General features: G+C 71.1%; 53 protein-coding genes (2 of these 53 running past the window's edge). 28 read left to right on the top strand and 25 right to left on the bottom strand.

Features of this window, described 5'->3' with window-relative positions:
* The 3 genes in view from AB1285_RS14845 to AB1285_RS14835 are tightly spaced (at most 34 nt apart) and all read left to right on the top strand, a layout consistent with a single transcriptional unit that may run on beyond the window.
* Positions 1-443: the 3' portion of an ABC transporter permease gene (locus tag AB1285_RS14845; RefSeq protein ID WP_025104210.1), read on the top strand. It extends 241 nt beyond the left edge of the window; the window shows 443 of its 684 coding nt (coding positions 242-684); its start codon lies off the left edge, out of view; its stop codon occupies positions 441-443.
* Positions 440-1,159, top strand: coding sequence for an ABC transporter permease (locus AB1285_RS14840; RefSeq protein ID WP_370428169.1), 720 nt, complete (start codon positions 440-442; stop codon positions 1,157-1,159). The genes AB1285_RS14845 and AB1285_RS14840 overlap by 4 nt, the downstream gene beginning before the upstream one ends.
* A gap of 34 nt (positions 1,160-1,193) precedes the next feature.
* Positions 1,194-2,114, top strand: a complete 921-nt coding sequence (locus tag AB1285_RS14835) for an ABC transporter substrate-binding protein (protein ID WP_268777556.1) — start codon at positions 1,194-1,196, stop codon at positions 2,112-2,114.
* 159 nt (positions 2,115-2,273) lie between these two features.
* On the opposite strand, the gene AB1285_RS14830 is transcribed toward AB1285_RS14835, so the two are convergent.
* Entirely contained in the window at positions 2,274-3,500 is a 1,227-nt protein-coding gene (locus tag AB1285_RS14830) for an AI-2E family transporter (protein ID WP_259954090.1), read from the bottom strand.
* Between the two features lie 62 nt (positions 3,501-3,562).
* Between AB1285_RS14830 and AB1285_RS14825 the strand changes: the two genes are divergently transcribed.
* Entirely contained in the window at positions 3,563-3,862 is a 300-nt protein-coding gene (locus tag AB1285_RS14825) for a chorismate mutase (protein ID WP_025104206.1), read from the top strand.
* Between the two features lie 9 nt (positions 3,863-3,871).
* On the opposite strand, the gene AB1285_RS14820 is transcribed toward AB1285_RS14825, so the two are convergent.
* The 4 genes from AB1285_RS14820 to AB1285_RS14805 form a co-directional block, all read right to left on the bottom strand.
* Positions 3,872-5,578, bottom strand: coding sequence for a long-chain-fatty-acid--CoA ligase (locus AB1285_RS14820; protein ID WP_259954088.1), 1,707 nt, complete (start codon positions 5,576-5,578; stop codon positions 3,872-3,874).
* A gap of 66 nt (positions 5,579-5,644) precedes the next feature.
* Entirely contained in the window at positions 5,645-6,187 is a 543-nt protein-coding gene (locus tag AB1285_RS14815; protein WP_370428168.1) for a GNAT family N-acetyltransferase, read from the bottom strand.
* The gene (locus AB1285_RS14810; RefSeq protein WP_366237198.1) at positions 6,187-6,780 is read right to left on the bottom strand and encodes a short chain dehydrogenase; all 594 of its coding nucleotides are present in this window, start codon (positions 6,778-6,780) and stop codon (positions 6,187-6,189) included. Before AB1285_RS14810 ends, AB1285_RS14815 begins: the two co-directional genes overlap by 1 nt.
* Before the next feature lie 103 nt (positions 6,781-6,883).
* Positions 6,884-7,981 (bottom strand): ROK family transcriptional regulator, encoded by a 1,098-nt coding sequence (locus AB1285_RS14805; RefSeq protein ID WP_268777552.1) that lies wholly within the window; start codon positions 7,979-7,981, stop codon positions 6,884-6,886.
* Between the two features lie 122 nt (positions 7,982-8,103).
* Between AB1285_RS14805 and AB1285_RS14800 the strand changes: the two genes are divergently transcribed.
* A complete protein-coding gene (locus AB1285_RS14800) occupies positions 8,104-9,267 on the top strand; it encodes an ROK family protein (protein ID WP_370428167.1) in 1,164 nt (387 codons plus the stop codon).
* 150 nt (positions 9,268-9,417) lie between these two features.
* Here the strand turns inward: AB1285_RS14800 and AB1285_RS14795 are convergent, their stop codons facing one another.
* Genes AB1285_RS14795 through AB1285_RS14785 form a run of 3 tightly spaced genes read right to left on the bottom strand, consistent with a single transcriptional unit; the run spans position 9,418 to position 12,594 of the window.
* A complete protein-coding gene (locus AB1285_RS14795) occupies positions 9,418-10,344 on the bottom strand; it encodes a carbohydrate ABC transporter permease (RefSeq protein WP_025104200.1) in 927 nt (308 codons plus the stop codon).
* Between the two features lie 2 nt (positions 10,345-10,346).
* The gene (locus tag AB1285_RS14790; RefSeq protein WP_366237201.1) at positions 10,347-11,318 is read right to left on the bottom strand and encodes a carbohydrate ABC transporter permease; all 972 of its coding nucleotides are present in this window, start codon (positions 11,316-11,318) and stop codon (positions 10,347-10,349) included.
* Between the two features lie 31 nt (positions 11,319-11,349).
* The gene (locus AB1285_RS14785; RefSeq protein ID WP_429977485.1) at positions 11,350-12,594 is read right to left on the bottom strand and encodes an extracellular solute-binding protein; all 1,245 of its coding nucleotides are present in this window, start codon (positions 12,592-12,594) and stop codon (positions 11,350-11,352) included.
* Positions 12,595-12,876: 282 nt separating this feature from the next.
* Between AB1285_RS14785 and AB1285_RS14780 the strand changes: the two genes are divergently transcribed.
* The 5 genes from AB1285_RS14780 to AB1285_RS14760 are packed head-to-tail and all read left to right on the top strand — an operon-like array spanning position 12,877 to position 17,437.
* Entirely contained in the window at positions 12,877-13,776 is a 900-nt protein-coding gene (locus tag AB1285_RS14780) for an SIS domain-containing protein (protein ID WP_370428166.1), read from the top strand.
* 25 nt (positions 13,777-13,801) lie between these two features.
* The gene (locus AB1285_RS14775) at positions 13,802-14,794 is read left to right on the top strand and encodes an ROK family protein (protein ID WP_187662876.1); all 993 of its coding nucleotides are present in this window, start codon (positions 13,802-13,804) and stop codon (positions 14,792-14,794) included.
* Entirely contained in the window at positions 14,791-15,735 is a 945-nt protein-coding gene (locus AB1285_RS14770; RefSeq protein ID WP_268777545.1) for a 1-phosphofructokinase family hexose kinase, read from the top strand. The genes AB1285_RS14775 and AB1285_RS14770 overlap by 4 nt, the downstream gene beginning before the upstream one ends.
* Positions 15,732-16,664 (top strand): class II fructose-bisphosphate aldolase, encoded by a 933-nt coding sequence (locus AB1285_RS14765; protein WP_370428165.1) that lies wholly within the window; start codon positions 15,732-15,734, stop codon positions 16,662-16,664. The genes AB1285_RS14770 and AB1285_RS14765 overlap by 4 nt, the downstream gene beginning before the upstream one ends.
* A complete protein-coding gene (locus AB1285_RS14760) occupies positions 16,661-17,437 on the top strand; it encodes a DeoR/GlpR family DNA-binding transcription regulator (protein ID WP_366237205.1) in 777 nt (258 codons plus the stop codon). Before AB1285_RS14765 ends, AB1285_RS14760 begins: the two co-directional genes overlap by 4 nt.
* A 256-nt stretch (positions 17,438-17,693) precedes the next feature.
* Here the strand turns inward: AB1285_RS14760 and AB1285_RS14755 are convergent, their stop codons facing one another.
* From AB1285_RS14755 to AB1285_RS14740, 4 genes are read right to left on the bottom strand one after another with little or no spacing between them, the layout of a single operon-like run.
* Positions 17,694-20,138: a CHAT domain-containing protein gene (locus AB1285_RS14755; RefSeq protein WP_370428164.1), complete on the bottom strand. Its 2,445-nt coding sequence runs from the start codon at positions 20,136-20,138 to the stop codon at positions 17,694-17,696.
* Positions 20,139-20,186: 48 nt separating this feature from the next.
* Positions 20,187-21,758: a S8 family peptidase gene (locus tag AB1285_RS14750; protein WP_370428163.1), complete on the bottom strand. Its 1,572-nt coding sequence runs from the start codon at positions 21,756-21,758 to the stop codon at positions 20,187-20,189.
* A 50-nt stretch (positions 21,759-21,808) separates the two neighbouring features.
* Positions 21,809-22,264 carry a hypothetical protein gene (locus AB1285_RS14745; RefSeq protein ID WP_268777540.1) on the bottom strand — a complete coding sequence of 152 codons (456 nt, stop codon included), beginning with the start codon at positions 22,262-22,264 and terminating at the stop codon, positions 21,809-21,811.
* Positions 22,261-22,884: an RNA polymerase sigma factor gene (locus AB1285_RS14740; RefSeq protein WP_232089144.1), complete on the bottom strand. Its 624-nt coding sequence runs from the start codon at positions 22,882-22,884 to the stop codon at positions 22,261-22,263. Before AB1285_RS14740 ends, AB1285_RS14745 begins: the two co-directional genes overlap by 4 nt.
* A 119-nt stretch (positions 22,885-23,003) precedes the next feature.
* On the opposite strand from AB1285_RS14740, the gene AB1285_RS14735 reads away from it, so the two are divergent.
* Entirely contained in the window at positions 23,004-23,222 is a 219-nt protein-coding gene (locus AB1285_RS14735) for an SCO4848 family membrane protein (protein ID WP_259951727.1), read from the top strand.
* Between the two features lie 9 nt (positions 23,223-23,231).
* On the opposite strand, the gene AB1285_RS14730 is transcribed toward AB1285_RS14735, so the two are convergent.
* Positions 23,232-24,530, bottom strand: a complete 1,299-nt coding sequence (locus AB1285_RS14730) for an MFS transporter (protein WP_429977484.1) — start codon at positions 24,528-24,530, stop codon at positions 23,232-23,234.
* A 70-nt stretch (positions 24,531-24,600) separates the two neighbouring features.
* Here AB1285_RS14730 and AB1285_RS14725 point away from each other — a divergent pair, with 70 nt between their 5' ends.
* Positions 24,601-25,191, top strand: coding sequence for an ArsR/SmtB family transcription factor (locus AB1285_RS14725; protein WP_187662885.1), 591 nt, complete (start codon positions 24,601-24,603; stop codon positions 25,189-25,191).
* Position 25,192: 1 nt separating this feature from the next.
* Here AB1285_RS14725 and AB1285_RS14720 read toward each other — a convergent pair whose 3' ends face one another.
* The 4 genes from AB1285_RS14720 to AB1285_RS14705 form a co-directional block, all read right to left on the bottom strand.
* Positions 25,193-26,311, bottom strand: a complete 1,119-nt coding sequence (locus AB1285_RS14720) for an FUSC family protein (RefSeq protein WP_370428161.1) — start codon at positions 26,309-26,311, stop codon at positions 25,193-25,195.
* Between the two features lie 173 nt (positions 26,312-26,484).
* The gene (locus tag AB1285_RS14715) at positions 26,485-27,171 is read right to left on the bottom strand and encodes a hypothetical protein (protein WP_187662887.1); all 687 of its coding nucleotides are present in this window, start codon (positions 27,169-27,171) and stop codon (positions 26,485-26,487) included.
* Positions 27,171-28,088, bottom strand: coding sequence for an ABC transporter ATP-binding protein (locus AB1285_RS14710; RefSeq protein ID WP_187662888.1), 918 nt, complete (start codon positions 28,086-28,088; stop codon positions 27,171-27,173). The genes AB1285_RS14715 and AB1285_RS14710 overlap by 1 nt, the downstream gene beginning before the upstream one ends.
* Positions 28,085-28,474 (bottom strand): GntR family transcriptional regulator, encoded by a 390-nt coding sequence (locus tag AB1285_RS14705; RefSeq protein ID WP_025104181.1) that lies wholly within the window; start codon positions 28,472-28,474, stop codon positions 28,085-28,087. Before AB1285_RS14705 ends, AB1285_RS14710 begins: the two co-directional genes overlap by 4 nt.
* 204 nt (positions 28,475-28,678) lie before the next feature.
* On the opposite strand from AB1285_RS14705, the gene AB1285_RS14700 reads away from it, so the two are divergent.
* The 8 genes from AB1285_RS14700 (at position 28,679) to AB1285_RS14665 (ending at position 37,647) form a co-directional block, all read left to right on the top strand.
* Positions 28,679-29,872 carry a class I SAM-dependent methyltransferase gene (locus tag AB1285_RS14700; protein ID WP_370428160.1) on the top strand — a complete coding sequence of 398 codons (1,194 nt, stop codon included), beginning with the start codon at positions 28,679-28,681 and terminating at the stop codon, positions 29,870-29,872.
* 331 nt (positions 29,873-30,203) lie between these two features.
* A complete protein-coding gene (locus tag AB1285_RS14695) occupies positions 30,204-31,547 on the top strand; it encodes a quaternary amine ABC transporter ATP-binding protein (protein WP_370428159.1) in 1,344 nt (447 codons plus the stop codon).
* Positions 31,547-32,506, top strand: a complete 960-nt coding sequence (locus AB1285_RS14690) for an ABC transporter permease (RefSeq protein ID WP_259951736.1) — start codon at positions 31,547-31,549, stop codon at positions 32,504-32,506. The genes AB1285_RS14695 and AB1285_RS14690 overlap by 1 nt, the downstream gene beginning before the upstream one ends.
* Positions 32,507-32,676: 170 nt before the next feature.
* Positions 32,677-33,585: a glycine betaine ABC transporter substrate-binding protein gene (locus AB1285_RS14685; RefSeq protein WP_259951737.1), complete on the top strand. Its 909-nt coding sequence runs from the start codon at positions 32,677-32,679 to the stop codon at positions 33,583-33,585.
* Positions 33,586-33,806: 221 nt separating this feature from the next.
* Positions 33,807-34,502 (top strand): hypothetical protein, encoded by a 696-nt coding sequence (locus AB1285_RS14680; RefSeq protein ID WP_268777533.1) that lies wholly within the window; start codon positions 33,807-33,809, stop codon positions 34,500-34,502.
* A 182-nt stretch (positions 34,503-34,684) separates the two neighbouring features.
* Positions 34,685-34,963, top strand: a complete 279-nt coding sequence (locus AB1285_RS14675; protein WP_370428158.1) for a hypothetical protein — start codon at positions 34,685-34,687, stop codon at positions 34,961-34,963.
* A gap of 147 nt (positions 34,964-35,110) precedes the next feature.
* Complete coding sequence (bsh, locus tag AB1285_RS14670) at positions 35,111-36,088, top strand: choloylglycine hydrolase (RefSeq protein ID WP_370428157.1); 978 nt, start codon at positions 35,111-35,113, stop codon at positions 36,086-36,088.
* A 56-nt stretch (positions 36,089-36,144) separates the two neighbouring features.
* Entirely contained in the window at positions 36,145-37,647 is a 1,503-nt protein-coding gene (locus tag AB1285_RS14665) for a lipase maturation factor family protein (protein ID WP_268777530.1), read from the top strand.
* A 180-nt stretch (positions 37,648-37,827) separates the two neighbouring features.
* On the opposite strand, the gene AB1285_RS14660 is transcribed toward AB1285_RS14665, so the two are convergent.
* From AB1285_RS14660 to AB1285_RS14635, 6 genes are all read right to left on the bottom strand, one after another.
* A complete protein-coding gene (locus tag AB1285_RS14660; RefSeq protein ID WP_187662895.1) occupies positions 37,828-38,595 on the bottom strand; it encodes an ABC transporter permease in 768 nt (255 codons plus the stop codon).
* On the bottom strand, positions 38,592-39,455 hold the full coding sequence (locus AB1285_RS14655) for an ABC transporter ATP-binding protein (protein ID WP_370428156.1): 864 nt from the start codon (positions 39,453-39,455) through the stop codon (positions 38,592-38,594). The genes AB1285_RS14660 and AB1285_RS14655 overlap by 4 nt, the downstream gene beginning before the upstream one ends.
* Positions 39,452-39,823, bottom strand: a complete 372-nt coding sequence (locus AB1285_RS14650; RefSeq protein WP_187662897.1) for a DUF1048 domain-containing protein — start codon at positions 39,821-39,823, stop codon at positions 39,452-39,454. The genes AB1285_RS14655 and AB1285_RS14650 overlap by 4 nt, the downstream gene beginning before the upstream one ends.
* 2 nt (positions 39,824-39,825) lie before the next feature.
* A complete protein-coding gene (locus AB1285_RS14645) occupies positions 39,826-40,170 on the bottom strand; it encodes a PadR family transcriptional regulator (RefSeq protein WP_187662898.1) in 345 nt (114 codons plus the stop codon).
* A 217-nt stretch (positions 40,171-40,387) separates the two neighbouring features.
* Positions 40,388-41,026: a response regulator transcription factor gene (locus AB1285_RS14640; protein WP_187662900.1), complete on the bottom strand. Its 639-nt coding sequence runs from the start codon at positions 41,024-41,026 to the stop codon at positions 40,388-40,390.
* Complete coding sequence (locus AB1285_RS14635; protein WP_370428155.1) at positions 41,014-42,258, bottom strand: sensor histidine kinase; 1,245 nt, start codon at positions 42,256-42,258, stop codon at positions 41,014-41,016. Before AB1285_RS14635 ends, AB1285_RS14640 begins: the two co-directional genes overlap by 13 nt.
* Positions 42,259-42,366: 108 nt before the next feature.
* Here AB1285_RS14635 and AB1285_RS14630 point away from each other — a divergent pair, with 108 nt between their 5' ends.
* From AB1285_RS14630 to AB1285_RS14620, 3 genes are all read left to right on the top strand, one after another.
* A complete protein-coding gene (locus tag AB1285_RS14630; protein WP_370428154.1) occupies positions 42,367-43,134 on the top strand; it encodes an ABC transporter ATP-binding protein in 768 nt (255 codons plus the stop codon).
* The gene (locus tag AB1285_RS14625; protein ID WP_370428153.1) at positions 43,134-45,638 is read left to right on the top strand and encodes an FtsX-like permease family protein; all 2,505 of its coding nucleotides are present in this window, start codon (positions 43,134-43,136) and stop codon (positions 45,636-45,638) included. Before AB1285_RS14630 ends, AB1285_RS14625 begins: the two co-directional genes overlap by 1 nt.
* 241 nt (positions 45,639-45,879) lie before the next feature.
* Positions 45,880-51,078 carry a DUF7507 domain-containing protein gene (locus tag AB1285_RS14620; protein ID WP_370428152.1) on the top strand — a complete coding sequence of 1,733 codons (5,199 nt, stop codon included), beginning with the start codon at positions 45,880-45,882 and terminating at the stop codon, positions 51,076-51,078.
* Positions 51,079-51,128: 50 nt separating this feature from the next.
* Here the strand turns inward: AB1285_RS14620 and AB1285_RS14615 are convergent, their stop codons facing one another.
* Positions 51,129-53,615, bottom strand: coding sequence for a LuxR C-terminal-related transcriptional regulator (locus AB1285_RS14615; protein WP_370428151.1), 2,487 nt, complete (start codon positions 53,613-53,615; stop codon positions 51,129-51,131).
* 175 nt (positions 53,616-53,790) lie between these two features.
* Here AB1285_RS14615 and AB1285_RS14610 point away from each other — a divergent pair, with 175 nt between their 5' ends.
* The 5 genes from AB1285_RS14610 (at position 53,791) to AB1285_RS14590 (ending at position 56,032) form a co-directional block, all read left to right on the top strand.
* Positions 53,791-54,321 carry an ECF transporter S component gene (locus AB1285_RS14610; protein WP_429977483.1) on the top strand — a complete coding sequence of 177 codons (531 nt, stop codon included), beginning with the start codon at positions 53,791-53,793 and terminating at the stop codon, positions 54,319-54,321.
* A gap of 37 nt (positions 54,322-54,358) precedes the next feature.
* Positions 54,359-54,754: a DUF6153 family protein gene (locus AB1285_RS14605; protein WP_370428149.1), complete on the top strand. Its 396-nt coding sequence runs from the start codon at positions 54,359-54,361 to the stop codon at positions 54,752-54,754.
* A 68-nt stretch (positions 54,755-54,822) separates the two neighbouring features.
* Positions 54,823-55,416: a DUF305 domain-containing protein gene (locus AB1285_RS14600; RefSeq protein ID WP_268777521.1), complete on the top strand. Its 594-nt coding sequence runs from the start codon at positions 54,823-54,825 to the stop codon at positions 55,414-55,416.
* A gap of 101 nt (positions 55,417-55,517) precedes the next feature.
* A complete protein-coding gene (locus AB1285_RS14595) occupies positions 55,518-55,781 on the top strand; it encodes a type II toxin-antitoxin system Phd/YefM family antitoxin (protein ID WP_370428148.1) in 264 nt (87 codons plus the stop codon).
* Positions 55,778-56,032 (top strand): type II toxin-antitoxin system RelE family toxin, encoded by a 255-nt coding sequence (locus AB1285_RS14590; protein ID WP_268777519.1) that lies wholly within the window; start codon positions 55,778-55,780, stop codon positions 56,030-56,032. The genes AB1285_RS14595 and AB1285_RS14590 overlap by 4 nt, the downstream gene beginning before the upstream one ends.
* Here AB1285_RS14590 and AB1285_RS14585 read toward each other — a convergent pair.
* Positions 56,029-56,094, bottom strand: partial view of a threonine/serine ThrE exporter family protein gene (locus tag AB1285_RS14585; RefSeq protein WP_187662908.1) — the 3' portion only. Its footprint extends 1,269 nt past the window's final position; the window shows 66 of its 1,335 coding nt (coding positions 1,270-1,335); its start codon lies off the right edge, out of view; its stop codon occupies positions 56,029-56,031. The two genes, AB1285_RS14590 and AB1285_RS14585, sit on opposite strands and share 4 nt — an antisense overlap.

The raw sequence follows: 56,094 nt of genomic DNA, 5'->3' as shown, positions 1-56,094 counted from the left end.
CCAACCTCGTCATCGGCCTGACGATCTACGCGATCGCGATCCTCGTCCGCGCGGTGTCCGACGGCCTGGACTCGGTCGACCCCGCGATCCGGCAGTCCGCGGTCGCGATGGGCTACGGCGGGTTCCGCCGCTTCTGGACGGTCGACTTCCCACTCGCCGGGCCGGTCATCCTCGCGGGCCTCCGCGTGGCGGCGGTGAGCACCATCTCGCTCGCGACGGTCGGCATCCTTGTCGGCGTCACGAACCTCGGCTACCTGTTCACGAACGGCCTCCAGCGCCGCATCCTCGCCGAGGTCTTCACCGGCATCGTCGCCGTCGTCGTCATCGCTCTGGTCATCGACCTCCTGCTCGTGCTCCTCGGGCGTGCCCTCATGCCGTGGACGCGGGCGGCGGCCACCCCCGCCGCCGCGCGTCGGACGATCACGTTGAGGACGGCCGCATGAACGTGTTCACCGAGGCCTTCGCCTGGCTGTTCTCCCCCGACCGCTGGGTCGGGACGTACTCCCTCCCCGCTCTGTTCGGCCAGCATGTCTTCTACACGGTGGTCTCCGTGCTGATCGCCGCGGTGATCGCCGTACCGCTCGGCTGGCTCATCGGGCACACCGGGAAGGGGCGGGAGATCGCGGTCGCCGTCTCCGGAGCGGCCCGCGCCATCCCGTCCTTCGGACTCATGGTCCTCCTGGTGCTTCTGCTGGGCGTGCTGCGCACACCGCTGGCGGCGATCATCACCTTCGTCGTCCTGGCGATCCCGTCCCTGCTGGCCGGCGCCTACACGGGCCTGGAGGCAGTCGATCGCCGAACCCTCGATGCGGCGCGGGCGATGGGGATGACCGGCTGGCAGGTGTTCTGGAAGGTCGAGGTGCCGCTCGGCATGCCGCTGCTGGTCGGCGGCCTCCGTTCGGCGCTGCTGCAGGTGATCGCCACGGTGACGATCGCGGCCTACGTGAACCTCGGCGGCCTCGGCTGGCCGATCATCCAGGGCATCCCGCTCCGCCGTTTCGACCAGGTGCTCGGCGGCGCGATCCTCGTCGCGGTGCTCGCGCTCCTCGTCGACCTCCTGCTTGCGCTCGCCCAGCACGCCGCGGTGCCCCGCGGTGTGCGCACCCGTCCGCAACGCCGCCGCGCTCGGGCGACCGCCCCCGCGGCCGCACCCGCCTGACCCACAGCATCGTCCCCCAGAGAAGAGGAAGTCCATGTTCACCGCACGAAAGTCCCGCCTCGCCCTTGCCGGCGGCGTCGCGCTCGCCGCCGCCCTCGCCCTCTCCGGCTGCGCCAACAGCAACCCCCTGGACGCGCCCACCGACGACTCCGGCGACGGTGGGGGCAGCGACACCATCGTCATCGGCTCGCAGGCCTACTACTCGAACGAGATCATCGCCGAGATCTACGCGCAGGCGCTCGAGGCCGCCGACTTCGACGTCGACCGTCAGTTCAGCATCGGCCAGCGCGACGCCTACATGCCGGACGTCGAGTCCGGGGCGATCGACCTGTTCCCGGAGTACACGGGCAACCTGCTCGAGTACCTGGACAAGGATGCGACCGCCACGAGCCCGGACGACGTCTACGCCGCGCTGAAGGACGCGCTCCCGGACGGCCTCACCGCGCTCGACTACGCCGAGGCGTCCGACCAGGACACCTACACGGTGCTCAAGAGCTTCGCCGAGGAGAACGACCTCACCTCGATCGCCGACCTCGCGGACGTGACCACCCCGGTCACGATCGGTGCGGCGCCCGAGTTCGAGCAGCGCCCGTACGGTCCGGCTGCGGCCAAGGAGGTCTACGGCGTCGACCTGGCGTTCTCGGCCACCGGTCCCACGACGCTGGAGTCGCTGCTCGCCGGCGAGATCCAGGTGGCGGACATCTACTCCGCCGACCCCGCATTCCAGACCGAGGACATCGTGGCGCTGGAGGACCCGGAGAACATCATCCTGGCCTCCAACGTCGTGCCGATCGCGTCCAGCGACGTGGCCGACGAGATCGCCGACGTCATCAACGGCATCAGCGCCAAGCTGACCGCCGAGGAGCTCGTCGCCCTCAACGTGCAGAGCACGGTCGACCAGAAGTCGGCGGAGGACATCGCGAAGCAGTGGCTCACGGACAACGACCTCATCTGAGTCGTCTTCCCGCGAAGCGCCCGGCCCTCAGGGCCCGGGCGCTTCGTCGTTCTCGCCCGCCGGCGTGCACAACTCCGGAGATCTCGCCCGACACGCCGCGGAGGACCCCCGGCTGACGGCGTGTCCTCCCGAATCTCCGGAATTGTGCACGGGGCGGGGTCAGGTCCGAGCGTCCTGCTTCGGCACGACCACCTGCTTGACGATGATGAGGATCGAGGCGGTGACGGGCACGGCCACCAGAGCGCCGAGCAGGCCGAGGAGCGTGCCGCCGGCGAGAGCGCCGATGACGACGAGCGAGCCCGGCACCGCGACGGCCTTGTTCATGACCCGCGGCGTGAGCACATACGCCTCGATCTGCATGTAGACGAGGTAGATCGCGGCGAAGATCAGGGCGGCGATCGGGTTCGTGAACAGCGCGAGGATGGTGCCGATCATCCAGAACAGCACCGAGCCGACCAGCGGGATGAGCGTGACGCAGAAGGCGATGGCGGCCATGAGCGGCGGGAACGGCAGACCGAGGACGGTGTAGAGGATGAGGGCGAGGGTCGCGTTGCAGAAGGCGAGGACCACCATCCCCATCACGTAACCACCCACGGAGTCGGTGATCTGCTGGGAGATGTCGTCCGCGCGGCCGCGGTCGCGGGCCGGGACGAGGCGCAGCAGCCCCTGGCGCATGGCCGGGAGCGTCGCGACGAAGTACAGGGTCAGTACGAGCACGACGATCGCGCCCGAGATGCCGCTCGCGATGGACGCACCGACCTGCAGCGCGCCTCCGCCGATCGTCGCGAGGTTGCCGAAGTCCGACAGGAACTTCTCCACCTCCGATACGAGGTCCTGGAACTGGTCGCCGAACTGGTCGTTGAGGGTGGCGTAGATGTCGGACTTCGTGAAGTCCCGGATCATGCCGGGGACCGACTTCACGAAGCCCGCGATCTGCTCGACGACGATGGGAACGATCATCCAGAGGACGAGGCCGACGACGACGATGAGGGCGAGGATCGTCACCACGACGGAGAGCGCGCGGGACAGCCCGCGGCGTTCCAGGAAGCGGACGGCCGGGTCGAGGCCGAGCGCGGCGAACAGCGCGAGCGCGATGTAGATGAGCACGGTGGAGAGGTTGTAGAGCGCGCTGCCGATCACGAGCGCCCCGAGGCCGCCGAGCGTCACGAGGAACCCGAAGACGAACGGCCGATCGATCCGCGTCCAGAACGAGCGGCTCGGCGTGGTCGGCTCGATCACCACGGGCCGGGGCGGCCCGGTCACTGGTGAGTTTCCCGGCGCCTCCACCGCGGCGCCGACGAGCGCGGCATCGACGGGGGCGGGTTCCGGGGCGCGGCTGCCCTGGTCGTCCTGCGGAGCGGAGGCCGGCGACTGGTCGTTGCTCATGAGCACACGATAGCGGTGCCCCTCGTCGGGGGCAGGGTGATCTGCGGCTCTAGAGTAGGGGCATGACTGCCGCTGAGGATCCGAAGGCCGAACTGCTCCGGCTGCGTGCGAGCATCGACAACATCGACGCGGCCCTGATCTTCCTGCTCGCGGAGCGGTTCCGCGCCACACAGCAGGTGGGACACCTGAAGGCCGAGCACGCGATGCCGCCGTCCGACCCGAACCGCGAGGAGCAGCAGGTCGCCCGGCTCCGGGCGCTCGCCGAAGACGCCCACCTCGACCCGGAGTTCGCGGAGAAGTGGTTCAACTTCGTCGTCGCCGAGGTCATCCGGCACCACACCGAGGCCGCCGAGGGACGCTGACTCCGCTCGTCAGGCCCCGCGCGCCGCGAGCAGCCGATCGCGCACCTCGCGCCGCAGCACCTTGCCGATGAGCGACCGCGGGAGGTCGTCGACGGCGGTGATGCGCCGCGGCACCTTGTAGGCGGTCAGCCGCGTACGGCAGAAGTCGCGGAGCCCCTCCATGTCCTCGGCGGCGCCCTCACGGAGCACCACGGCCGCCGCGACCTCTTCGCCGCCGCTCGACCGGGGCAGCCCGACGACGGCCGCCGCCACGACGTCCGGGTGGGCTTCGAGCGCGTTCTCCACCTCGCTGGGCGCGACGTTGAAGCCGCCGGTGATGATGAGCTCCTTCCGGCGGTCGACGATGGTGACGAATCCGTCCGGTGAGACCTCCGCGATGTCGCCGGTACGGAGCCAGCCGTCCGGCAACAGGGCCTCGGCCGTCTCCCCCGGCCGACCCCAGTAGCCCTGGAAAACCTGCGGTCCGCGCAGCAGCAGCTCGCCGGGCTCGCCCGTGGGCACGTCGACGTCGGGGTCGTCGGGATCGACGACGCGGATCTCGGTGCTCGGGAACGGCACTCCCACCGTGCCGGGCCGCCGGGTCGGACCCATCGGGTTGCCGAGCGCGACGGGGGAGGCCTCGGTCATCCCATAGCCTTCGACGAGCAGCCCTCCGGTCGCCTCCTCCCAGCGCCGCACGGTCTCGACGGGGAGGCTCATGGCCCCGGAGATCGCGAACCGGACGCTCGAGAGGTCGACGGTGCCGCGTCCCGCCGCCCGCGCCAGCTGATCGTAGATCGGCGGGACGGCGGGGAGGAAGGTCGGAGGGCTCGTGCGGGCGGCGTCGGTCACGAGGCCCAGGTCGAACGTCGGGAACAGCACGACCTTGGCCCCGATGCTCAGGGCGAACGTGAGACACAGGGTGAGGCCGTACGCGTGGAAGAGCGGAAGCACGGCGTAGAAGGTCTCCTCGCCGTCGCGGAGCCCGGGCACCCAGGCCCGCCCCTGCATCGCGTTGGCCCGCAGGTTCGCATGGGTGAGGATGGCCCCCTTGGGAATCCCTGTCGTGCCGCTCGTGTACTGCAGGACGGCGGTGTCGCCGAGCGACGGCGCGGGCGTCCGTCGGGGAAGCCGCCGGTGGGACACGAGCTTCTTCCACGGCGTCAGGTGCCGCGCGCGCGGCGTGCCGGTCAGCTTCGCCCGGGACGCCCGGGCCTTCGGGACCGGGAGTCGCAGCAGGAGGCGCTTCGACAGGGGCATCGCCGCCGTGAGGTCGACGCTCACGATGTGGTCGACCCGGAGATCGTCCGGGAATCCCGCCACGGTGTCGGCGACCTTGTCCCACACGATCGCGACCCGGGCCCCGTGGTCCTCGAACTGGTGGCGCAGCTCTCGCGCGGTGTAGAGCGGGTTGTGCTCGACGACGATCGCGCCGAGACGCAGGACCGCGTAGAAGGCGACGACATGCTGCGGGCAGTTCGGCAGCACCAGCGCCACCCGGTCGCCCTTCGTGACCCCGAGGTGGCGGAGTCCTTCCGCGGCGCGGTCGATCTGCTCACCGAGGTCCCGGTAGCTCGTGACGGCGCCGAAGAACTCGAGGGCGGGCCGCCGCGCGTACTGTCGGATGCCGGCGGCCAGCATCTCCGGCAGCGTCTGCGTCGGCTCCTCGATGTCGGCCGGCACGCCCTCGGCATAGGAGCGGAGCCAGGGACGGGAGGACAGCGGCGCGTCGGTCATACCCTCATCCTCCGACACGGACCTGTGCTCCGCCTCCCCCTTGCGCTCACCGCCGTTCGGCGGCAGTCACCCGTCCGCGAGCATGCCCATGACGATCGCGTCGACCCATTCGCCGTCCCAGCGCAGCGCCTCCCGGCGCCGGCCTTCGACGACGAACCCGGCCTTCTCGTAGGCGCGCTGCGCCCGCGGGTTGAACGCGTACACCTCGAGCTCCACGCGATGCAGTCCCACGGTGTCGAAGGCGTGCCGGATGACCGCGCGCGTCGCCTCGGTCCCGTATCCGGCGCCGAACCACCGCGGGCCGGCGAGGGCGATGCGGAAACCGGCCGAGCCGTTGTCCTCGTCCAGGTCGCTGAGGACCACCTCGCCGATGTGCGCGCCGTCGTCGCGACGGAGGATCGCCCAATCCGCCCGGTCGTCCCGGTCGGCGAGCGACCGGAGCCAGGTCTCGACGCCCTCGCGGGTGAAGCGCGCGTGGGTGCCGGTCAGCCGCAGCACCTCGGGCTCCTGCAGGGCCGCCCAGGTGCCGTCGAGATGCTCCGGTCCGAGCGGCACGAGGTCCAGCCGCTCGGTGGTCAGGGTGGGGACGGGAGTGAGGGAGAGCGCCATCAGACGGGGAGCACCCGCCCCGAGACGATGCCCTCGACCGCGCGCACGTACGCTTGGCCGACCTCGTCGTCGGTGACAGGGCGGTGGCCGGGGAAGGCCGAGAAGTACCCGGGGGAGTTCGCCAGCACGTCGGGGGAGACCGCATTGATGCGGATCCCCCGCGGGGCCTCGGCCGCCGCCGTGATCACGAACGACTCCAGGGCGCCGTTGGCCATCGCCGCCGCCGCTCCCGTCGCGATCGGCTCCCGCGCGAGCACGCCGCTGGTGAGGGTGAGGGAGCCGCCGTCGGTCACGTGGTCGAGGGCGACCCGCACGACGTCGAGCTGCGCGAGGGTCTTCCCGGTGAAGGCGGCGAGATAGTCGTCGCGGTCGAGATCGGTGAGCGGCTTGAAGGGCACGGAGCCCACGGCGACCACGACGGCGTCGACCGGGCCGACCCGCTCGAAGAGGCTGCGGATGGAGGCGGGGTCGGTCACGTCCACGTTCTGCTCGCCGGAGCGGGACGCCCGCACGACCTCGTGTCCCCGCACGTCGAGGGTGGCGGCGACCACCCCGCCGATGCTGCCGGTCGCGCCGATCACGAGTACCTTCATGCGGATTCCCTCCCAGGACGGATCGAGACGACGGACGGCCGCCTCGCGGGATCGAGTCTCCCATCCCTTCCGGGCGGGAGGGGACGGATGACGGGCGCGTCCGTCAGCGCGGGCTGAACTCGGCGGCCACCACGCGGGTCGCCGCACCCAGCAGGACGGCGTCTTCGACCGCGCTCGGCACCACGGTGGGTCCGAGAGAGGGGTGCGAGGCGGCTCGGACCGCGGTGGCCGTCGCGTCGACCAGTGCGGCTCCGACGATCTCGTCGGGACCGCTCAGCACGATCGTCGGCAGGTCGACGGCAGCGGCGATGACCGAGAGCGACGTGCCGAGCCGCGCACCCGCGGCGGCGAGCACCTGCGTGCGGTCCGCTCCCGAGGCGTCCAGGCGCCGGGCGATGGCGGGAGCCGCGGCCCACGCGTGGACGCAGCCGTCGCGTCCGCACAGGCAGACCTCGCCGGGGTCGCCGCCCGCACCGACGTGCGCGAGCTCACGGGCCCCGATGGATCGTTCGACCGGGGCGCCGTCGTCGCCGACGACGCGGATCGCGGTGCCGATGCGGGTGCCGAGGCGGACGAGGAGGAAGTCGGTGCCGACGGAGCCGAACCGCTGCTCGGCGTCGGCCACGAGATCGGCGTCGTCGAAGAGGTGCACGGGGGCGTCGAGGATCTCCGCGAGTCGTGGCCCGAGACCGAGCAGCGCGGAGGAGCCGGTGGGCACACCGATGCCGATGCCGAGCGCGGGACCGTCGGCGAGGCTCCGCAGCTCCGCGACGAGACCGGCGACGGCTTCCGCGGCGTCCGGGGTGCGCGGCCGGTGGAGGCGGTGCGAGAGGCGACCGTCGGGCGAGGCCAGCGCCCCGATGACCTCACCGGGCACGGAGAGGTCGAGCGCGATGACCTGCACGGCGCGCTGGTCGAACTCGAGCATCACGGCGGGCTTTCCCGGCCGGGACTCCTGACTGGGTCCGCTCTCCCGGATCACGCCGTCGGCGAGCAGATCGCGCACGACGTCGGACACGGTGGGGCGGGCGAGACCGGTGAGCCGGGAGAGATCCGCGCGGCTGAGAGCCGACTGCTCCATGAGCGTGCGCAGGACGAGGGCGCGGTTGCGTTCCCGGATGCCGCGAGCGTGGCCGTTGGACGACGTCTGCGCGTCTCGTGTCCGATCGGCGGCGCGCTCTAGGATCTGGGGGTAGCGCATGATGCTCCTCCCGATCGACGCTCGGGCTGACTAAGTTCAATGAATAAACTAACGGACCGAGCGTACGGAGCGGTACGCGCGCTGTCAATCGACGGACCTCGGCCCCGAGAAGGAACTCGCAGATGTTCACCCACGACGACGCGCTGGACACCCAGGCGGCGGTTCGGCGAGCGAACCTGCGGCGGGCGCTCCAACTCGTCTTCCAGGCGTCCGGTTCGCAGACGCGCGCAGGGATCGCGCGGGCGACCGGCCTCACAGCGGCGACCGCGTCGTCCCTCGTCGCGGAACTCATCGAGCACCGGCTCATCGCGGAGGGCGAGCAGGCGGTGAGCACGGGGGGCAAACGCGCGACCACGCTCAGCATCGACGCGGAGCATCATCTGATCCTCGTGCTCGTCGTGCAGCCGACCAGTGCGTACCTGGCGCTCGTCGCCCTCGACGGCTCCGAGGTCGCCCGCCGCAGCGTCTCCTACGCGACGCAGACCCGCGACCGGGTGCTGGACGAGACCGTCGCCGAGGTGGTGGCCGCCTACGGCGCGCGGCTGCTCGCGATCGGCGTGCAGGTCCCGGGGACGACCGACGGGCGCACGGTGCTGGAGAGCGTGCAGCTGGAGTGGCACGAGGTGCCGCTGGCCGAGCGCTTCGAGAGCATCGCGGGCGTCCCGGTCCTCCTCGTCAACGACGTCGACGCCGAGGCCATCGCGGAGGCCGGTCTGGACGCCGCACCCTCGGGTTACCGGCTGTTCATCCACAGCGGCGGAGGCATCGGCGCCGCGGTCACCCTCGACGGGGAGCTCGCGCCGGGGCCCCGCGACCGTGCGGGGGAGATCGGGCATGTGCAGGTGGTGTTCGGCGAGGCCGCGCGTCCGTGCCGCTGCGGACGCCGCGGCTGTCTGGAGTCGGCGGCCGCGATGGGACCGATGCTGGGGGAGGAGTTCTCGGACGCGCTGGACGTGCCGGCCGTCCGCACCCTCGTCTCCCGTGCGGATCAGACGCTGATCGACGACGGCGCGCGGGCCCTGGCCCGTGCCATCAAGCTCATCGTGGCGCTGCTCGATCCGATCGAGGTCGTCATCGGCGGTCCCGCGACGGAGCTCGGTCCCCGGTTCCTGGAGCGTGTCCGCGCCGAGAGCGGCTATCCCGCCCGCGGCACCGCCGACGTGCCGATCCGGTATGCCGATCCCCGCGTCGCTCCTTCCGCCGGGGCCGCGCAGGCCGCCCTCACCGCGGTCCTCGGCGTGCGATGGAGCCCCGAGCAGCTCCGCGCCGGCGGCCCCCGCCCCTGACCCCGCCCCTGACCTCTGCCGGCGGATGTTCCGGCTGCACGACCCGGGTACGTTCGCACGACCGGATCCGTCCGGAACCCCTGCACGCGCGCCACGGTCGTGCAGGTGTGCCGGACGGGAACCCGGGGGGTGGACCGGAAGCCGGGTGGGTTACTTCACGCTGCCGGCGGTGAGGCCGCCGACGAGACGCTTCTCGATGAGCATGAACAGGATGATGACGGGCAGGATCGCGACGATCGAGACGCCGAACACGTACTGCCAGCTCGTCTCGTACTGACCGACGAACTTCGTGAGCGCGACCGACAGCGGCTGGTTCTTGTCCGTCGACAGGATCACCAGCGAGGCGGCGAACTCGTTCCAGCAGGCCACGAACGTGAACACGATCGCGGTGACGATGCCGGGCCAGACGAGCGGGAGGTTGATCCGGAACAGGACCGTGAGGCGCCCGGCGCCGTCGATCTGCGCGGCCTCGTCGACCTCCTTCGGGATGCCGGCGAAGAACGAGTGCATGATCCACACCGCGAACGAGAGGTTGAAGGCCGCGTTGATGAAGATCATCGCGGTCCAGGTGTCGCCGAGGCCGAGGACGGTGAACTGACGGAACAGGCCCGACGTGAGCACCGCCGGCTGCAGCATCTGCGTCACGATCACGAGGAACAGGAACACCATGCGCCCGGGGAACCGGAACCGGGCCGTGTAGTAGGCCGCGGGGAGCGACACGAGCAGCACGAGGAGGGTCGCGAACACGGAGATGACGATGGTCGAGACGAGGTTGTACGGCAGCGGCGTCTCGGGCGTCGACCACATCGTGAGGTAGTTCTCCCAGTGCCACTCCACCGGGAGGTAGGTCGGGTCGACCGAGCGGATCTGCGCCTTCGTCTTCACCGATCCGAAGAACATGATGAGGTACGGCAGCACGAAGATCGCGAGCACGAGGAATCCGGCGGCGGTGCGCAGGATCACCCGGGGCAGAGTCACCTGGTCGGCGGTGTAGCGGCGCCGACGGCCGGGGATCGGCGGGGTGCGTCGTCCGCGGGAGTCGGCGGTGGTCACGAGGGCGGTCTCGGTCACGGTCATGATCAGACCTCCTTCATGGGCTTGACGATCTTGACGTAGGCCGCGACGATCGCGATCACGATGAGGAAGGCGACGACCGACAGCGCGCTCGCGACGTCGACCTTCTTCTGCAGCTCGATGTACTTGAAGATCAGGGTCATGATCGTGTCGGCGCCGTAGCCCGGGATCGACCCGGTCATCACCTTGAGGATCGGCAGCGAGTTGAAGACGTTGATGATGTTGATGAGGATCGCCACGGCGAGCGCGCTGCGCAGCTGCGGCAGGACGATCGACCAGTAGGTCCTGGCGGCGCCGGCGCCGTCCATCTTCGCGGCCTCGATCGCGTCGGCGGGGACCGCCTGCAGCCCCGCGAGGATCGTGTAGGTCGTGAAGGGCAGCGACACGAACACCGCGATGACGATGGACCAGACGAACGCCGTCGTCGGGTTCTTCGTCCAGCCGTAGCCCACCGCGTCGTCGGAGAGCCCGATGTCGTAGAGGAACTTGTTGAACACCCCGAAGTACGGTTCGAGGCTGTAGTAGAAGACCATCGTGGTCATCACCACCGACGCGGCCCACGGCACGATGACCGCCATCCGCACGAGCTGGCGACCCGGGAACGCCTTGTTGAGGATCTGCGCGAGGCCGAGCGAGATGACGACCGTGAACAGCACCACCGACACGACCCAGACGATCGTGCGGACGAAGATCGGCCAGAACTCCGGGAACGTGAAGACGGTCACGAAGTTGTCGAAGCCGGCCGAGCCCTTGTCCAGACCCGAGAGCGAGATGTCCCGCGTGGAGTTGAAGAACATGACGCCGGCGGGGAACAGCACCACGCCGATGATGAGCACCAGTGCGGGGGCGATCCAGGGCAGCGCCTGGAGGAGGTCCCGCCCGCCGGGGCGACCGCGCCCGGCCGTCCCGGCGTCCGGGGTGCGGGGGCGGCCGGTGGCCGCCCCCGCGAGGTTCGAGGATTCTGTCGTCTGGCTCATGGGGGATTCCCGAACCTCTCCGTTCCGCGGGTCAGCCCGCGTCCACCTGGTCCTGGATCTGCTTCAGCACATCGGCCGCCGGCTGGTCCTGGATCTGTCCGAACAGCGACTTGAAGGCGCCGTCCGCGGCCGACCACTTCGGGTTGGTCGACGGGTAGAACTGCGCGTCGGGCAGCACGTCGAGGAACGGCTTGAGGGCCTCCTCGCCGGACAGCTCCTCGGCGCCGGACTTCGTGACGGGGAGGAAGCCCTCCGCCTGCACCCACGGCACGTAGACCTCAGGCGAGTAGAAGTAGTCGAGGAACTTCGTGATCGCCTCCTGCTTGTCGCCGTCGTTCTCGAACGCCATCAGCTGGTCCATGACGCCGAGGGTGAACGGCGAGCCGTCCTTCGTCGGGATCGGGACGATGGAGTAGTCGAGCTCCGGGTTGTTCTCGGCGATCTGACCGACCGTCGGCGGCAGGCCGACCTGCATGCCGATCTTGCCCTGGATGAAGATGTCCATCAGCGGGGAGCGCTGCGTGGAGCCGGGGTCGGCCTGGGTCGCTCCGGCGTCGATCATCTTCTTGATCTGCTCGGCGCCGACCAGGTTCTCCGGGGTGTCGATGGTGATCTCCGACGCGTCGCCGAAGGATCCCCCGCCGCCCCAGAGCCACACGGCGGCCTCGGCCTGTGCCTCCTCCGAACCGAGCGGCATGCCGTAGCCCGCGACACCACCGCCGAGCCCGGACACCTTGGTCGCCGCGTCGAGCAGGGAATCCCAGTCGGTCGGCGCCTCGACGCCCGCCTGGGAGAGGAGGTCGTTGTTGACGAACAGGGCGCGCGCGGAGGCGATCATCGGCAGCGCGTAGGCGGTGCCGTCGACCTCGGCGTTGGCGAGGAAGGAGTCCTGGAAGTCGGAGTAGACGTCGTCGGACACGACCTCCTCGACGGGGTAGAGCAGCTCGTCCTCGACGAAGCCCGCGAAGGGGCCGCCGTTGTAGATGTCGGGCGCCTCGCCGGCCTGGACCTTCGTGGAGATGACCTTCTCGAGGTTGTCCCACGACTGCACCTCGAGGTTGACCTTGATGTCGGGGTTGTCTGAGGTGAACCCGTCGATGACGTCTTCCCAGAGACCCTTCGTGGCGTCGGAGTAGCTGGGGACGAGCAGGTCGAGCGTACTGGCGTCGTCGCCGCCGCCGCTGTCTCCTCCCGATCCACCGAAACCGCAGGATGCGAGCGACAGCGTGGCGACGGCCGCGACCGCTGCGGCCCCGTATCGCCGTGACTTGTTCATGGGCATTGCATTCCTCACTGTGGGTGCTGCTCCAGCGGGCGGGATCCGCTCTCCGGAGAGGGGGGTGGTGCACAGTCGCAGAACACTCCACGCGACGGTGCGTGATGATCGCGCCGCCTGAGCGGTCGTGATCGTCCGAGCGGGGGCTCGGGGGAACTCGTCCTGATTATTTGTCAGGCAAACAAACAAATCAAGATGTTGCTCTCCTGGGACGAAATACTATGATCGGATAACGCCCGAAACAATCACAAGTACGCAACATCTCGTCCGAAAGGCCTCTTCATGACCGCTTCGCTGCCCGGCGCACACATGCGCGCAGAGCTCCGCTCCCAGCCGGAGATGTGGGCCACCGCCGCCGAACTCACCGCCGAGCAGGCTCTGCTGCCGGCCCGGGGTGCACGGGTCGCGGTCGTCGGCTGCGGCACGTCGTGGTTCATGGCGCAGTCCTACGCCGCGCTGCGCGAGTCGTCCGGCCACGGCGAGACCGACGCGTTCGCGGCCTCCGAGGCCTTCGTCGACCGCGGCTACGACGCCGTCGTCGCCCTCACCCGCTCCGGCACCACCACCGAGGTGCTGGAGCTCGTCGACCGCATCAAGGGGCGCACCCGCAGGATCGGCGTGATCGGCGACCCGGACTCCCCGCTCGTCTCGCTCGTCGACGATGCCGTGCTGCTGCCGTTCGCCGACGAGCAGTCCGTCGTCCAGACGCGCTTCGCCACGACGGCTCTCGCACTCTTCCGGGCGTCGCTGGGTGAGGACCTCTCCGGAGCCATCGCCGACGCGACGGCCGTGCTCGCCGAAGACGGGGACGACATCGAGCTGCGCGATGCCGAGCAGTACACGTTCCTCGGTCGGGGCTGGACGATCGGCCTGGCCCACGAGGCCGCCCTGAAGCTGCGCGAGTCGTCGCAGTCGTGGACCGAGGCGTATCCGTCGATGGACTACCGTCACGGTCCGATCGCCATCGCCGCCCCGGGCCGGGTGACGTGGCAGTTCGGAGAGGCACCGGAAGGACTGGCCGCGGAGGTGCGCGCCACGGGCGCCCGTTTCGAGCACCGCGCGATCGACCCGCTCGCCGATCTCGTGCGCCTGCACCGGACAGCCCTCGACCGTGCCGTGGCCCGCGGGCTCGACCCCGACCAGCCGCGCAACCTCACGCGATCCGTCATCCTGGATGCATGACGCCAGCGATCCCCGGAGCCGAGCGATGACCCCGAACGACGCCGCGGACGCGATCCCCGACGTCGCGAGGGACGAGGCCGGCGAGAAGCTCGCCGCGGTGCGCACGCTCGGCGCCGGGTCGCCCGTCCTGGCCTTCGACGTCGGAGGGACGGACATCAAGTCGGCGCTGTTCGATGCGGACGGGCGGGCGCTCGGTCTCCGCCGCACGCCCACCCCCACGGCCGACGGCGACCGCACCCCCGCGCTGCTCGACCGGCTGCAGGTGCTCGCCGCGCAGCTCCGCGATGAGCATCCCGACGTGACGCCGCGCGCCGCCGGGCTCGTGGTGCCGGGGATCGTCGACGCGGCCGCCGGGATCGGCGTGTTCGCGAGCAACATGGGCTGGCGGGACGCACCGCTGCGCGCGCTCGCCGCCGAGCGTCTCGGCCTCCCCGTCGCGTTCGACCACGACGTGCGCGCCGCGAGTTGGGCCGAGCACGAGCTGGGCGGCGCGCGGGCCTACGACGACGCGGTGATCCTCGTGATCGGCACCGGGATCGCGGGGGCCCTGCTCGTCGGCGGCCACCCCTACACGGCCGGAGGCTACGCCGGCGAGATCGGGCACTCCCCGATCGCCGACGGACCGGTGTGCCCGTGCGGTGCCCGTGGCTGTCTGGAGGCCGTGGCCTCGGCGGGCGCCATCGCGCGCCGCTACCGGGAGGCCACGGGGACGACCCCGGACGGCGCCAAGGACGTCATCGCCCGCGCGGCCGCCGGGGACCGGGTCGCCGCCGACATCTGGGACTCGGCGCTGGACGCGCTCACCCTGTCGCTCGCGCAGCTGACCGCCGTGGTCGCCCCCGAGGCCGTGGTAATCGGCGGCGGACTGTCGCGGGCGGGCGGCGCGCTCTTCGACGAGCTGCGGACCCGTCTCGCGGCGCGTCTCAGCTTCCACCGCCTCCCCGCGCTCGTCCCCGCCGAGCTGTCCGGCAACGCGGGACTGATCGGCGCCGCCCTCCGTGCCAGGGAGCTCGCATGATCCTCACCGTCACCCCGAACCCGGCTCTGGACCTCACCTGGCGGGTCGATCGCCTCGTCGCAGGCGGGACACACCGCACGGACACCGGGGCGTCCCGCGCCGGCGGCAAGGGCCTCAACGTCGCCAGGGTCGCGCACGCCGAGGGGGCGTCCGTCCTCGCGCTGACCACGGCCGGCGGTCCGGTCGGCGCGGAGTTCGCCGCGGAGCTCACGGCCAGCGGCGTGCCCCATGTGCTCGTGCCCGTCGCGGCCGACACCCGTCGCAGCATCGCCCTCGTCGACGAGGCCGCGGGCGACACCACGATCGTCAACGAACGAGGGGTGAACCCCACCGATGCCGAGTGGGGCGGGCTTCTCGCGGAGATCGTCGACCGGCTTCCCGGCGCCGGGGTCCTCGTCGTCTCCGGGAGCCTCCCCCCGGGAGCGCCGGAATCGCTCGTGCCGATGCTCGTCGCGGTGGGCGCCGACGCCCGGGTCCCGGTGATCGTGGACACCTCGGGCCCGGCCCTCCTGCGCGCCGCCGACGCCGGAGCCACCGTGCTCAAACCCAATGCCGCGGAGCTCGCCGAAGCCACCGGCATCGACGACCCCGTCGAGGGGGCCCGGTCGCTGCTGGCCCGGGGCGCCGAGCTCGTGCTCCTGTCGCTCGGGGCCGACGGCATGCTCGCGGTGACCGCGACCGATCTCCTGCACGCCCGACTCGACGAGCCGCTCTCCGGCAACCCGACCGGTGCGGGAGACGCCGCGGTCGCGGCCTGCGCCGTGCTCTCCGCGGAGGGCGAGCGTGATCCCGAGGTCATCCTCCGCCGCGCGACCGCGTGGTCGGCGGCCGCCGTGCTCATGCCGCTCGCCGGCGACATCTCTCCCCGCTGGCGCGCGCTCGAGGAGCAGCTCCGCGTGTCCCGCCCCGACCCCGCCTCCTTCCGGAAGGACCCTTCGTGACCCTCGTCTCCGCCCGGGAGCTCGTCTCCGCGGCTGCCACCGCCGGCACCGGCATCGGTGCCTTCAACGTCATCCACCTGGAGACCGCGGAGGGCCTCGTGCGGGCCTCCGCACTCGCACAGCTCCCCGTGATCCTGCAGATCTCGCAGAACTGCGCCGACTATCACGGCGGTCTGGAGCCGATCGCCCTCGCGACGCTCGCCGCGGCAGGACGCGCGGAGACCCCGGTGGCGGTGCACCTCGACCACGCGGAGCGACCGGAGCTCGTCGACGAGGCGGTGGCCCTCGGCTTCGGCTCGGTCATGTTCGACGGCGGCGCGCTGCCCTACGACGAGAACGTGGCGGTGACCGCCGAGGTCGCCGCCCGGGCGCGCGCGGCAGGGGTCTACGTGGAGGGCGAGCTCGGCGAGGTGGGCGGGAAGGACGGCGCCCATGCCCCCGGCGTGCGCACCGATCCGGACGAGGCGCGGGCGTTCGTCGCCGCGACCGGGGTGGACGCGCTCGCCGTGGCCGTGGGGTCGTCGCACGCCATGACCGACCGCACCGCCTCCCTCGACCTCGACCTCATCGCCCGCCTGCGGGCGGCCCTCCGCGGTGCCGCCTCCGACGGGACGGACGTGCCTCTCGTGCTGCACGGCTCCTCCGGGGTTGCCGACGCCGTGATCGCCGACGCCGTGCGCGCCGGGATGACGAAGGTCAACGTCTCCACCCACCTCAACGGCTTCTTCACGCGCGCGGTCCGCGAGGTGCTCGCCGCCGACGAGCGTCTCGTCGACTCCCGCAAGTACCTCGCTCCCGCCCGCGCCGCCCTCGCGGACGAAGCCGCCCGGATGCTGCGACTGTTCGCCCTGCTTTCGTCGCAGAATCCCGCTCCGGTCGCAGAGGTTCCCGGCACAGCTGCGACCTCGACGCGGAACGACGACCGGTGAAGCGCGCGGCCCGACTGCACGCGATCCTCGACCTCCTCGCGGCGGACGGGGAGGTGACGGTGGAGGAGCTGGTGGAGCGGTTCGGAGCCTCTCCGGCCACCACCCGCCGCGACCTCGACTCCCTCGCCGAGCAGCGGCTGCTCACACGCACGCACGGCGGCGCCGTTGCCCAGACCGTCGCCTACGAACTGCCCCTCCGCTACAAGAGCCATCTCCGCACGCACGAGAAGGAGAGCATCGCACAGACCGCGGCGGCGCTCGTCACCCCCGGTATGGTGGTCGGGCTCTCCGGCGGCACGACGACCACGGCCATCGCGGCCGCGCTCGCCGCCCGCGAGGACCTGGCAGCGGAGGGCGGGATCACGGTGGTCACGAACGCCGTGAACATCGCCGCGCAGCTCGCCACCCGGCCGGAGATCAAGGTGGTCGTCACGGGCGGTGTCATCCACTCGCGCACGTACGAGCTCGTGGGCCCGTTCGTCGAGCAGCTGCTCCGCGGGGTGCGGCTGGACCTCGCCTTCATCGGTGTGAACGGGATGGACGCGGCAGCCGGGGCGACCACGCAGGACGAGCGCGAGGCGGCGGTGAACCGGATGATGGCGGAGCGTGCGCGGCGCGCCGTCGTCGTGACCGACGGCAGCAAGCTCGGGGTCGAGGCGTTCTCCACGGTCGGCGGGTCGGAGCTCTTCGCCACCGTCATCACGGATCGAGGAGCCGACGGCGCCGCGGTCGATGCGCTGCGCGCCGCGGGGTACAGCGTCCTCCTCGCCTGAGGCGCTCCGGCCGCCCGCGGACACCCCGAGGGCCTCGGCGTCCCCAGATCGCCGAGGCCCTGCGAGAGCGTCGCGGCTGCATACCGTGACGCTCCCGAGCAGATGGTGTCCGTCTCGTCTTCCCGCTCCCCAGCGGCGTTTCCCCAGAACCGACGGCGCCTCCCTCGGGCCTCTCCCTTCGAGGCCTGTCGCTCGACACCTTCCGAAGAACAGGAGAGGGTGGGTGCGATTCTGATACCTCGGTCCGGCAAAAAAGTCAGAATCCGTTGCCGTGACACTGGAATGGGGCGGAAACCCCCGTCGTCAGCGCGGCGCTCGCCAGGGCGTCGGCGGGAGAAGCACCGGTCGAGAGGCCGCCGTGGACCGCGGTGAGGAGCTCGCAGGCGTCGTCGTCCGGCACCGTGACCGGGGCCGCGATCACCGAGTCCACGCCCGCGTGCAGCCAGACCCGCGTCATGCCCAGGGCCTCCTCTCCCCAGCGCACGGAGGAGCGCCCCAGCTCGCACGCCGAGAGGATCACGGTCCGCGGCACCCGGGGGATGAGGTCGACGTCGTAGCCGAAGAGCACCCCGTCGGCGAGCTCGAAGCCGGAGAACAGAGGATTGTCGACCGCATGGCGTCCGTGCGCGGCGATGTGGAGCACATCGACGGAAGCGGCCAGTGCCGTGGCGGCGGTCACGGTCGCCTCGGTGCCCTGCAGCAGGCGGGTCGCCCCCCGCGTCGTCCATGAATCCGCCGCGCGCCGGACCTCTTCCGCCGCCCGCGGAACCCGTGGTCCCGCCGCGAAGCCCACGCTCGGGGTCGAGGCGGCGGCCGTCGTGCCGTGAAACCAGCGCGAGACCGAGGTCGCGAGGGTGAACGGCACGCCGTGCATGCCGGGGAGCATGGCCCACGGCACCCCGCCGAGGATTCCGGGAACGGTGACGACCAACCGCTCGGCGCCCGCGGCGGCCCGGCGCATCGGCCCGAGCAACTCGTCGTCCAGGACTGCGAGGCGTGCCGTCAGAGCGCGCGCGGTCACCGACCCCATCGCGCCGCCCCGCGTGAGCGCGGCCATGTCGAGGTCGGCGCGCAGGCCGTCGAGAGCGGTCCGTACCCGCGACCACGACAGGTCGACGACGGTCGCGCCGTCCGGCCGCACCACCACCCCGTGCAGGCCGGTGCCGGTGTAGACGTAGGCCAGCACCGCCGTATCGGACGGCAGGAGCGCGGAGGTCTCGGCGAGCGTCCGGCGCTCCCTCGTCGCTCCCGAGCCGGTGGCGGACCACTGCCGCTCCCGCACCCGGTCGCGGAGCGCGCGGACGGTGGGGTCGGTCGTCCAGTCCGCCCCCGCGAGGTCGGCACGCAGCATCCGCAGTTCTGCGAGGTCGGCGGCGAGGGCGTCGTCGTGCGGGGGGCGGACGGGGGCGACCTGCTGGCTGAGGTGCCGGGCGCGCTCGGACCACTCGAAGAGCGTCGCAGGGTCGCGGCGGCGGACGGCGGCGGCGAGCCCGGTGAACACGAGGTCGCTGGCGTGCATGGCGACGGAGGCCTGCAGGTCGAGGGCGCCGAACGACCGCTGCCACGCCGACAGCAGGTCAAGCCCGGCGGCCGCGGCGCGCAGCGCCTCCCCGTCACGGCCGCGTCCGGCGGCGCGGGCCGCACGGACCTCCTGCGCACGGAGCCGCAGCGGCGTCGGGGCCGAGGCGGGGACGCGGGGGAGGCGGCCGGTGCCGTCGCGGCGGGCGCTCAGCCGCAGGGCCGTGGCCTCGGTGCGGAAGCCGCTCCGGTCGAGCTCCTGCGCCACGCGTTCCCACGCGTCCGCATCGAGGGGGCGGTCGGGCCGGATCCGCTGCCGCGCCTCCAGCTGCACCGCGGCGGCTCTGGCCGCCCAGCCGCTGCTGCCGAGGGCGGTGAAGCGTCGGGCGGCGGTGCGGGCGGCGCGCTCGGCCGCCCGAGGGTCGTGCCGGACGAGCGAGCGGGCGAGGTGGAACTCGGCCTCACCACGGGCCTGGCGCATCCGCTGTGCACCGAACTGCACGGCCACGCGGCCGAGCAGCGCCTCCGCCTCGGTGGTCAGGCCCGCGTCGCGGAGCACCTCGGCGCGGTCGAGGTCGCTGATGGCGGTGGCCAGGGCGCTGGTGGCCGCGAACGTCGGCCGGGACGCGGCCATCAGGCGCAGCGCCGACACGAGGTCCCCGCCGAGCAGCGCGGCATAGCCGAGGTTGTGCGTGGCCTCGGCGAGGGAGTCCCGTTCCTCGTGCGCCTCGTAGATCCCGATCGCACGTCGGAGGTCGGCCATGCAGGTGTCCAGACGATGGCGCTGCATCCGCACCACCGACCGGTTCATCAGACAGTTCGCGAGCGCGGTGGTCTCGGCACCGGCAGCGGTGAGGGCGTCGATCGCGGCGGTCAGGCTCGCCTCGGCCTCCTCCATCCGTCCGCCGTGCATGAGGAGGGCGCCGAGCTGCCCGCCGAGGAGGGCGACCGTCTCGGCCTGCAGTCCGTCCCTGGCCAGGGCCTCCCGGCACAGCGCCTCCGCCGCCGCGGGCTCACCGGTCTGCGCGAGCACATACGCCGTCGTGCCGTCGATCCGCGCGCGGAGGTCGACGTCGTCCGTGCGAGCGGCGGCTTTCTCCAGCTCCCGCCGGGCGCGGGTGAACTGCCGGGCGTTGGCCGCCTCGACGCCGCGTCGGTGCAGCGCGCTCGCGGACAGGGGCATCCGTCCAGGATGCCGTGCCGGGGTGGTCGTGCGGAAGGGTGAGAGGCGTCAGGACCTCTCGTGCGGCGTCGGCAGCGACGTCAGGACGGCGGCGACGGCCTTCGCGGCGACGGCGGGCTTCACACCCTGGGTCGGGACGGCGCCGAGCTGGGCGGCGACCCGTCCGGCGATGTACGGCGCCGCGAAGGAGGTGCCGCTCCACACCGCGAAGCCGCCTCGGTAGTCGTCCGGGTCGAGCGTCTCGCGCGGCAGCCCGTCGACGTCTGCGCGGGTCGCGGCCTGCGCGCCGCCGACGAAGGCCGGCGAGGTGCTGACCACCGCGGCGCCCGGGGCGTACACCTGCACCCACGGGCCGACGTTCGAGAACAGGGCCACGGAGTGCGCCGACGGGTTCAGGGCGCCGACGGAGACGTGCGGAGCCCCGTCGTCGGACCGCAGCCCGTTGTCGGCGCCGGGCCACGGCCACAGCGACGCGGGGAAGGAGGGGCGGTCGATCGCGTCGTTGCCGGCCGAGCAGACGACCACGCAGCCGAGTTCCCTGGCCTTCGCGAGCAGCTCGTACAGCGTCGTGCTGAAGAGCCCGTCGGTCGGGGTCTCGTGGTAGTAGCTGAGGGAGAGGTTCAGCACGTCGATCGGGAAGCCCGTCGTCGGATCCTCCCGATGCCGCCGGAGCAGCTCCACGACCTGCGCCACGGTCTCGAGGAGCGTGCTCTCGTCCACCACCCCGAGCGCGCCGGCGACACGGATCGACAGGATGTCGGCGTCCGGAGCGGCCTGACGCACGAGGCCCGCGATGAAGGTGCCGTGCCCGGCCACCGCGTCGATCTCGCCGTCGAGCTGGCCGTAGAGGTCGGGGTAGCGCTCGGGGTCGGCGTCGTCCGTGAAGCCCACGGGGACGCCGTCGAGCTCCACGTGCCGGGTGACGATGTCGGACGGCAGCCAGGCGTGCTCCCCGCACCCGGTGTCGAGGATCGCCACGACCGGCCGTCGTCCGCGCTTCGGAGCGGCGGCGCGGGCCGGGGCGGGACCGAGCCAGGTGACCGGCTGCCGCGCCCCGCGTCCGGGCTCCAGGTAGTCGTCGCTGCCGCCTCCGCCGGGTGCCGCACCGCGGACGGGGTTCGTCCGGGTGAACGGGTTCGTCCGCGTGAACGGGTTCGTGCGGGTGAACGGGTTGAGCCCGACCGGATCGATCGAGAGCACGTGCTCGAGGCTGGTCCGCGGCATCGTCGAGCGCGACAGACGGCGCGCGCGTTGCAGCACCCGCCAGGCATCGGGCGCCACGGGGGACTCGCCCCTGGTCGGCTCATCCGGCGTGGTCAAGCGCGCCCGCAGGAACCCCGCGACACCCGGCACGAGCTCGCCGTTCCCGATCTCCCGCTCCGGCGACTCCAGCTCCAGCCGCCAGCCGAAGGAGTCGGCGGCATCCCTCAGGGCGCGCAGCTCGCGGTCGTACGCCTCCTGCTCGTCGAGGGCACGCGTGATCAGCAGGCGCTCCGGCAGGTACGCGGTGGGGAACGCTCGGATCCCGTCCACCGGTTCGGTGCTGGGGTCGAGGGCGGTCCCGCGGCGGATCGATCCCTCCGCGCGGTCCTGCCAGGTCCATCCCTGGGGCTGCTCCATCGGTCATCCTCTCCGTGGGCATCGACGGCGACGGCGCCGGCGATGCGGGGTCACAACTCGAACTGCGGGGTCTCCAGGGTGCGGGTCTCGTCGCCGACCGTCGCGGTCAGGCGCACGCGGCTGAGCCCCGACGGCACCTCGTCGAACATGAATCGGCCGGTCTCCGCCGGGGTCGTGCGGCGTTCGCGCTCGCCCTGCAGCAACACGATCTCCGCAGCGGCGGTGTCCACCCAGCCGTCGATCCGTCGTCGTCCGGACGCGGTCGTCGTGACGTGGAGGAGGATGCTCGTGCTGCCGTCGCTGAACTGGAGGGTGAGGGCGTCGGTCTCGCCGCGGACCGTGCCGAGCTGGCCCTCCACGAGGGTGAGCAGCGCGTACTCGCGGTTGAGCCCGTCCGCCGCGACCGCGGCGACCATCCGGTCGATCAGCCCGGCAGGGACCGGATCGACCTCTCCCCAGAGGCTGCGCAGGCGGGCGAAGAGCCGGGCGTCGTCCTCATCGCTCATGATCGTCCCTCCGTCCGACGGGCCGGGGCGTCGAGGAGGTCGCGGAGCTTCGCGAGGCAGCGGCTGCGGGTCGGCCCGATGCTGCCGACCGGCATGGACAGGTCGCGGGCGAGGCGCGCGTAGTCAGGGCGGTCCTCGAAGGCGATCACCCGGAGGAGACGCTGGCAGCGCTCGGCGAGGCGGCGTACCGCGGCCCAGAGCCGTCGGTTCTCGTCGTCCAGCGTGGCGTGCTCCTCGGCGGACGCCTGCTCCGGAAGCAGGGCGTCCAGGTCGTCGGATTCCGCGGTGTCGACGCGACCGTTCGCCTTGCCGACCTTCCAGGCCTCGCGGCGGGCGGTGGTCGTGAGCCACGCGGAGACGGCCCGCGGGTCGGCGATGGCACCGTGGCCGCGCACGAGCTGGAGCCAGGTCGTCTGCACGACGTCTTCCGCGAGGGTGCGTTCGAGGCCGTAGGCGCGCACGACGTGCCACAGCACCGGCGTCATCAGCCGCACCAGGTCGTCCATCGAGCGGCCGTCGCCATCGCGCCACGCATCGAACAGGTCCGCGGCACGTTCCCAGCGTGCGCGCCCGTCGTCGGATGCCGGATCGAAGGCGGCGCCGGGGGCACCGTCGATCATGAAGCCCATTGTGATCACACCTACCAGGAGCACGGCAAGGGCTCGGTGATACATGTCGCGGTCCAAGAATTCCGACGCCCGAATCCGTGGGGCGACGACACCCTCGATAGCGTGGAGGGGTGATCGCTCTCGTCGTCGTGCTGTTCCTCAATGCCGGCTTCAACGTGCTCGTCTGGCCGCGGTTCTACAAGCGGGTCGCGAACGATCCGCGCGCCAGGGACGAGAACGGCAAGGCCACCCCGTTCCTCCGCGTGCACGTCATCCTCATCGCGATCGCGCTGGTGCTCGCCGTAGCCTCCGCGGCGGCGGGGATCACCGTGCTGGCGGTCGCGCCCTAGCGCGGAGCCTCAGTCCGCCTCGTACTGGGCGGCGTGCGCGGCCCACCGAGACTCGACGGGGAGGCTGCGGAGGGCGCGATTCCCGATCGCGAGGGCGGCGGCCAGCACGCACAGGGCTGCGCAGATCAGGATGGTGCCCTGGCGTCCCGCCCACGCGAGGCCGAAGCCGGCGATGAGGGGGGCGAGCGGCATGGCTCCCATCGCAAGCACGCCGATGGCGCTGTTCGCGCGCCCCAGCAGTCGGGAGGGCGTGGCCACCATGAAGTAGCCCATCATCCCCGCATTGAGGGCGGGGAGGAGGAGCACCGAGGCACCGAGGACGACCGCGACGGCCCACGGCGCGGACACGACCGACAACACCACGGCGCAGAGGGCGACGACCGTGAGTCCGCCGATCGTCAGCACCCCCGCCGGGATCCGGGGCACGAGGAACGGGGCGACGACCGCGCCGACGAGCATCACGGCGCCGATCGCCGCGCTGACCGTGCCGATGAGCAGTTCGGAGTGCCCCGCCTGCTGCAGGGCGTAGACGACGGTGGTGATCGCGGCGTTGAAGCCGAGGTTGATGATCGTCATGATGAGCATGACGCCGCCGAGGTCGGGGCGGGACAGCAGCCAGCCGAATCCCTCCCGGAACTCCCGCCAGGCGTTCGGGCGGGTGGTGGGCGCGTCGAGGTCCGCGTCCTCCTCGGCACCGTGTCGGCGAGGCCCGCTCGCCTGGTCTGACGGCCGAGCAACCCGGCGGTCACGGCCGCGACGAGGTGGCAGAGGGTCATGACGGCACCGACGAGCCAGCCGCCCACAGCCGAGCAACAGCCCGCCCAGGGGTCCGCCCGCGAGCTGGAGGGCGGCGTCGCGCCCCTGGTTCGCGGCCTGCGCCCGCCCCATCGCGTCATCCGGGACGATCTCCTTCAATGCGCTCTCGCCGGCGACGTCGAAGAGGCCGCTCCGTGCGGCCAACAGCACGTCGATCACGAGGAGGGTCGCGAAGGTGAGAGCGCCGCCGAGAGCGAGGAGCGTGAAGGCTCCGGCCATCACGATCCCCAGGATCGAGCCGACGAGCATGAGCACGATGCGCCGGTGCCGGTCCGCCAGGATGCCGCCGACCAGCGTGAGCAGCAGGCGGGCCACCATGCCCGCACCTGCGATGACGCCGGCCTGCGCGGGGTCGTTCGTGATGATCAGCGCGAGCAGCGGCACGGCGAATCCGAACAGGGCAGACGCCAGGCCTTTGCTCGTGTCGCTGATGAGCCAGGTGAGGTAACGCGTGTTCCGCGACAGGCGGTGGGGGGTGGGCGTCATCGTCATGGCTCGACGATAGTTGCGCAAGACTAATTGCGCAACTATTCGTGCGGAATTGCGTGACTAGGATCGGGGAATGGCCGACGACGCGGAAACGACCTCCCGGGAGGACGCCGCCTTCATGACGTCGGCCATGCTCAAGGCCTACTCGCACCCGTTGCGCCGACAGATCCTCCGCCTGATCGCCCGGCGGGGATTCCTGCGCGCGGCGGACATCGCGGGCGAGCTCGATGTGCCCGCCAACAGCGCCAGCTTCCACCTGCGAGTGCTCGCCGAGGCGGGGCTCATCGAGGAGGCGCCGGAGCAGGCCAGGGACCGCCGCGACCGCGTGTGGACGGGCCGCAAAGGGGCCCTCAACGTCGGCGGTCCGGAGAACCCCGTGCCCGACGAGGCGCTCGGCGGGGCCGTCGTGGCGGCGCTCGCCGAAGACCACCAGGACCTCGTGCGGCGGGTGATGGCCTGGACGCCGGAGTACGTTTCCGGCCGCACGGCCGAGGTGCACGCGTCATTCGTGCAGCGCACCATCCGCCTCACGGAGGCCGAGTTCGACGACGTGATGCACAACATCAACGACGTGCTCTCCGCCGCCGACGCCGCGCACGACGACACCGACCCGACCGGCCGGTACTGGCAGATGGACATCGTCGTCGCCGACGACACCATCTGAGTCACTCGTCGTCGTCGTCGGGGCGCTCGCCGCTGAGGATGAGGATGCGGCGGAGGTGCATCGCCGTCAGCACGCCCGGTCCCATCGAACTGCGGACGTCGAACGTGCGGTCGTCGACGCGCTCCAGCAGGAGCCGGATCGCCCGCGCCGCCTCGCCGCGACGGCGGTGCGCCGCGCTCGAGGCGGGGTCGTCCTCGGCGATGACGTCGGCGACGGCGTGGCAGGCCGCGGACAACGGCTCGGGCAGCGCGGGGTCCAGGGGCATGCCGGCGGGGCGCTCCCAGATCGTGTCGGCCGTGGCGTCGGCGATGTCGCGGATGAGGTGCGCGATCCGGTCCAGGGTGGAGAGCTGCTCGTGGATGTGGGCGGTTCCCGCGTGCCGACGGCGGGCTCGGGGGTTGTAGCGCACGCTCTCGTCGGCTTCGGCCAGGGCCGCACGGAGGTCGGCAGTGGTCTCGGCGAGCGCGGCGGCATCGTCCGCCCACTGCGCGGTCTCCGGCGGCCAGGATTCGGAGACCGCGGAGCCGATGTCGTGCAGGTGTCCCGCGAGCTGTCGGCGGAACTCGTCCACCCGCGCCTCCGCCGATCCGATGAGCGGTGCGGGTGCGAAGAGAAGGTTCACCACCAGGCCGATCACGACTCCGACCCCCATCTGGGCCAGGTAGCCGACGGAGTAGTCGTCCGCGTTCTGACCGCCGATGATGAGCACGAACAGCGCCGCCATCGGGACGTACTCCTTGCCGACGCCGAACCAGCCGGTGCCGGACACGAGGACGCCGAGCCCGACGACGAGGGGGATCGTCCACCACGTCGGTCCGACGGTGAGCACGATCACCGCGGCCAGACCGATACCGGTGGCCAGGCCGAACAGGGTCTGCAGGCTCGACCGCATGGACCCCATGAGCGTCGGATACATGCTCACGAGCGCGCCGAGGGGTGCGTAGTACGGGTACTCGTCGGTGACTCCCGGCATGTGCGGCGCGATGGTCCACGCGAGCCCCACGGCGAGCGCCGTCTTGACGACGAGGAGCAGGCGGGCGGGTCGGACCGCCTCGCGAATGGTGCGGGCGACGTACGAGCGGCGCTCGCGGACGCGCAGGCGCGAAAGGTCAGGCGTCACGTCATCCTCTCCTCGCGGCGGTCGGGTGGTCCTCTCTGGCGAGGATAGGGCCGAGGGCCGCCCGCGGCCACCGGGTTGCCCCGGCTCGGGCCGCCGGGTAGAGGCGGTAGGACGCGGATGCCGCGACCGCGCGGGGTGCGCAGCCGCGGCATCAGCGGATTCGGATCCTCACGTCAGGGCGTGGCCCGACGGAACGCGAGGAACGAGATGACGCTGAGGACGGCCACGACCACGAGCCCCCAGAGCGCGAGGCCCACGGCGCCGAGGTCGAGGATGCCGAGCCACACGTCGCCCCACAGCTCAAGCCGTGTCACCAAGTACACGACCCCCACGAGGAGGAGCGCCAGGGCGACGCCGACGATGGTGAGGACCATCGGACCCCAGCTCTTGTAGATGGTCGCGCCGGTGAACCCGACAACGAAGAAGAACAGGGCGAGGGTGAAGTAGACGACGAAGGCGCCGAGCGGGCCGGCCTCCCACAGCCACGGCAGGTGGAAGACCCAGCCGTTCACGCCGTAGCCGTTGGTGGCGAGCTCGATCGCACCGCCCAGGAGGAACAGCACCCCGAGCAGTGCGCTCCCGAGGATCGCGGTCAGCAGCGTCCCGATGAAGAACTCGCGCCGGGTGACGCTCATGGCCTGCGAGAACGGGAAGGTCAGCGTCATGGCCGACAGACCGATCGCGAAGAAGTACCACAGCGGCGCCTGGCCGCCTCCGCCGTATTTGGGGGCATCGCCCGGGATCATCGCGTAGATGAGGACCGAGATCACGACGGCGGAGCCGAGGATGATCAGCGGGACCCAGACGAAGGTCTGCCGGTTGATGAGCTGCAGCCGGATGACGTTGAGTGTGCGTCGCATCAGCGGACTCCTTCCGTGGTGGCATCGGCTCTCGTGGCGCCGCGGCTCTCGGCCTTCTGGGTGAGGCGGACGATGAGCTGCTGCAGCGAGACGGGGGCGAGGTCGAGACCCGCGGCCCGCACATCGGCGCGGTCGTCGGCGGTGAGGGTGCCGAGCACGGTGACCGAGGCGACGCGGCCGAGCTCATCCCGGTGCAGCACCTCGCGGCCGGCGGTCCAGGCGTCGACCTTGGCGGCGTCGCCGACGACGGTCACGGCGCGGTCGCGGACGGCATCGGTGTCCTCGTTCAGGAGGATCTGGCCGTTGTCGATCACGATGACCTTCTCGATGAGGTTCGCGACCTCGTCGATCAGGTGCGAGGAGAGGATGATCGTGCGCGGGTGCTCCGCGTAGTCCTCCACGAGCCGGTCGTAGAAGATCTGCCGGGCGACGGCGTCGAGCCCCAGGTAGGGCTCGTCGAAGAACGTGATCTCGGCGCGGGAGGCCAGGCCGATGATGACGCCGACCGCGGAGAGCTGCCCGCGGGAGAGCTTCTTGATGGTCTGCTTCATCGGCAGCTGGAACTCCGCGATGAGCTCGTCCGCGAGGTCCTGGTCCCAGTGCGGGAAGAACAGGCGCGCGGCGGCGAACGCGTGCCGCGGGGTCGCGTCGTCCGGGTACTTCTGGCTCTCCCGGACGAAGCAGATCCGGCCGAGCACGTGGGCGTTCTCGTACGGGTGCTCGCCGAACACCTTCACAGTGCCGGAGGACTCGAAGTTCTGCGCCGTGAGGATCGACATGAGTGTCGTCTTCCCGGCACCGTTGCGGCCGAGGAGCCCGTAGATCGAGCCTCCCTCGAGCGAGAGCGACACGTTGTCGAGCGCCCTCTTCTCCTTGTAGCGCTTGGTGAGGTTCTGCACCTCGATGACGGCGGTCATGCGGGGTTCTTCCCTTCTGGGGTGGGGGCGGATGCGGCGCGCTGCCGGAGCAGGTCCGCGAGGTCTTCCGCGCCGAGACCCAGCGTGCGGGCCTCCGCGAGGAGCGGGTCGATGTAGCGGTCGGCGAAGGCCGCGCGGCGCTCGCCGAGGAGCAGTTCCCTGGCGCCTTCCGAGACGAACATGCCGATGCCTCGGCGCTTGTGGAGCACTCCCTTGTCGGTGAGCATGGCGACTCCCTTCGCAGCGGTGGCGGGGTTGATGCGGTAGAACGCGGCGAGCTCGTTCGTCGAAGGGGCCTGCGCCTCCTCGGCCAGCGAGCCGTCGAGGATGGAGTCCTCGATCTGCTCGGCGATCTGGAGGAAGAGCGGCTTGCCTTCTTCGATCACGAGTCCTCCATGGTTGCTGGGTTACTTACTTGACTAAGTAACCATGGGACCCGGTTCCGTGTCAACCCTCTCCTTCGCGGGCAGGCACAGCTTCGGAGATCTCTGTCGACACGCCGCCTGACGGGCGGTTCTGGGCGGCGTGCCGGCCGTCAGCTCCGAAGCTGTGCGCGGGGAGAGGGTGAGGCGGCCGCGTACAGTGGGCTGGTGCCGGAGTTCCCCTACAGTCGTCTGCGTCGCTGGCCCGACGTCGAGGCGGACAACCTCCAGGCCCACGATGCGACCGATCTGCTGCTCGTGGAACGGGCGCTCGCCCTCGACGTGCCAGGGTCCGAGACGGTCGTGATCGGAGACGAGTACGGCGCGATCACGCTCGCTCTCACGGCGGCCGGGCGGCGCGGGATCCGTGTGCACCAGGATCTCGCGACCGGACGCCGCGCGCTCGCCCGCAATGCGGAGGAGCTCGGGATCGGTGGGTTCACCCCGCACGAACTCGACGAGAGCCTGCTCGCCGGTGCGCAACTGGTGCTGCTGCAGCTCCCGAAGGCCCTCGCCGAACTGGAGGAGATCGCGGATGCGGTCGCCCGGTGGGCTGCGCCTGACGCGGTGCTCGTCGCCGGCGGTCGGGTGAAGCACATGACTCTGGCGCAGAACGAGGTACTGGGGCGGAGCTTCGCCCGGGTACAGGCGCAGCGCGCCGAGCGGAAGTCGCGGCTGCTCGTCGCCTCCGAGCCGCTCCCGGTGCCCGAGTCGCCGCCGTTCCCGGTCACCGCGCGGCACGGCGACCTCGTCCTCGTGGCCCACGGCGGCGCCTTCGCCGGGTCCCGCCTCGATATCGGCACCCGGGTCCTGCTCGAGGTGCTCGACCTCGATGGTTCACAACTCAGGAGAACAGAGGTGACACGCGCCGAGAACGAGCGGAACGGCGGCGAGAGCAGCCGTTCTTCCGGAGTTGTGAACGGCGGACGCCGCGTGCTCGACCTCGGCTGCGGGACCGGAGCGCTCGCCGTGTCCTGGGCGCTCGCCCACCCGCGGGACCGCGTCGTCGCCACAGACCGCTCGGCCGCCGCCGTCGCCTCCGCCCGTGCCACCGCGTCGGCGAACGGCGTGGCCGGCCGGGTCGAGGTCACGCACGACGACGCGGGTTCGGCGCTCGCCGCGGGGAGCTTCGACACGGTGCTCTTGAATCCGCCGTTCCACCTCGGCGCCAGCGTGCACACCGGCGCCGCGACCCGCCTGTTCGAGGCCGCCGCGCGTCTGCTCCGACCGGACGGGGAGCTGTTCACGGTGTACAACTCGAGCCTCGGCCACCGGGCCGAGATGAGCCGTCTGGTCGGCCCCACCGACCAGCTCCGGCGCACCCCGAAGTTCACCGTGACGCGCACCGTCCGGCGCCCGTGAGTACGCCGCACCGAGATTGCTAGACGCTCGTACTATCCCCCGGTCAGCGGCGGAAACCCGGGTACGTCCGTGGAGCAGGATTTGCCGCTGACCGGCCATTTCGTTACGTTGGTCTGCGGGCCTGACGGCCCATAGACCAGTCCGCGGTCACGTCCTTCCTTCGATGAGCTGTGCGGCGAAGAGGCGTGGGCGTACGGTCGATCCCCTCTGCGGCGGATCCGAAATCCGCCGCCTGTGCCGCCACAGCGAAGACGTCGAACGGCCTCGTGAGGATCACCCGGGCGTAACCGAAGCAGGCTCAGCCACCCGAAGGCCGAGCCGCAGGGGAAACGTGTCCGAAACAGCACTCGAAGCGCGCCATCTGTACAAGGTGTTCGGGAGGAATCCGAGCGCCGCCGTCCGCCGACTGAAGGCCGGGGAGAGCCGCACGGCCGTCGCCGACGCGGGGACCGCCGCGGTCATCGACGCCAGCTTCACCGTCAACCGCGGTGAGATCTTCGTCATCATGGGCCTGTCCGGATCGGGCAAGTCGACCATCATCCGCATGCTCAACGGCCTGCACGACATCACCGCCGGCATCGTCACCGTGGGCGGCGACCCGATCACGGGGATCCCGGCCGCGCGCCTGCGCGAGATCCGCCGCGACCGCATCTCGATGGTGTTCCAGCACTTCGCGCTGCTGCCGCACCGCACGGTCGCCGCGAACGTCGCCTACCCGCTCGAGCTCAAGGGGGTCGGCAAGGCCGAGCGCCAGGCCAAGGCCGAGGAGATCCTGGCCCTCGTCGGACTCGAGGGCCAGGGCGACAAGCTGCCCTCCGAGCTCTCCGGCGGTATGCAGCAGCGCGTCGGCATCGCCCGCGCCCTCGCCGCCGACAGCGACATCCTGCTCATGGACGAGGCCTTCAGCGCGCTCGACCCGCTGATCCGCCGCGAGATGCAGGAGCAGCTCCTGGAGCTGCAGCAGAAGCTCCAGAAGACCATCGTCTTCATCACGCACGACCTCAACGAGGCCATGTTCCTCGGCGACCGCATCGCCGTCATGCGCGACGGGCGCATCGTGCAGATCGGCACGCCGGAGGACATCCTCATGGACCCGGCGAACGACTACGTCGAGCAGTTCGTGCAGGACGTCGACCGCGCGCGCGTGCTCACCGCCGCGAACGTCATGGAGCGTCCGCGCCCCGTCGTCGCCGAGTCGGCCGGTCCCCGCACCGCGCTCCGCCAGATGCGGGACGCCTACATGTCGGCGACCTACGTGGTCGGCAAGGATCGCCAGCTGGTCGGCGTCGTCACCGACCGCGACGCCGTGAAGCTCGTCCGTCAGGGCGCCACGCGCCTCGACTCGATCATCAAGCCGGTGCTGCAGAGCGTCCGCGAGGACGACGTCCTCATGAACCTGTTCGTCCCCGCCGTCGAGTCGCCGCTGCCCCTCGCGGTGACGGATGCCGACGGCCGCCTCGCGGGCGTGATCCCGCGCGTCACCCTGCTCGCGGCGCTCGGTCCCGGGCCCGGAGCGACCGAGGAGATCCTGCTGCCGATGACCCCCATGCCCCAGGCCGAGATCGACGCCGTGCTCGACGACGGATGGACGGCCGAGCCCGGCCCTTCGACGAGCTCAGGGACCCAGGGTGGGTTCGGCTCAGAGGCCCAGGTCGACACGGAGGAGGTGCGCTGATGGACGGTTTCCGCATCCCCGTGGGCGACTGGGTCGCCGCCGGCGTCGACTGGATCACCGCCAACCTCGACGGCCTGCTCGACGCGGTCTCGTTCGTGGTGAGCTTCCTCGTCGACGGCCTCACGCGCCTGCTCCTCACCCCGCACTTCGCGGTCATCATCGTGATCGCTGCGCTGATCGCCTGGGTCGTGCGGTCGTGGCAGCTCGCGATCGGCACGATCCTGTCGTTCGGGCTCATCGTCGCCATGGACCTCTGGGTCCCGGCGATGCAGACGCTCGCGCTGGTCCTCGTCGCCGCCGTCGTGGCCGTGCTGATCGCGGTGCCACTGGGCATCTGGTCGGCGCGCAACGCGACGGTGCGCGCGACGTTGAAGCCGGTGCTCGACTTCATGCAGACCATGCCGGCCTTCGTGTACCTGATCCCGGCGATCGTGTTCTTCGGCATCGGTGTGGTGCCCGGACTCGTCGCCACCGTGATCTTCGCGCTGCCTCCCGGCGTGCGCCTGACCGAGCTTGGCATCCGCGGTGTCGACGCCGAGACCGTCGAGGCAGGACACGCCTTCGGAGCGACGCCGAGTCAGATCCTCCGCGGGATCCAGCTGCCGCTCGCGATGCCGACCATCATGGCCGGCGTGAACCAGGTCATCATGCTCGCGCTGTCGATGGCGGTCATCGCCGGTATGGCCGGAGCCGACGGGCTCGGGAAGATGGTCGTCGAGGCGATCTCGACGATCAACATCCCCAAGGGTGTCGAGGCAGGACTGGGCGTCGTGCTCATCGCCGTGTTCCTCGACCGGGTGACCGCCGCTCTGGGCGCGCCCGGCGAGAACCGCTCCTCGCTCCTCGGCATGCTGAAGCGTCGCGGTTCGTCCCGGCCTTCCGCTCCCGTGGCGTCGGAGCCCGCTGCCTCCGCGCCCGCCGACTCCGCCCCGACCGAGTCCGAGCTCGCCCGCGCCTGAGCGCCCCTGTCCCGCGCCCCCGTTTCCGTCCCCCACCCCTTTCGTCCGGTGCGGGATGGAAAACGGGCGCCGGGGCGCGGCTCCCGGCACGGTTTCGATCCCGGCACAGCTGTCCCGCGGCCTCGTCCGCACCTCCTGAATCACATACGGAACGCAAGAGAGAGAGTCACATGAAGAAGAAGATCCTGACCATCACCGCCCTCGGTGCAGCCGCAGCGCTCACCCTCGCCGGATGCAGCGGCGACGGCGCCGGCGGCACGAGCGGCGGCGGCGACGGTGCCGAGGACAAGGGCACCATCACCCTCGGGTTCCTGCCCTCCTGGACCGACGGCCTCAGCACCGCCTACCTCCTGCAGGACCAGCTCGAGAAGATCGGCTACACGGTCGAGATGAAGACGCTCACCGAGGCCGGCCCGCTCTATACCGGACTCGCGCAGGGCGACGTCGACATGTACCCGTCGGCGTGGCCTGAACTCACCCACGCCTCCTACATGGACACCTACGGCGACGACATCGAAGACCTCGGCACGTACTACAAGAACGCGAAGCTGACCCTCGCGGTGCCGGAGTACTCCGAGCTCACCTCGATCGAGGACCTCGCGGGCAAGGGCGCCGACTTCGACGGCAAGATCTACGGCATCGAGCCGGGTGCGGGCCTGACCGCCCAGACCCAGAAGATGATGCCCGAGTACGGCCTCGACGGCGAGTACGAGCTCGTCACCTCGTCGACCGCGGCGATGCTCACCGAGCTGAAGACCGCGACCGACAAGAAGGAGGACATCGTCGTCACGCTGTGGCGTCCGTTCTGGGCGAACGACGCCTTCCCCGTGAAGGACCTCGAGGACCCGAAGGGTGCCATGGGCGAGGCCGAGGGCCTGCACTTCCTGGGCACCACGGGCTTCGCGGACGAGTTCCCCGAGGCGGCCGAGCTGATCAAGAAGATCAAGCTGGACGACGAGCAGTACGGCGCGCTCGAAGACCTCGTGGTCAACGAGTACGGCGAGGGCAAGGAAGCCGACGCGGTCGACGCGTGGCTCGAGGAGTACGGCGACCAGTTCGACTGGACCGTCACCAGCTGACACCCGTCGCACGTCTCGAAGGAGGGTCTCCCACAGCGGGAGGCCCTCCTTCGTCGTGGGCGACCCTTTTCGCTCGCGGTCACGGTCATGGTCGCGCTCAGCTATTCCGATCGTCCGGTCTGATCGCGCTGTCCCCCGAAGGGGGGACAGCGCGCCTACGACAGCCCGGGTACTGTCCTGTACAGGCGGGATGTTGAACTCGATACAAGAAGAGGTATCTGATGAATCGACAGAACCGATTCCCGCGCGTCGGTATCGCGAGCGTCGTGATAGTCGCCATGCTCGCTTCCTCCGGGGGTGTGGCAGCGAACGCGTTTGAAATCGACGGTACGGAGGAAGCCGTGGATGTCGTCTCGTCCGCCGCGGAGATCCATCCGCAGGCAGATGAAGTGACGCAGGTGCCGTTGCAGCCTCTGAACGGAGCGCTCGTCTCAGCCGGGGAGGACGCAACCGTATCCGTGCCTCGCGCCTTCTCGGACCCGATTGAAATCTCGCCGGCCGGTACGTGGGGAGGGGAGCTGACGGGCCTCACGATCGGTCTGCCTGAGCAGGTTCAAAGCGCTGAGGTGTCCGTTGCACAGGACGGGAGCGCGGTGGGCGAGGGGTCAGAGGTGACCGGGGTGATTCAGGCACTTGAGGGTGGTTTGCGCATTAGCACGGTCATCACCGGCCCGGATGCGCCCGGACGCTTGTCGTATGCGCTGCCCGACGATGTGGATATCGCGATCAACGAGGACGGCTCGGCTTCATTGAGCAGAACTGCCGTGGACGACGGCACTGGGGTACTCACCGCAATGATCGGAAGGATTGGCACACCGTGGGCTACGGATGCGAGAGGCCAGCGCATCGCGACGCACTACGAAGTCTCCGGCAGCAAGCTCGTCCAGGTTGTCGATCACCATCAGGGTGGCGGTTAACGTCACATCCTTGGCAGGCGCGCTCCTTGGCTTCGGTGCGGCACTCCTTAATGTCTGCAACATCAAGAGCCGTGGTGTTTGGGTAGGGCACACCTGGGTGACTGGAGTTCTGCCCTTCGCCCCTACGGTGATGCGGTCCGGCTACTTCTGCGTGCCCAATTAGCGTGAAAGGGTCTCCTGCGGTGGAGAAAACCATGACCAATATGTTGTTAGCGGCGCTGATGGTTTTGTCCACGGGCGCCTTGATGTCGACCGACCTTCGCCATATACGAGCGGTGCACGTAACGCTGTGGGGGCTCATGCTCTCAGAAGTCGCCCTCCTCGCTCTGCTGGTCTTCGTCGATGGAGCGAGTGCTGCGGGGTGGGTGCCGCTGATCCTCTGCATCGTCGCGGGAGTGAACGTCACATTGTGGATCGGAGCTATCGTCCGGTCGTCGGGAGGAGCCGGTAGCGAGATCTGACACCCGTCGCACGTCTCGAAGGAGGGTCTCCCGCAGCGGGAGGCCCTCCTTCGTCGTGGGTGAGCCCCCTTATGCTCACGCCCGGAAGGTGGAAGCATGGCCCGCACTCGCCGACCCGCCCGGGTCGCGGAGGGGGGGAAGAGACCGATGTGCACAGGACTGAGCTTCACGACCGCCGACCACTACTTCGGGAGGAACCTCGATCTGGAGTTCTCCTACAACGAGACGGTGACCGTCACGCCGCGGAACTTCCCGTTCCCGTTCCACCGGCTGCCGTCGTTGCCGACGCATCACGCGATCATCGGGATCGCCACGATCGCCGACGGCTACCCGCTCTACTACGACGCCGTCAACGAGAAGGGGCTCGGCATGGCCGGGCTCAACTTCCCGGACAACGCGCACTATCCGGCACCGGGGTCGGGGGACACCGAGGTCACGCCGTTCGAGTTCATCCCCTGGGTTCTCGGACAGTTCGAGACCGTGGCCGAGGTGAAAGAGGCCCTGCGGTCGGTGAGTCTCGTGGACATCAACTTCAGCCCGGAGTTCCCGCTGTCGCCGCTGCACTGGATCATCGCTGACAAGAGCGCGTCGATCACGGTCGAGAGCGTGCGCGACGGCCTCAGGGTGTATGACAACCCGTGGGGCGTGCTCACGAACAATCCCACGTTCGACATCCAGAGCTTCCGACTCAACGACTATCAGCACCTCTCGAAGCGGCAGCCGGAGAACACCTTCGCCTCGGACGTCCCGATGGACCTCTACAGCCGGGGCATGGGCGGGATCGGCCTGCCGGGCGACCTGTCGTCGTCGTCACGGTTCGTGAGGGCGGTGTTCACACGCATGAACTCGGTGTGCGGGACGTCGGAGTCGGAGTCGATCAGCCAGTTCTTCCAGATCCTCGGCTCTGTCGCCCAGCAGCGCGGGTGCGTGCAGGTCGGCGACGAGGACAAGTACGAGATCACCATCTACTCGTCGTGCGCCAACACCGCGACCGGCGTGTACTACTACACGACCTACGAGAACAGCCAGATCACGGGTGTGGACATGCACAAGGAGGATCTCGACGGCTCCGAGCTCGCGGCGTATCCGCTCGTGAAGGGCCAGCAGATCGCGATGCAGAACTGATCTCCGGAACGCGCAACCCCCTCATCGGCCGGCGGGTCGCGGCGTAGCCTGTGGCCGTGGACGGGTTCGCGGCGGTCGACTTCGGGTTCGCCCGCGAGGTCCTGCAGCGGGGCATCGCGGCGCTGTACCTCGTCGCGTTCGTCTCGACGCTGAACCAGTTCCGTCCGCTCCTCGGCGAGCATGGGCTCCTGCCCGCGCCCGTGCTGCTCGACTGGGTGACGCAGAAGCGCGAGCGCCGGAAGCTGCTGCACCCCACGCTCTTCACCCGCGTCCGCTACACCGACCGGCGCCTGGTGGCCCTGTCCTGGGCGGGGATCGTCGTCGCCGCGCTGCTCGTCGTCGGGGTTCCCCAGCTCGGACCGCCGTGGGTGCCGATGCTCGCGTTCCTCGCCCTGTGGTTCGGCTACATGTCGGTGGTGAGCGTGGGGCAGACGTTCTACTCGTTCGGGTGGGAGATGCTGCTGCTGGAGGCGGGGTTCCTCGCGGCGTTCCTCGGCTCGAACGACCAGCCGCCGCCGACTGTGGTGATCGTGCTGTTCTGGTGGCTGCTGTTCCGGCTGGAGTTCGGCGCCGGGATGATCAAGATCCGCGGCGGACGCGAGTGGCGCGACCTCACCGCGATGACCTTCCACCACGAGACCCAGCCGATGCCCGGGCCGCTGAGCCGCCAGGCGCATCTGCTGCCGCGGTGGTTCCACAAGCTCGAGGTGGTCGGCAACCACGTCGCGCAGCTCGTCGTGCCGTTCTTCCTCTTCGCGCCGATCCTGTCCCTCTGGCTCCCCGACAGCGCTGGCTGGGTCCCTGAGCCTGTCGAAGGGGCCGCGTGGGTCGGTGCCGTCGCCGGGGGGATCGTGATCGCGACGCAGCTGTGGCTCGTGCTCACCGGGAACTTCGCGTGGCTGAACTGGGCCACGATCGTGCTCGGGTTCTCCGCGATCGGCCTCCCCGGCATCGGGACTCCGGAGCGGACGCCGGAGACCTCGCTGCCGTGGACGGTGTCGGGCATGCCGCTGTGGTGGGTCGTGGCGACCTCGGCGGTCGGGGTGCTCTTCGTCGTGCTGAGCGTGCCCGCGGTGCGCAACCTCTTCGCGCGACGGCAGCTCATGAACGCGAGCTTCAACCGCTGGCAGCTCGCCAACGCCTACGGAGCCTTCGGCACGGTCACGCGGGAGCGGGTCGAGATCGTCGTCGAGGGGTCGGACGACGAGGAGGGCCGGCACTGGCGCGAGTACGAGTTCCGGGGGAAGCCGGGGGACGTGCGGCGGATCCCGCGGCAGTTCGCTCCGTATCATCTGCGGCTGGACTGGCTGATGTGGTTCCTGCCGCTCGGACACTCGCTGGACGACTGGTTCTCCGTGTTCCTCGTGCGGCTGCTGGAGGCTGATGCCCCGACGCTGCGGATGCTGCGGGTGGACCCCTTCCACGGCGAGCGGCCGCGGTGGGTGCGAGCCGTGTCCTACCGCTACCGCTTCACGACCCGCGCCGAGCACCGTGCCGACGGCGCGGTCTGGGTCCGGACGGGTCGCCGTGTGGTGCTCGGTCCGGTCGGCCTCCGCTGAGGTCGCAGATCCGCACGAGGTCGCACGGATTCCGGGCGAAGCTGCGACCTCAGCGAGAATCTGCGACCTGACGCAACCCGACGCGACGGAACGCGGCCGGGAGAACACGCGCCGAGCGCGGCGAAACGCCCCGGCCGGGGAGAGTCCCCGGTCGGAGCGTTCCGTCTCGCTGGACGTCGATCAGCTGACCTTCTTCCGGTAGGAGATGATCGCGAAGACGTAGGCGACCGCGAGGATCCCGACGCACCAGGCGAGCGCGACCCAGATGTCGGACCCGACCGGCTCCCCCGCGAACAACGCCTGGATGGAGTTGACGATCGAGGTCACCGGCTGGTTCTCCGCGAACCACTGCACCGGAGCCGGCATGGTGTCGGTCGGCACGAACGCCGAGCTGATGAACGGGAGGAAGATCAGCGGATACGAGAAGGCGCTGGCCCCGTCGACGGTCTTGGCGTTCAGACCCGCGATGATCGCCAGCCAGGTGAGCGCCAGGGTGAACAGCATCAGGATGCCGATCACTCCGAGCCAGGCCCAGACGCTCGCCCCGGTGCGGAAGCCCATCAGGAACCCGACCCCGAAGATGATCGCGAGGGTGATCGCGTTCGCCGTGAGGGACGTGAGCACGTGGGCCCACAAGACGCTCGACCGGGCGATCGGCATGGAGTGGAACCGCTCGAAGATGCCGCTCTGCATATCGGTGAACAGCCGGAACGCCGTGTATGCGATGCCCGACGCGATCGCGATGAGCAGGATGCCCGGCAGCAGGTAGTTCACGTAGTTCTCGGCGCCGGTGCTCTGCTGGAGCGCGCCGCCGAAGACGTACACGAACAGGAGCATCAGGGCGATCGGGGTGACCGCGGTGGTGATGATCGTGTCGGGGCTGCGGAAGATGTGCCGCATCGAGCGGCCGGTGAGCGTCGCCGTGTCGGCGGCGAAGTGCGTGGTCATGCTGCATCTCCTCTCTGGACTCGGGTCCCTGAGCCCGTCGAAGGGTGGGTCCCCGAGCCCGTCGAAGGGTGGGTCCCCGAGCCCGTCGAAGGGTGGGTCCCTGAGCCCGTCGAAGGGCCGATGAGGGTGAGGAAGATCTCCTCGAGGGTGGGCTGCTTCTCGACGTACTCGACCTTCGCGGGCGGAAGGAGCCGCTTCAGTCCGGCGAGGGTGTCGTTCGCGATGATGCGGCCCTCATGCAGGATCGCGATGCGGTCGGCGAGCTGCTCCGCCTCATCGAGGTACTGCGTGGTGAGCAGCACGGTCGTGCCGCCGCTCGCGAGTTCCTTCACGACGTCCCACACCTCGATGCGCGACTCGGGGTCGAGGCCCGTGGTCGGCTCGTCGAGGTAGATGACATCGGGGTCGCCGACCAGGCTCATCGCGATGTCGAGTCGGCGTCGCATCCCGCCGGAGTACGTGCCGACCTTGCGGCCCCCGGCCTCGGTGAGCCGGAAGCGTGCGAGGAGCCGGTCGGCCACCGCACCCGGGTCGGGCAGGTGCCGCAGCTTCGCGACGAGCACGAGGTTCTCGCGTCCGGTGAGGATCTCGTCGACCGCGGCGAACTGCCCGGTGAGGCTGATCCTCTCCCGCACGCCGAGCGGGTCCGCCGCGACGTCGATGCCCTGCACCGACGCGGCGCCGGCATCCGCCTTCAGCAGCGTGGAGAGGATCCGGACCATCGTGGTCTTGCCCGCGCCGTTCGACCCGAGGAGGGCGAAGATCGATCCCCGCTCCGCCTCGAAGTCGACGCCGCGCAGCACGTGCAGGTCCTTGTACGACTTCTCGATGCCGCGGACGGAGATCGCAGGCGTCGTCATGATTCCTCCTCCTTCTTCTTCGCGTCGTCGAACGCCTTGATGAGGCGTGCGCGCTCCTTGTCGATCCACTGGCGACCGCCGTACGCCGCGGCGTAGTTCTCGGCGAACTCGACCGGGTCGTCGCCGACGATCGCGCTGACCGGGGTGCCGTCGATCGCGGCGCGCTCCCACATGTCGGCGATGTCGAGGAACATCTTCACGATGGTGTCGCCGTCGGTGAGGCCCCCGTAGTAAAGGTTGTAGCGCTGCTGGGCCTTCGCCATCTCCCGGTACGGTTCGGGGAGGGCGTTGATGCGGGCCTGCGCCTGCTTGTACTGCTTCTTCTCTTCGAGTGATCCGGTGATCGCTTCGATCCACTTCGCGGCCATGCTCAGTTCTCCTTGTTCTCGGTGTCGCGCTTTTCCAGCTGTTCGATGTGCGTCTTGAGGAAGCTCCAGGTGGTCCAGAACTCCTCGAGCTCCTGTCGGCCCTGGGCGTTCAGGGTGTACACCTTCCGGGGTGGACCCTTCTCGCTCGGCACCTTCTCGACGTCGACGAGGTTCTTCTGCTCGATGCGCACCAGGAGTGCGTAGATCGTGCCCTCGGCGATGTCGGTGAACCCGTGGTCTCGGATCCGTGCGGTGATCTCGTACCCGTAGGCCGGCTGCTCGGCGAGGAGGGCCAGCACGATGCCCTCCAGGGTTCCCTTGAGCATCTCGGTCATCTGCTTGCCCATCGTCCCCTCCTCTCGTTGTTTGTCTTCCGTTCGGTACTCAGTGTTGCTGGGTACCGGTACAAAGTAACACTGAGTACCGGAACTTAGCAACACCGAATACTGAATCTCTTCGCCGAGACCCCGGGTACGCGGCGAGACCCCGGGCTGCAGACGCGAGAACCCCGGGGCGTCGACGACAACCCGGGGTCTCAGCGAAAGAGGGGAGGGAGCGGAAGCGTCAGCCGCGGAGATAGGCGAGGACGGCGAGGACGCGGCGGTGGCCGCTGTCACTGGCGGCGAGCCCGAGCTTGGCGAAGATGTTGCCGATGTGCTTGCTCACCGCGGTCTCCGTCACGAACAGGCGTGCGGCGATGGTGGTGTTGTCCAGGCCCTCGGCCATCAGCCCGAGCACCTCACGCTCCCGCGGAGTGAGGGTCTGCACGGGGTCGTCGGCGCGACGCCGGCTCATGAGCTGCGAGATGACCTCGGGGTCCATCACGGTCCCCCCGGCGGCCACCCGGCGCAGGGCGTCGACGAACGCGGCGACCTTGCCCACGCGCTCCTTCAACAGGTAGCCGAGGCCGTCCGCCCCCGCCGCGAGAAGCTCCCCCGCGTAACGGTCCTCCACGTACGCCGAGAGCACGAGCACCGGGAAGCCCGGGCGGCGGGCTCTCGCCTCGGCCGCGGCCTTGAGCCCCTCGCTGGTGAAGGTCGGCGGCATCCGCACATCGACCACCGCCGCATCGGCCTCGTCGAGGAGGGCGAGGAAGCCCTCCGCGTCCGGCACGGCGCCGATCACGTCGAAGCCCTCGCTGCGCAACAGGAGCGCGAGGCCCTCCCGCAGCAGGGTGTCGTCCTCCGCGATCACGATCCGCATGGCAGCTCCGTCCGCAGGATGGTGGGTCCCCCGGCGGGACTCGACAGGTCCATCGTGCCCTCGAACGCCTCCACCCGGCGTCGGATCCCTGCGAAACCTCCGCCCGGACGCTCGACCGCGCCGCCGACCCCGTCGTCCTCCACCGTGATGAGGAGCAGCTCGCCCTCTCGCTCGACCCGCACCGTGGCGCGGGTCGCGGCGCTGTACTTGTTCACGTTGGTCAGCGCCTCCGCGACTACGAAGTACGAGGCCGACTCGACCGCTGCCGGCACCCGACCGACGTCCGCGGCGTCGAGCGTGCACGGGACGACGCTGCGCCCGGCGAGCGAGGCGAGCGCCCCCTCGAGACCCAGTTCGTCGAGGATCGGCGGATAGATGTCGTGCACCGTGCGGCGGAGACCGGCGAGGGCATCGGTCGCCGCGTCCTGCGCGCGCCGCAACGGCTCGAGCACGTCGCCGCCCGTCTCCTGGGCGCGCTCCGCGATCCCCAGCATCATCACGACGTTCACCAGGCGGTTCTGGGCGCCGTCGTGCAGGTCGCGCTCGATGCGACGGAGCTCGGCGGCATGGGCGTCGAGGGCGGCCGCGCGGCTGAGAGTCAGCGCGTCGACGCGGGCGGCGAGGCGCGACTTCTGCGGCGTCGCGAGGAGCTTCGCCGAGACGAACGCCACCAGCCGGGCGACCACCGGCACGAGGAACAGCGCGGCCACCGCATAGGCGAGGGCGACGAGCGGCATGGTCCACGCCAGCTCCCACGACGTGACCGGGTACGGTGAGCCCACCGGGTCGTCGGCCGGGGCGAACTGCCAGTACCAGGTGACCGCGAGGCTGTTGACGGCGGACAGGGGCAGCGCGAGCGTCAGCAGCGACAGCCACATCACCGGGAAGGCGTGCACCGTGAGCCACAGCGCGTCTCGGGCGGTGGCGCGGGAGAAGGCGTAGCGGAGCCGTTCGTCGATCGTCGCGCCGCGCGGCAACGTGCGCGTGAGCGGGGGGAGGTCCTCCCCGCGCCGGCGTCCGATCCGGCGGCGCGCCCGGTCGCTCCAGGCATGCAGCACCTGCACGACCTGCGGGAGCAGCAGCACCCCGCCCGTGATGAGCATGAGCGGCAGCAGCACGAGGATGACGCAGAACAGCGCGAGGGACACGACGGAGGCCCCGAGTTCGACGGCGAGGAACCGCGCATCGGGCAGCCATCCACGCAGCCAGCGGCGCATCCATCCGTCGTTCACCCTGCAAGTCTGCCCGAGCGCCCCGCGGCCCGCGGTAGAGCCAGCTCCACCATCGATGCGGCACCGTGCGGGATGGGAGCCGTCGCGCGGCTTTCCTACCGTCGAAGCATGACCTCCCTCTCCTCTGCGCCGCTCGTCGAAGCGGCCCCCGCCGAGGCCCTGCGCCTCAGCGGCCTCGTCAAGACCTACGGTTCCGGCAGCACCCGGGTGACCGCACTCCGAGGCATCGACCTCGCCATCGCGCGGGGCTCGTTCACCGCGATCATGGGGCCGTCCGGTTCCGGCAAGAGCACACTGCTGCACAGTGCCGCAGGCCTCGACCGCCCGACCAGTGGCACGGTGCACCTGGGCGGCACCGAGATCTCCGCGCTCACGCCCCGGCAGCTCACGGCCTTCCGCCGCGACCACGTGGGCTTCGTCTTCCAGGCCTACAACCTGCTGCCGGCGCTGAGCGTGGAGGACAACATCACCCTCCCGCTGCGCCTCGGCCGCCGCCCCCTCGATCACGGCCGGCTCGAGACGCTGCTCGACGCGGTGGGGCTCACCGACCGTCGCCACCGTCGCCCCGCCGAGCTCTCCGGCGGACAGCAGCAACGCGTCGCGATCGCCCGAGCCCTCATCACCCGCCCGCACGTCGTGTTCGGCGACGAGCCCACCGGGGCCCTGGACTCCCGCACCGGGAAGCAGGTGCTCGACCTCCTGGCGCACACCGCGAAGGAGCTGCATCAGACCGTGATCGTCGTCACCCACGATCCCGTGGTGGCGTCCCACGCCGACCGGGTGATCTTCCTCGCCGACGGGGCGTTCGCCGGACATCTCGACGGCGGCACCCCGCAGCAGATCACGGATCGCATGAGCACGCTGGGAGAGTGGTGATGTCGGCCTCGCCGCTCGGGCTCGGACGGATCATCCGCGCCGACCTCCGTCATCATCGGCGCAGTCTCGCCGGGGTCTTCGTCGCCATCTTCGTCGCGAGTGCGCTCGTCACCGGACTCGGCGTGCTCGTCGAGTCCGGCATCCGCGGCGGCCTCGCCCCGCAGCGCTACACGGCGGCCGAGGTGGTCGTCGGGGCGGTGCAGCAGGTCGACGTGCCGGAGGACCTGCCGGTGCCGCTGCGTGAGCGCGCTCCCGTCCCCGCCGACGCCGCGCGCGAGATCGCTGCGCTTCCGGGCGTCGAGGCCGTGGTCGCCGACGTGACCGTGCCTCTGTCGGTGCCCGGCGGGACGGCCCCTGCCGTGGTCGAGGCGCACCCCTGGTCCGCGACGGCACTCACCGGCTTCACGCTCGCGGAGGGGCGGGAGCCCGCCGCCGACGACGAGGTCGTGGTGGTCTCCGGAGCCGGGCACGCCGTGGGCGACTCCCTTGCGCTCGCCCACGGCGGCATCGCGGCGACGTACACGGTCGTCGGTGTGGTCTCGGCGGAGAGCCTGCCGGAGCGCGCGGTGTCGGTGTTCCTGACGGACGAGCGCATCCGCGACCTCGACCCGCACGACGGGGCCCCGCAGGCGCTCGGCGTGTTCGTCGACGGGGACCCCGAGCGCACGGCGGTCGCGATCCGCGAGGCGTTCCCGGATCTGGTCGCCCGGACCGGAGACGCCAGAGGAGACGTGGAGTTCCTCGACTCGGCGGCGGCGCGCACCCTGCTCATCGCGATCGGCAGCGCGTTCGTGGGCACCTGCATCCTCGTCGCCCTGTTCATCGTCGCGGGGACGCTGTCGCTGTCGGTCCAGGCGCGTCGCCGCGAGTATGCCCTGCTCCGCGCGGTGGGGGCGACCCCGTCGCAGGTGCACGCCCTCATCGCGCGGGAGACGCTCGCGGTCGCCGTCGTCGCCGCGCTGCTCGGGATCGCCCCGGGGTACCTGCTGTCCTCCGCACTGCAGTCGGCGTTCGTGGCCGGAGGAGTCATCCCCGGCGACTTCGCCCTCGCGCTGAGCCCGTTCCCGGCGTTGAGCGCACTGGTGCTGGTGCTCGGAGCGGCCTGGGGAGCGGCGCGCATCGCGGCCCGGCGCCCCGCCCGCCTCGATCCGATCGAGGCGCTGCGCGAGTCCTCGACGGGCCAGGGCCCGATCGGCCTGCCCCGCATCATCACCGGCATCGTGTTCGCCGCCGCCGGCGTCTCGGTCTCGACCGTCCCGCTGATGCTCCGCGGCGACGCAGCGGTCGGCGCCTCCGCCGGAGCCGCGATCATGCTCATCGTGGCGCTCGCGCTCCTGGGACCGTGGCTCGTCGCCCTGTGCGTGCGCCTCGTCGGGCCGGTGCTGCGTCGTTCGTCGGCCGCGGGCTTCCTCGCCGCCGCCCACACCACCGCGGGCAGTCGGCGGATGGCGGCCGCGATCCTCCCGATCGCCCTCGGCATCGGGTTGGGTCTCGTGCAGATCGGCGGGCCGGCGATCGTCGCGGACGAGGCCGCGACCCAGGCCCGGGCCGGGGTCACCGCCGACCTGCGTGTGGCCGCTCCGGCCGGGCTCTCCCCCGACGCCGTCGGCGCGCTGCGCGACGAGCCGGGGGTGACGGCAGCGACCGGCGTGGTCGTCAGCACCGCGGTGCTCGACTCGCTCGACATCGAAGGTCAGATCGAGCGCACGGAGTACGTGCTCCAGGGCGTGGACCCGACGACCGCGGACGGCCTGCTCGACCTGCGGGTGCAGGAGGGGTCCCTCACCGCCCTCGACGGCGGTGCGACCGTCGCGGTCAGCGCCGATGCGGCGCACACGCTCGGCCTCGACGTCGGCGACCCGGTGACGGGCGTCCTCGGCGACGGGGCGCCGCTGGAGGCGACCGTGGTCGGCATCTACGAGCGCGGTCTCGGGTTCGGCGATCTCACCATGGCGGTCGACCACGTCCGCGCGCACACCTCCGCAGCGCTCGACTCGTTCGCCCTCCTGTCGGTGGACGGTGACGCGCCGGCCGACGCCTTCGCCGCCGACGGTCTGCAGGTGGCCCCCGGCTCGGGTCAGAAGCCCAGCATGACCGGGGCCGTGTCGCAGCAGGGATGGGTGAGCCTCATCGGTCTGCTGGTCATCCTCGGGTACATCGCGATCGCCGTCGTGAACACGCTCGTCATGGCGACGGGGGAGCGGTCCCGGGAGTTCGCCCTGCTGCAGCTCATCGGCGCCTCCCGGGGACAGGTGCGCGCCACGATGCGCACCGAGGCGATCCTGATCGCCGCCCTCGCGATGGTCTTCGGCGTGCTGGTGGCGATCCCGCCGCTGATGGGGATGAGCTACGGCATCTCCGGGCAGCCGCTCCCGGCGATGCCCGTGCTCGGCTCCCTCGCGATCGTCGGCGGCATGGGCGCGCTCGCCCTCGTCGCGCTGCGGGTCGCGACAGGGGCCGCGCTGCGCCGCCGCCCGATCGAGGAGATCGGCTCTCGCGAGTAGGCCCGCGACCACCGGAGGGCGCATCGGGATCCCGGTGCGCCCTCCGGCGTGCCGTCCCGGGGTGAAAAGGAGGGGTGAATTCCCCCGGTTCGGTCGGGGGCCTCCGCGGCAGCCGGGCAGGCTGGCGGAGGCCCGGACCGAGTCCACCCTGCCCGAAAGGGTGCTCGGCGGTCGCCTGAGGGGGCGGGGGCTTCCGTGTGCGCGGATGCGTGCCGGAACGCGATGAATGGGGAGAGCAGTCATGGGATTCCGTGTTGCCCGCAAGGACCGCACGTCCGATGGCCTTCCGCCGGAGCGGCACAGCCGCTGGCGGGGCCGGACGAAGAGGCTGATCGGCGGTGCCGTGAGCACGGCGCTCGTCGCGTCGTCGATGATCGTCGTCGGCGGGACGCTGACCGCCGCGCCTGCCGCCGCGGCAGAGCCGTTCCTCTGCACGCCGGGAGCGGTGTACGTGCAGAGCGCCACCGAGGTGCGCGAGTTCGCCGTGAACGAGCAGGGCGGCACCCTCGGCGCCACGAGCATCGGCCTCGGCCACTCCGACAACGGGCTCGGCCTGTCGGCGGACGGAACGTACGCGTACACGGTGACCAACGTCGGCACGGACAAGGTGCTGGCCAAGCACGACCGTCGGGGCGAGGGAACGACGACCCGAACGCCGTTCACGCTGGGAACCAGCCGCACAGACTCCTCTGTCCTCCGAGGGGCCGTGCATCCCGTCACGGGCGTGTACTACTTCGCCAGCGGCACGCTCGATGGCGCCATCAACCTTTATGCGTGGAACGAGAGCGTCACGCCGCAGACCTACGTGCAGGTAGGCAAGCTGCGCCCGACTACCGGCAGCAGCGCCTTCGGGGCCAACGGCGACATGGCCTTCAGTGCCTCCGGTCAGCTCGTGCTGGTCGCCGACCGATACATCTACTCCGCCGACCTGCCCGCAACGCTCCAGCCCAGCACGGCCACGATCGATGCCAAGCAGGTGCACGACATGGGCGCGGGCGTGCAGGGCAACGGCATCGCGTTCGGGAACCTCGGCCACATCTTCGTCTCGGTGGGGGGGACCAACCCGTACATCGTCGAGGTCGATCTGCCCCGCGGACAGACCGTCAACACCACCTCGCTCGGGTCCTTCTCGCCCACCGACATGGCGAGCTGCACGTTCCCGAACACGCTGACGCTGAAGAAGGATCTCCCCGAAGGCCGTCACGCCGGGACCGACCAGTTCGGGCTCCGCGTGCAGTCGCCGGTCGGCTACCAGGTCGCGCAGACCGACGCCGTCACCCGTGGCGACCGCTCCGGTCTGCAGCCGGACTACGTCGGCCCCGTGTTCACCAACCAGGGGGACACCTTCCGGCTGTCCGAGTCGGCGGCGGGCTCGACCGACCTCACGAAGTACGACGCCTCCCTCGTCTGCCTGCAGGTGAACGCCGACGGCTCGACCACCCCGGTGGCCGTCACCGCCGACGGACAGGTCACCCAGCCGTCCGGCCCGCTCGGCACCGACGTCACGTGCACCTACACGAACGTCCGCCTCGCGCCGGACCTCGCGCTCCGCAAGACCTCCGACCCCGCCGACGGCACCGCCGTGCAGGCCGGCCAGCGACTGACCTACACGGTGCAGGCCGAGAACACCGGCAACACCCGCCTCGACCCGGTCACCGTGACCGACGACCTGTCGAGTGTGCTCGCCAACGCCGAGTACCAGGGCGACGTGGCCACGGCGATCGACGGCGACCCGGTGTCGTCCGGCGCCGCCACCGTCACGGGCGACGACCTCGCCTGGACCGGTGCCCTCGAGCCCGGGCAGGTACTCACGATCACGTACTCCGTCGTCGTCGACGAGGGCGTGGAGGGCGAGCGCATCGCCAACCGCGTCACCGCATCCGGCACGCCGCCCGGGGGTCTGCCTCCGATCACCCCTCCAGCCGTCACCACCGAGCACCCCGTCGCCGGCTTCGAGGTCGCGAAGACCTCCGATCCCGCCGCGGGCACCGTGGTGGAGCCGGGCCAGACCATCGAGTACACCGTCACGGGCACGAACACCGGGGCGACCGTCCTGAACCCGGCGACCGTCACCGACGATCTCTCCGGCGTGCTCGCGAGCGCCGCCTTCAACGACGACATCACGACCACGGTCGGCGGCACCACCGTCACCACGGGCGGCGCGACCCTGACCGGGAACGCCCTCGCCTGGACCGGAACGCTTCAGCCCGGACAGACCGTGACGATCACGTACTCGGTGACCGTGGGCGACGACACCTCCGGCGAGATCCTGCGCAACAGCGTGACCGGATCGGGCACTCCCACCACCCCGAACCCGGGCGACCCGACCGGGCCGCAGGTTCCGGGTGACCTCATCGTCCCGCCGACGGTCACCACCGAGCACCCCGTGATCGGCTCCGGCTTCACGATCTCGAAGTCGGCCGACCCCGCCTCCGGCACGGCCGTGTCCGCCGGTGACACGATCACCTACACGATCACCGGCACCAATACGGGCGACACCGACCTCGATCCCGCGGAGATCGTCGACGACCTGTCGGGCGTGCTCGGCTCCGCCGGCTACAACGACGACGTCACGGCCGACCGCGGCTCCGTGCGGGTCGCCGACGCCACCCTCACCTGGACCGGCGCTATCCCGCGCGGGGAATCGGTCACGATCCGCTACACCGTGACGGTGGACGCGGGTGTCGAGAAGGCCCTGCTGCACAACGTCGTCACCGGATCGGCCACGCCGCAGATCCCGACCGACCCCGCCGACCCCTCCGGGGCGAAGACGCCGGGGACCCCGATCGTCCCGCCGGCGGCGGAGACGGAGCACCCCGTCGTCGACACGGGCTTCGAGGTCACGAAGTCGGCCGACCCGGCCTCCGGCACCGCCGTCCGCGCGGGTGACACGATCACCTACACGGTCTCGGGCGTCAACACCGGCAACACGGTCCTCGACCCCGCGACGATCGTCGACGACCTCTCGGCCGTCCTCGCGAACGCGGAGTACGGCGGCGACGCGAAGGCCTCGTCCGGATCCGTCACGCTCTCCGGCACCACCCTCACCTGGACCGGGACGCTCGCTCCCGGCGACCGCGTCGACATCACCTACACGGTGACGGTGGACGAGGAGGCGACGGGCGTGCTGCTCCGCAACACGGTGTCCGGTGAGGGCACCCCGCTGATCCCGACCGACCCGACCGACCCGGAGAGTCCGACGACGCCGGGCACCCCGGTCGAGACCCCGCCGGCGACGACGGAGCACCCCGTCGCGACCCCCGGGTTCACCGTCACCAAGACGGCCGACCCGGCGACGGGCACGCGCGTCGACCCCGGCACCGTGATCACCTACACCGTGACCGGCCGCAACACGGGCGACACCGTCCTCGACCCCGTCGAGATCGGCGACGACCTGCGCGCGGCGCTGGCCCACGCGGCGTACAACGACGACGTGTCCGCGACCCGCGGCGATGTCCGCGTGGCCGACGGCGCCCTGTCGTGGAACGGCGTGCTGCGCCCCGGCCAGGACGTCGTGATCACCTACTCGGTGACCGTCGACGCCACCGCCGGCGGCGAGACCATCGCGAACACGGCGACGGGAGAGGCGACCCCGCTCATCCCCGCCGACCCGAGCGACCCCGAGAGCCCCACGACTCCCGGCACGCCGATCACGCCGCCGCCGTCAAGCACGGAGCACCCCGTGAACGAGCCCGGCTTCGCGTTCGCCAAGACCGTCGACCCCGCCGCCGGTACCGCTGTCGACCCCGGTGACGTGCTCACCTACACGCTGACCGCGGTCAACACGGGCCAGACGGCGCTCGACCCGGTGACGATCACCGACGACCTGTCCGGCGTGCTGCCGTACGCGACGTTCAACGCGGACGCCGTGGCGAGCATCGCGGGTGCCGCTGCGGCTCCCGCGACCCTGGACGGCACCGAGCTGTCGTGGACGGGGGCGCTCGCGGTCGGCCAGACCGTGACCGTCACCTACTCCGTGACCGTGAGCGCCGACGGCGTCGGCACCGTGATCGAGAACGCGGCGTCCGCGACGGCGACCCCGCCCGGAGGATCCACGATCACGCCGCCGCCCGGTGTCACGACCAACCCGGTCAACGAGCCCGGATTCTCGGTCTCGAAGAGCGTCGACCCGGCTGCGGGCACGGCGGTCGACCCGGGCAGTGTCCTCACCTACACGGTGACCGGCGTGAACACGGGGGAGACGGCTCTCGACCCTGTCACCATCACCGATGACCTCTCCGGTGTCCTGGCGCACGCCGAGTACAACGACGATGCGACCGCGACGATCGGCGGCACGGTGACCACCGCGCCGACGGTGGCCGAGGAGGGGCTGTCGTGGACGGGTGCGCTGCAGGTCGGCGAGACCGTCACGATCACCTACTCGGTGACTGTGCGGGCGGATGCCGGCGGGTCCGTGATCGAGAACTCGGCCTCCGGCTCGGCGACCCCGCCCGGTGGCGTGCCGCCCATCGAGACGCCGCCGGCGACGACCGAGAACCCCGTGAACGAGCCGGGCTTCGAGCTGCACAAGTTCGCCGACCCCGCCTCCGGCACGCGTGTCGACCCGGGCAGCGTCGTCACCTACACGGTGACCGGCGTGAACACGGGGGAGACGGCGCTGGCTCCGGTCCGCATCGTCGACGACCTCTCGGGTGTGCTCGCCCACGCCGCCTACAACGGCGACGCGACGGCGACCCTGAGCGACGGCACCGCCGCGACACCCGTCGTCGCGGGAGATGAGCTCACCTGGACCGGTGACCTCGCGGTCGGCGAGCGCGTCACGATCACCTACTCGGTGACCGTGCACGGCGACGCCGGCGGCGTGATCATCGCGAACACCGTCGAGGGCACGGCGACGCCTCCGGGTGGCGCCGAGCTGACCCCGCCGCCGGTGACGACGGAGAACCCCGTCGGCACCCCGGGCTTCGCGTTCGTCAAGACGTCCGACCCCGCATCCGGCTCCGCCGTCGCGACGGGCAGCGTCGTGACCTACACCCTCACCGGCACCAACACCGGCGAGACGGGTCTGGACGAGGTCGTCGTCACGGACGACCTGGCCGGAGTGCTGCGGCACGCCGACCTCCGCGGCTCGGCGACCGCCACGGTGGGTGACCGTGCGGTGGCCGCGCCGACGATCGACGGCACGACGCTGCGCTGGACCGGCAGCCTCGCGGAAGGGGAGCGCGTCGTGATCACCTATGCGGTGACCGTGCACGCCGACGCGGCGGGAGCGACGCTGCGGAACGCGGCCACGGCGTCGGCCACGCCTCCCGGCGGGGAGACGATCACGCCCCCGACGAGCACGACCGAGAACCCGGTGCTGACGCCGCTCGCCCTCACGGGTGGACAGCTGGCGCCGTGGGTCCTCGGGCTCGCGATCGCCCTCCTGATCGGCGGTGCCGTGCTGCTGCTGGTGCGCCGACGCCGCCTGCAGAGCTAGCGGTTCCGCCGGAGAGCCCCGCCCGTCGTCTGCGACGGGCGGGGCTCTCGTCATCCGCGGAGGAGGCCGTGCCGGGCGGCCTGTTCGAGCGCCTCCGTACGGTTGGCCGCGTCGAGCTTGCGGTAGATGCTGCGGAGCTGCGTCTTCAGGGTGTTCGGCGAGACCTGGAGCTCCGCGGCGATCTCGGGCAGCGGCGCCCCGGTGGTGAGCGCGTGCAGCACCACCTGCTCCCGCGAGGACAGCCTCGGGCGGGCGGCGAACGACGGCAACGCGGATCGGTCGGGCAGCGGCGCGCCGCCGATCGGAGCGAGGTCGGCGCGGACGGCGGCGAAATCCTCGGCGCTGAGCAGCGCCAGCGGGGTGCGCAGTCCGCGGTCGGCGAGCTGGGCGTTCAGCGCCGCGGTCACGGCCTGCGCGGCGGCGGGACTGACCCGGTGGAGGGCGGCACTCTGCACCGCCGCGGCCTCCGCGCGCTCGCGTGAGGTCGTCGGCTCGAGGCGCGTGTGAGAGAGGAGCCGCGCCGCCTCGGGCGCGCGACCGTCGATCAGGGCGACCCTGGCCCGTTCCAGAAGGGTGCCGAAGCGGTCCGCCCCGGCGTCGCGCTGCTTGATGCCGCGCGCGGCGCGGATGTCGCCGAGGGCGAGGTGGAGCAGGATCCGCGGGCGGCTCAGCGCCTGGCGGGCCGGCGGAGAGCCGGCCTCGCGTCCGCGCAGTCGGGCGAACGACTCCAGTCGCTCCAGTCCGCCCGCGGCATCGCCCTCATGCAGCGCGATCCAGGCTTCGACCGTCGCCATCGTCGTCCAGTGCTCGCTCGTCGCCCGGTGCGGGAGGAAGGCGCGCGCGTGGTGCTTGGCTGCGGCGAGGTCGCCGTCCTCGACCGCCAGCATCGCCTCGGCGACGCGGTAGAACGTGCCGCGGTAGCCGTCCAGCTGCGCGGGATCCCACGAGCCGTCGCGGATGATCTCGACATAGTGCCGGGCCTCCGGCAGATCGCCGTTGAGGGCGTGGATCCCGCCGAGGAGGCTGACGGCGTGGAACGCCTTCCCGCTGCCCTGCGACGCCGCGAGGGCGGCGGCCTCGTCGAACAGGCGCACGGCCTGTTCCCGACGGCCGCCGTAGTAGAGCGAGATGCCGAGGTGCGTGCAGAGCAGCGGCATCTCCATCGCGTACTGCTCCCACTGGGACTCGGGTGTCTCGGTGAACAGAGCCAGCGCGCGGGCGGCCACCTGCCCCGCCCTGTCGGGCATCCCGATCACGCGCAGCGCCGCACTCTCGGCAGTCCAGATGAACAGGCGCTCCGTCGGCGAGAGCGTGTTCCGACGGGCGTTCGCGGCGGAGATCGCCATCCGCAGCAGCTGCAGTCCGCGCACCCGCCGGAGCCGGTTGGCATTGAGGCAGATGCCCAGGAGCATGGCCACCAGCGGCTCCTGCTTCAGCCGGGCGAGAGGCAGGTCGCCCAGCAGCGCCACGACCCGGCGACCGTCGTGGTCCAGGAGGTGGCTCCACCCGGACATGATGACGTGGGCCGCGAGGTGGAGGTCGTCCTCCTCCATCGCGAGGCGCAGTCCTTCGAAGGGGGCGCCGCGGCGCAGGGCGCCCTCGATCGCGAGGCGTCGGAGCACGCGGATCTCGGCGGGGAACCGCCGCAGGAGGTCGTGACGCAGCAGGGTGCGGGCCGGCGCGGCGATCGTGAAGGTCCGGCGCCCGGAGTCCGTCGACCATCGGCCGAAGCCGAACGCCTCGGCCTCGTCGAGGGCCGTGCCGATGTCCGGATCGCTGCTGAGGGCCTGCGCCAACGGCAGGTCGACCGTGTCCGTGATGCTGATCCGGATAAGACCCTCCAGGACGCCGGCGCCGAACGTGCCCTCCTCCATGCGGCTGCGGAGGTAGTCGTCGACCGCCGCCGTCGCGACCTCCACGATCGTCGTGCCGTCGGGGGCACGGCCGCGGAGAGCGACGGCACGCACGACCGCCGCGAATCCCTCGGTGGCCGCCCGCACGGCGACGGCGGTGTCCTCGTCCACGTCGAGAGCGCGGCGGATCTCGTCGGTGTCGAACGCGAGGTCTTCCGGAGAGATCAGCGCGGTGTCGATCACGAGGCCGATGCCGTCGCTGTCGAAGGGACTGGGGCGATTCGTGGCGACGATCAGGCGGACGTGCGACGGGACGGCGACCGTGCGGCAGAGGTCGAAGACCGCATCCCGGTCGAGCGCGGCGGCGTCGTCCAGGACGATGACGACAGGCTCCTCGTGATCGCACAGGTAGTGCCCGACGGCGGGCCAGCCGTCCCCGGTGGCCGGATCGGTGCTGCCTGCGCCCGTGTCCGTGTCCGTGCCGCGCAGCACCCGCAGCAGCGCAGATGCCAGTGCCGGGCTCGTCGCCAGGGCCGGTGTGACCGTGAGCCACACGACCCGGGCGGAGCAGGTGAAGGCCCAGCCGACCAGGGCGGTGGTCTTCCCGGAGCCCGCGGCGCCGCGCAGCAGCGTGAGCGGAGCTCCCGCGTCCAGCACCGCGTTCAGCCGCGGACGCCCGATCACGTGCGCGGAAACCCGCGGAAACCTCGTGTCCCCTTGCGCGCCGAAAGCCGGCATCGTCCCTCCCCAGGTACGCATCCCCACCCCTACGATATCCAAACCCGCACGGTGCAGGACGCTGCGGAGCGGGGGCGCCGGGAGTTCTAGGCTCGGAGGAGTGAGTGATCCGATATCGCCCGTGTCCCGCCGTGTGCCGACCAGCGCCCTGCTCGTGAGCGCAGCCCTCGGCGCGGTTCAGGCCCTCGTCTTCCTGGCTGTCGTCCCGGTCACGAGCGTGCTGGCCGCTGCCTCCCCTCCCGCGTATGCCCTGGTCGCGGCCGTGCACACCGCACTGCCCTTCCTCGCCCGCGTCGTCACCCGGGTCCCTGGCATGGCGACGCTGGCCGCCTTCGTGACCGGGGTGCTGACGCTCGCGGTGTCCCCGATCGGGCTGCTCGGGGTGGTGCCGCTCGTCCTCGGCGGCGCGGTCCTCGACCTCGCGCTGCCGTTCCGGCGCGACGCCGCGGTCCGCCCGGGTCGTGTCCTGCTCGCCGGCGCCGTGACCGGGGTGGTGCTCTTCCTCGTGGCCCTCCCGGTGTTCTCCCCGGAGCACCTCGTCCCGCCGGTGCTCATCGCCACGCTGCTCGGCCGGGTGCTCGGGGAGCTCGCTGTGGCGGGAGTCGTCCTCGCCGTCCGCCGGCTGCTGCGTCGCGCGGGCGTCGCCCACTGACTGGGTTCACTATACCCCCACCGGGTATAGTGAACCCATGGCCGGTCGTCGCGTGCTCCAGAGGGCGCTGCTCGTCGTCCTCCTCGTGGGCGGCGTCGTGCTCGGGCTCCTCGGCATGCACGCGCTCGACACGCACGGCACCCCCGGAGCGCACGCGATGGCGGGCCACGCGGCACCGGTGCCCGGGCACCCCTCGGCGTCGGCGGCGCATGCGGTGTCCGTCGCCGAGGCGGCCGTCGTCCCCGACGACTCCGCGGGGGATGGCGGCGCGGCCTGCGTCCTCGCGCTCCTCGGCGGACTGCTCCTGGTGCTGCGCCCCACCCGCGCGGCCGTGATCGCTCCCCTGCTGCGCGCCCTCCGCGTGCGCGCGGGAACCGCCGCCGCCCCTCTCCGTCCCCCCTCACTCCACGACCTCTGCATCAGTCGGACCTGATCGGCGCTGGTGAGCGCCCGGGCTCCGCGACCGCGGACGCCCTTCCGACAGACAGAGATGAGAGAGAAATGAAGAATCGAACCGCTGCCGCCGCCGCCCTCGTGCTGGTCGGAACCCTCGCCCTCGCGGGATGCGCCTCGGCCGCACCTGCAGGACCAGCTGACCACTCCGGTATGGATCACTCCACCTCGGACGCCCCGCTGGCCGGAGCGAACGAGGCCGATGCGATGTTCGCGTCCATGATGATCGTCCATCACGAGCAGGCCGTCGAGATGTCGGACATCGTGCTCGCGAAGGATGACGTCGACCCACGGGTGACCGACCTCGCCGAACGCATCACGGCCGCTCAGGGCCCGGAGATCGAGCAGCTGCAGGGATGGCTCGACGACTGGGGTGCCGAGGCGGGTGACCCCGCCGAGATGGACCACGGTGACGGCATGATGAGCGACGACGACCTCGCCGCGCTCGAAGCCGCCGCGGGCCCGGAGGCGTCCCGGCTGTTCCTGGAGCAGATGATCGCCCACCACGAGGGCGCGGTCGAGATGGCCGAGACGGAGGTCGCGGACGGCGAGAACGCCGACGCGGTCGCCCTCGCGCAGGACATCGTCGACGCGCAGACCGCGGAGATCGCGGAGATGAAGGAGATCCTCGCCACGCTCTGATCGACACCGGGTCCCGCGTCGCCTCCGCGGCGCGGGCCCGTCGCCTTTCTGCGACCTGTCCTTTCCGCGCTGTTCTGTACGTTTCGCACTACTATGGACTCATGAGCGAGATCGCGATCACGGAAGCCCGGGGGCGGCTGGCGTCCATCATCGACGAGGCGCGCAAGGAGCCCGTCTATCTCACCCGACGAAACCTCCCGGTGGCGGCTGTCGTCGATGCCAGCCTGCTGAAGCGACTCCTCGAAGACGCGGAGGAACTGGCCGACATCCGCGCGGTCGATGCCGCTTGGGAGGAGACCGCGCGACTGGCCGAGACGCCGATCCCGTGGGAGGAGGTGAAGCGGGACCTCGGGCTCGTGCCGTGACCTACGACGTCCAGGTCCTGCCTGTCGCCGTGCGGGCGATCCGCAAGCTCCCTCCTGAGGCGAGGCGACGTATCCAGGCCGTCATCGAGCTCCTCTCCGAAGACCCGCGGCCCCCCGCGGCACGCAAGCTCACCGGCCGACCGGAGTGGCGGGTGCGGACGGGGGACTACGGGGTGCTCTACCGGATCGAGGACGGGATCCTGACGGTCGTCGTCGTGCACGCCGGCCACCGTCGCGAGGTGTACCGCTAGCGATCGCGGCGGCGCAGGCGGCGCAGCGGGGCAGACAGGCGGTGCCAGAGCGTCGGCGCGGG

The organism is Microbacterium sp. NRRL B-14842, assembly GCF_050470785.1.
The sequence above is the reverse complement of the archived record's forward strand: the minus strand, read 5'-3'. Positions and strand labels throughout refer to the sequence as shown.

What these genes read in the sequence shown, in the direction of transcription:
- AB1285_RS14795 (WP_025104200.1), bottom strand. Translation starts at nt 10,344, where the DNA reads ATGACCGTGACCGAGACCGCCCTCGTGACCACCGCCGACTCCCGCGGA.
- AB1285_RS14600 (WP_268777521.1), top strand. Translation starts at nt 54,823, where the DNA reads ATGAAGAATCGAACCGCTGCCGCCGCCGCCCTCGTGCTGGTCGGAACC.
- AB1285_RS14710 (WP_187662888.1), bottom strand. Translation starts at nt 28,088, where the DNA reads ATGACCGCCGTCATCGAGGTGCAGAACCTCACCAAGCGCTACAAGGAG.
- AB1285_RS14605 (WP_370428149.1), top strand. Translation starts at nt 54,359, where the DNA reads ATGGCCGGTCGTCGCGTGCTCCAGAGGGCGCTGCTCGTCGTCCTCCTC.
- AB1285_RS14730 (WP_429977484.1), bottom strand. Translation starts at nt 24,530, where the DNA reads ATGACGATGACGCCCACCCCCCACCGCCTGTCGCGGAACACGCGTTAC.
- AB1285_RS14745 (WP_268777540.1), bottom strand. Translation starts at nt 22,264, where the DNA reads ATGAGCGATGAGGACGACGCCCGGCTCTTCGCCCGCCTGCGCAGCCTC.
- AB1285_RS14750 (WP_370428163.1), bottom strand. Translation starts at nt 21,758, where the DNA reads ATGGAGCAGCCCCAGGGATGGACCTGGCAGGACCGCGCGGAGGGATCG.
- AB1285_RS14715 (WP_187662887.1), bottom strand. Translation starts at nt 27,171, where the DNA reads ATGCGACGCACACTCAACGTCATCCGGCTGCAGCTCATCAACCGGCAG.
- AB1285_RS14800 (WP_370428167.1), top strand. Translation starts at nt 8,104, where the DNA reads ATGTTCACCCACGACGACGCGCTGGACACCCAGGCGGCGGTTCGGCGA.
- AB1285_RS14815 (WP_370428168.1), bottom strand. Translation starts at nt 6,187, where the DNA reads ATGGCGCTCTCCCTCACTCCCGTCCCCACCCTGACCACCGAGCGGCTG.
- AB1285_RS14770 (WP_268777545.1), top strand. Translation starts at nt 14,791, where the DNA reads ATGATCCTCACCGTCACCCCGAACCCGGCTCTGGACCTCACCTGGCGG.
- AB1285_RS14840 (WP_370428169.1), top strand. Translation starts at nt 440, where the DNA reads ATGAACGTGTTCACCGAGGCCTTCGCCTGGCTGTTCTCCCCCGACCGC.
- bsh (WP_370428157.1), top strand. Translation starts at nt 35,111, where the DNA reads ATGTGCACAGGACTGAGCTTCACGACCGCCGACCACTACTTCGGGAGG.
- AB1285_RS14830 (WP_259954090.1), bottom strand. Translation starts at nt 3,500, where the DNA reads ATGAGCAACGACCAGTCGCCGGCCTCCGCTCCGCAGGACGACCAGGGC.
- AB1285_RS14620 (WP_370428152.1), top strand. Translation starts at nt 45,880, where the DNA reads ATGGGATTCCGTGTTGCCCGCAAGGACCGCACGTCCGATGGCCTTCCG.
- AB1285_RS14625 (WP_370428153.1), top strand. Translation starts at nt 43,134, where the DNA reads ATGTCGGCCTCGCCGCTCGGGCTCGGACGGATCATCCGCGCCGACCTC.
- AB1285_RS14810 (WP_366237198.1), bottom strand. Translation starts at nt 6,780, where the DNA reads ATGAAGGTACTCGTGATCGGCGCGACCGGCAGCATCGGCGGGGTGGTC.
- AB1285_RS14650 (WP_187662897.1), bottom strand. Translation starts at nt 39,823, where the DNA reads ATGGCCGCGAAGTGGATCGAAGCGATCACCGGATCACTCGAAGAGAAG.
- AB1285_RS14690 (WP_259951736.1), top strand. Translation starts at nt 31,547, where the DNA reads ATGGACGGTTTCCGCATCCCCGTGGGCGACTGGGTCGCCGCCGGCGTC.
- AB1285_RS14630 (WP_370428154.1), top strand. Translation starts at nt 42,367, where the DNA reads ATGACCTCCCTCTCCTCTGCGCCGCTCGTCGAAGCGGCCCCCGCCGAG.
- AB1285_RS14660 (WP_187662895.1), bottom strand. Translation starts at nt 38,595, where the DNA reads ATGACCACGCACTTCGCCGCCGACACGGCGACGCTCACCGGCCGCTCG.
- AB1285_RS14640 (WP_187662900.1), bottom strand. Translation starts at nt 41,026, where the DNA reads ATGCGGATCGTGATCGCGGAGGACGACACCCTGCTGCGGGAGGGCCTC.
- AB1285_RS14680 (WP_268777533.1), top strand. Translation starts at nt 33,807, where the DNA reads ATGAATCGACAGAACCGATTCCCGCGCGTCGGTATCGCGAGCGTCGTG.
- AB1285_RS14595 (WP_370428148.1), top strand. Translation starts at nt 55,518, where the DNA reads ATGAGCGAGATCGCGATCACGGAAGCCCGGGGGCGGCTGGCGTCCATC.
- AB1285_RS14740 (WP_232089144.1), bottom strand. Translation starts at nt 22,884, where the DNA reads ATGATCGACGGTGCCCCCGGCGCCGCCTTCGATCCGGCATCCGACGAC.
- AB1285_RS14780 (WP_370428166.1), top strand. Translation starts at nt 12,877, where the DNA reads ATGACCGCTTCGCTGCCCGGCGCACACATGCGCGCAGAGCTCCGCTCC.
- AB1285_RS14645 (WP_187662898.1), bottom strand. Translation starts at nt 40,170, where the DNA reads ATGGGCAAGCAGATGACCGAGATGCTCAAGGGAACCCTGGAGGGCATC.
- AB1285_RS14820 (WP_259954088.1), bottom strand. Translation starts at nt 5,578, where the DNA reads ATGACCGACGCGCCGCTGTCCTCCCGTCCCTGGCTCCGCTCCTATGCC.
- AB1285_RS14655 (WP_370428156.1), bottom strand. Translation starts at nt 39,455, where the DNA reads ATGACGACGCCTGCGATCTCCGTCCGCGGCATCGAGAAGTCGTACAAG.
- AB1285_RS14755 (WP_370428164.1), bottom strand. Translation starts at nt 20,138, where the DNA reads ATGCCCCTGTCCGCGAGCGCGCTGCACCGACGCGGCGTCGAGGCGGCC.
- AB1285_RS14805 (WP_268777552.1), bottom strand. Translation starts at nt 7,981, where the DNA reads ATGCGCTACCCCCAGATCCTAGAGCGCGCCGCCGATCGGACACGAGAC.
- AB1285_RS14825 (WP_025104206.1), top strand. Translation starts at nt 3,563, where the DNA reads ATGACTGCCGCTGAGGATCCGAAGGCCGAACTGCTCCGGCTGCGTGCG.
- AB1285_RS14785 (WP_429977485.1), bottom strand. Translation starts at nt 12,594, where the DNA reads ATGAACAAGTCACGGCGATACGGGGCCGCAGCGGTCGCGGCCGTCGCC.
- AB1285_RS14790 (WP_366237201.1), bottom strand. Translation starts at nt 11,318, where the DNA reads ATGAGCCAGACGACAGAATCCTCGAACCTCGCGGGGGCGGCCACCGGC.
- AB1285_RS14685 (WP_259951737.1), top strand. Translation starts at nt 32,677, where the DNA reads ATGAAGAAGAAGATCCTGACCATCACCGCCCTCGGTGCAGCCGCAGCG.
- AB1285_RS14725 (WP_187662885.1), top strand. Translation starts at nt 24,601, where the DNA reads ATGGCCGACGACGCGGAAACGACCTCCCGGGAGGACGCCGCCTTCATG.
- AB1285_RS14775 (WP_187662876.1), top strand. Translation starts at nt 13,802, where the DNA reads ATGACCCCGAACGACGCCGCGGACGCGATCCCCGACGTCGCGAGGGAC.
- AB1285_RS14835 (WP_268777556.1), top strand. Translation starts at nt 1,194, where the DNA reads ATGTTCACCGCACGAAAGTCCCGCCTCGCCCTTGCCGGCGGCGTCGCG.